General features: G+C 70.3%; 44 protein-coding genes (2 of these 44 running past the window's edge). 15 read left to right on the plus strand and 29 right to left on the minus strand.

Translation table 11 applies throughout. The features are described 5' to 3' along the window. The 19 genes from ACX114_RS20880 to ACX114_RS20970 form a co-directional block, all read right to left on the minus strand. Positions 1 to 1,598 carry the start of a discoidin domain-containing protein gene (locus tag ACX114_RS20880; RefSeq protein ID WP_459287099.1) on the minus strand. Its footprint begins 2,890 nt before the window's first position, so the window shows 1,598 of its 4,488 coding nt (coding positions 1-1,598); it begins with the start codon at positions 1,596 to 1,598; the stop codon falls past the left edge of the window. 153 nt (positions 1,599 to 1,751) lie between these two features. Next, the gene (locus tag ACX114_RS20885) at positions 1,752 to 2,420 is read right to left on the minus strand and encodes a putative glycoside hydrolase (RefSeq protein ID WP_459287101.1); all 669 of its coding nucleotides are present in this window, start codon (positions 2,418 to 2,420) and stop codon (positions 1,752 to 1,754) included. After that, positions 2,417 to 2,974: a hypothetical protein gene (locus ACX114_RS20890; RefSeq protein ID WP_459287103.1), complete on the minus strand. Its 558-nt coding sequence runs from the start codon at positions 2,972 to 2,974 to the stop codon at positions 2,417 to 2,419. The genes ACX114_RS20885 and ACX114_RS20890 overlap by 4 nt, the downstream gene beginning before the upstream one ends. 13 nt (positions 2,975 to 2,987) lie before the next feature. Beyond that, on the minus strand, positions 2,988 to 6,302 hold the full coding sequence (locus ACX114_RS20895; protein ID WP_459287105.1) for a glycoside hydrolase 5 family protein: 3,315 nt from the start codon (positions 6,300 to 6,302) through the stop codon (positions 2,988 to 2,990). Then, entirely contained in the window at positions 6,299 to 7,669 is a 1,371-nt protein-coding gene (locus ACX114_RS20900) for a GH1 family beta-glucosidase (RefSeq protein ID WP_459287107.1), read from the minus strand. The genes ACX114_RS20895 and ACX114_RS20900 overlap by 4 nt, the downstream gene beginning before the upstream one ends. Next, on the minus strand, positions 7,650 to 8,645 hold the full coding sequence (locus ACX114_RS20905; RefSeq protein ID WP_459287109.1) for an ABC transporter ATP-binding protein: 996 nt from the start codon (positions 8,643 to 8,645) through the stop codon (positions 7,650 to 7,652). Before ACX114_RS20905 ends, ACX114_RS20900 begins: the two co-directional genes overlap by 20 nt. Then, entirely contained in the window at positions 8,642 to 10,408 is a 1,767-nt protein-coding gene (locus ACX114_RS20910; protein WP_459287111.1) for a dipeptide/oligopeptide/nickel ABC transporter permease/ATP-binding protein, read from the minus strand. Before ACX114_RS20910 ends, ACX114_RS20905 begins: the two co-directional genes overlap by 4 nt. Continuing rightward, entirely contained in the window at positions 10,401 to 11,384 is a 984-nt protein-coding gene (locus ACX114_RS20915) for an ABC transporter permease (RefSeq protein ID WP_459287112.1), read from the minus strand. The genes ACX114_RS20910 and ACX114_RS20915 overlap by 8 nt, the downstream gene beginning before the upstream one ends. A 2-nt stretch (positions 11,385 to 11,386) precedes the next feature. After that, a complete protein-coding gene (locus ACX114_RS20920; RefSeq protein WP_459287114.1) occupies positions 11,387 to 13,030 on the minus strand; it encodes an ABC transporter substrate-binding protein in 1,644 nt (547 codons plus the stop codon). Beyond that, the gene (locus ACX114_RS20925; protein ID WP_459287116.1) at positions 13,027 to 13,782 is read right to left on the minus strand and encodes a glycoside hydrolase family 16 protein; all 756 of its coding nucleotides are present in this window, start codon (positions 13,780 to 13,782) and stop codon (positions 13,027 to 13,029) included. The genes ACX114_RS20920 and ACX114_RS20925 overlap by 4 nt, the downstream gene beginning before the upstream one ends. 104 nt (positions 13,783 to 13,886) lie before the next feature. Continuing rightward, positions 13,887 to 15,116 carry an ROK family transcriptional regulator gene (locus ACX114_RS20930; RefSeq protein WP_459287118.1) on the minus strand — a complete coding sequence of 410 codons (1,230 nt, stop codon included), beginning with the start codon at positions 15,114 to 15,116 and terminating at the stop codon, positions 13,887 to 13,889. 48 nt (positions 15,117 to 15,164) lie between these two features. After that, positions 15,165 to 15,950: a hypothetical protein gene (locus tag ACX114_RS20935; RefSeq protein WP_459287120.1), complete on the minus strand. Its 786-nt coding sequence runs from the start codon at positions 15,948 to 15,950 to the stop codon at positions 15,165 to 15,167. A 392-nt stretch (positions 15,951 to 16,342) separates the two neighbouring features. Further along, on the minus strand, positions 16,343 to 16,693 hold the full coding sequence (locus ACX114_RS20940; protein WP_459287121.1) for a hypothetical protein: 351 nt from the start codon (positions 16,691 to 16,693) through the stop codon (positions 16,343 to 16,345). 8 nt (positions 16,694 to 16,701) lie between these two features. Further along, a complete protein-coding gene (locus tag ACX114_RS20945) occupies positions 16,702 to 17,070 on the minus strand; it encodes a response regulator (RefSeq protein WP_459287123.1) in 369 nt (122 codons plus the stop codon). A 2-nt stretch (positions 17,071 to 17,072) separates the two neighbouring features. Continuing rightward, a complete protein-coding gene (locus ACX114_RS20950) occupies positions 17,073 to 18,644 on the minus strand; it encodes an ATPase domain-containing protein (RefSeq protein ID WP_459287124.1) in 1,572 nt (523 codons plus the stop codon). 149 nt (positions 18,645 to 18,793) lie between these two features. Beyond that, the gene (locus ACX114_RS20955) at positions 18,794 to 19,573 is read right to left on the minus strand and encodes a lysophospholipid acyltransferase family protein (RefSeq protein WP_459287126.1); all 780 of its coding nucleotides are present in this window, start codon (positions 19,571 to 19,573) and stop codon (positions 18,794 to 18,796) included. A gap of 28 nt (positions 19,574 to 19,601) precedes the next feature. After that, positions 19,602 to 20,387: an exodeoxyribonuclease III gene (locus tag ACX114_RS20960; protein ID WP_459287128.1), complete on the minus strand. Its 786-nt coding sequence runs from the start codon at positions 20,385 to 20,387 to the stop codon at positions 19,602 to 19,604. 87 nt (positions 20,388 to 20,474) lie between these two features. Then, complete coding sequence (locus ACX114_RS20965) at positions 20,475 to 22,244, minus strand: lamin tail domain-containing protein (protein ID WP_459287130.1); 1,770 nt, start codon at positions 22,242 to 22,244, stop codon at positions 20,475 to 20,477. A 160-nt stretch (positions 22,245 to 22,404) separates the two neighbouring features. Then, entirely contained in the window at positions 22,405 to 23,367 is a 963-nt protein-coding gene (locus tag ACX114_RS20970; protein WP_459287131.1) for an alpha/beta fold hydrolase, read from the minus strand. 127 nt (positions 23,368 to 23,494) lie between these two features. Here ACX114_RS20970 and ACX114_RS20975 point away from each other — a divergent pair, with 127 nt between their 5' ends. Together ACX114_RS20975 and ACX114_RS20980 are read left to right on the plus strand one after the other, a co-directional pair. Then, complete coding sequence (locus tag ACX114_RS20975; RefSeq protein WP_459287133.1) at positions 23,495 to 24,292, plus strand: phytanoyl-CoA dioxygenase family protein; 798 nt, start codon at positions 23,495 to 23,497, stop codon at positions 24,290 to 24,292. Between the two features lie 20 nt (positions 24,293 to 24,312). Beyond that, complete coding sequence (locus ACX114_RS20980) at positions 24,313 to 25,161, plus strand: WbqC family protein (RefSeq protein WP_459287135.1); 849 nt, start codon at positions 24,313 to 24,315, stop codon at positions 25,159 to 25,161. On the opposite strand, the gene ACX114_RS20985 is transcribed toward ACX114_RS20980, so the two are convergent. Then, positions 25,101 to 26,576 carry an ATPase gene (locus ACX114_RS20985; RefSeq protein WP_459287137.1) on the minus strand — a complete coding sequence of 492 codons (1,476 nt, stop codon included), beginning with the start codon at positions 26,574 to 26,576 and terminating at the stop codon, positions 25,101 to 25,103. The two genes, ACX114_RS20980 and ACX114_RS20985, sit on opposite strands and share 61 nt — an antisense overlap. A 54-nt stretch (positions 26,577 to 26,630) precedes the next feature. Here ACX114_RS20985 and ACX114_RS20990 point away from each other — a divergent pair, with 54 nt between their 5' ends. From ACX114_RS20990 to ACX114_RS21005, 4 genes are all read left to right on the plus strand, one after another. Further along, a complete protein-coding gene (locus ACX114_RS20990; RefSeq protein ID WP_459287138.1) occupies positions 26,631 to 26,774 on the plus strand; it encodes a hypothetical protein in 144 nt (47 codons plus the stop codon). 279 nt (positions 26,775 to 27,053) lie between these two features. Continuing rightward, positions 27,054 to 28,715: an acyl-CoA dehydrogenase family protein gene (locus ACX114_RS20995; protein WP_459287140.1), complete on the plus strand. Its 1,662-nt coding sequence runs from the start codon at positions 27,054 to 27,056 to the stop codon at positions 28,713 to 28,715. A gap of 50 nt (positions 28,716 to 28,765) precedes the next feature. Then, a complete protein-coding gene (locus ACX114_RS21000) occupies positions 28,766 to 29,512 on the plus strand; it encodes a phytanoyl-CoA dioxygenase family protein (RefSeq protein WP_459287142.1) in 747 nt (248 codons plus the stop codon). Positions 29,513 to 29,552: 40 nt separating this feature from the next. Next, positions 29,553 to 31,703 carry a hypothetical protein gene (locus ACX114_RS21005; RefSeq protein WP_459287144.1) on the plus strand — a complete coding sequence of 717 codons (2,151 nt, stop codon included), beginning with the start codon at positions 29,553 to 29,555 and terminating at the stop codon, positions 31,701 to 31,703. An 85-nt stretch (positions 31,704 to 31,788) separates the two neighbouring features. Here ACX114_RS21005 and ACX114_RS21010 read toward each other — a convergent pair whose 3' ends face one another. The 3 genes from ACX114_RS21010 to ACX114_RS21020 all read right to left on the minus strand — a co-directional run bounded on the left by ACX114_RS21010 (position 31,789) and on the right by ACX114_RS21020 (position 36,128). After that, a complete protein-coding gene (locus ACX114_RS21010; RefSeq protein ID WP_459287146.1) occupies positions 31,789 to 32,544 on the minus strand; it encodes a hypothetical protein in 756 nt (251 codons plus the stop codon). Between the two features lie 160 nt (positions 32,545 to 32,704). Next, on the minus strand, positions 32,705 to 35,719 hold the full coding sequence (locus ACX114_RS21015) for an error-prone DNA polymerase (protein ID WP_459287148.1): 3,015 nt from the start codon (positions 35,717 to 35,719) through the stop codon (positions 32,705 to 32,707). A gap of 91 nt (positions 35,720 to 35,810) precedes the next feature. Further along, complete coding sequence (locus ACX114_RS21020) at positions 35,811 to 36,128, minus strand: hypothetical protein (protein WP_459287150.1); 318 nt, start codon at positions 36,126 to 36,128, stop codon at positions 35,811 to 35,813. Positions 36,129 to 36,314: 186 nt separating this feature from the next. Here ACX114_RS21020 and ACX114_RS21025 point away from each other — a divergent pair, with 186 nt between their 5' ends. The 3 genes from ACX114_RS21025 (at position 36,315) to ACX114_RS21035 (ending at position 37,427) form a co-directional block, all read left to right on the plus strand. Then, the gene (locus ACX114_RS21025; RefSeq protein WP_459287152.1) at positions 36,315 to 36,602 is read left to right on the plus strand and encodes a hypothetical protein; all 288 of its coding nucleotides are present in this window, start codon (positions 36,315 to 36,317) and stop codon (positions 36,600 to 36,602) included. Between the two features lie 156 nt (positions 36,603 to 36,758). Then, a complete protein-coding gene (locus ACX114_RS21030; RefSeq protein ID WP_459287154.1) occupies positions 36,759 to 37,052 on the plus strand; it encodes a hypothetical protein in 294 nt (97 codons plus the stop codon). Between the two features lie 99 nt (positions 37,053 to 37,151). Next, positions 37,152 to 37,427: a hypothetical protein gene (locus ACX114_RS21035; RefSeq protein ID WP_459287156.1), complete on the plus strand. Its 276-nt coding sequence runs from the start codon at positions 37,152 to 37,154 to the stop codon at positions 37,425 to 37,427. Here the strand turns inward: ACX114_RS21035 and ACX114_RS21040 are convergent. Continuing rightward, positions 37,424 to 38,269, minus strand: a complete 846-nt coding sequence (locus ACX114_RS21040; RefSeq protein ID WP_459287157.1) for an alpha/beta fold hydrolase — start codon at positions 38,267 to 38,269, stop codon at positions 37,424 to 37,426. The genes ACX114_RS21035 and ACX114_RS21040 overlap by 4 nt on opposite strands. 126 nt (positions 38,270 to 38,395) lie before the next feature. On the opposite strand from ACX114_RS21040, the gene ACX114_RS21045 reads away from it, so the two are divergent. The 6 genes from ACX114_RS21045 to ACX114_RS21070 all read left to right on the plus strand — a co-directional run bounded on the left by ACX114_RS21045 (position 38,396) and on the right by ACX114_RS21070 (position 52,231). Beyond that, positions 38,396 to 38,899, plus strand: a complete 504-nt coding sequence (locus ACX114_RS21045) for an NfeD family protein (RefSeq protein ID WP_459287159.1) — start codon at positions 38,396 to 38,398, stop codon at positions 38,897 to 38,899. After that, positions 38,890 to 39,978: an SPFH domain-containing protein gene (locus ACX114_RS21050; protein WP_459287161.1), complete on the plus strand. Its 1,089-nt coding sequence runs from the start codon at positions 38,890 to 38,892 to the stop codon at positions 39,976 to 39,978. Before ACX114_RS21045 ends, ACX114_RS21050 begins: the two co-directional genes overlap by 10 nt. 271 nt (positions 39,979 to 40,249) lie before the next feature. Beyond that, positions 40,250 to 41,755: an ATP-binding cassette domain-containing protein gene (locus ACX114_RS21055; protein ID WP_459287163.1), complete on the plus strand. Its 1,506-nt coding sequence runs from the start codon at positions 40,250 to 40,252 to the stop codon at positions 41,753 to 41,755. Positions 41,756 to 41,888: 133 nt separating this feature from the next. Continuing rightward, positions 41,889 to 44,786, plus strand: coding sequence for a CARDB domain-containing protein (locus ACX114_RS21060; RefSeq protein ID WP_459287165.1), 2,898 nt, complete (start codon positions 41,889 to 41,891; stop codon positions 44,784 to 44,786). A gap of 220 nt (positions 44,787 to 45,006) precedes the next feature. Next, positions 45,007 to 47,919 (plus strand): CARDB domain-containing protein, encoded by a 2,913-nt coding sequence (locus tag ACX114_RS21065; RefSeq protein WP_459287167.1) that lies wholly within the window; start codon positions 45,007 to 45,009, stop codon positions 47,917 to 47,919. Between the two features lie 190 nt (positions 47,920 to 48,109). Continuing rightward, a complete protein-coding gene (locus tag ACX114_RS21070) occupies positions 48,110 to 52,231 on the plus strand; it encodes a CARDB domain-containing protein (protein ID WP_459287169.1) in 4,122 nt (1,373 codons plus the stop codon). An 87-nt stretch (positions 52,232 to 52,318) separates the two neighbouring features. On the opposite strand, the gene ACX114_RS21075 is transcribed toward ACX114_RS21070, so the two are convergent. The 5 genes from ACX114_RS21075 to ACX114_RS21095 all read right to left on the minus strand — a co-directional run. Continuing rightward, positions 52,319 to 53,293 carry an NAD-dependent epimerase/dehydratase family protein gene (locus ACX114_RS21075; RefSeq protein WP_459287171.1) on the minus strand — a complete coding sequence of 325 codons (975 nt, stop codon included), beginning with the start codon at positions 53,291 to 53,293 and terminating at the stop codon, positions 52,319 to 52,321. A gap of 1 nt (position 53,294) precedes the next feature. Continuing rightward, positions 53,295 to 53,828, minus strand: coding sequence for a hypothetical protein (locus ACX114_RS21080; protein WP_459287173.1), 534 nt, complete (start codon positions 53,826 to 53,828; stop codon positions 53,295 to 53,297). A gap of 58 nt (positions 53,829 to 53,886) precedes the next feature. Next, positions 53,887 to 55,422: a Y-family DNA polymerase gene (locus ACX114_RS21085; RefSeq protein WP_459287175.1), complete on the minus strand. Its 1,536-nt coding sequence runs from the start codon at positions 55,420 to 55,422 to the stop codon at positions 53,887 to 53,889. Positions 55,423 to 55,440: 18 nt separating this feature from the next. Then, positions 55,441 to 56,295 (minus strand): ImuA family protein, encoded by an 855-nt coding sequence (locus ACX114_RS21090; RefSeq protein WP_459287176.1) that lies wholly within the window; start codon positions 56,293 to 56,295, stop codon positions 55,441 to 55,443. Positions 56,296 to 56,541: 246 nt separating this feature from the next. Continuing rightward, a protein-coding gene (locus tag ACX114_RS21095) for a vWA domain-containing protein (protein WP_459287178.1) crosses the window boundary here: on the minus strand, positions 56,542 to 57,671 show its 3' portion. Its footprint extends 88 nt past the window's final position; the window shows 1,130 of its 1,218 coding nt (coding positions 89-1,218); the start codon falls outside the window, past its right edge; the stop codon is at positions 56,542 to 56,544.

Here is a 57,671-nt window from a genome sequence, read left to right on the forward strand (position 1 = left end):
TACGTCCAGCGGTCCGGCAGGTCCTCCGTGAAGGTGAAGGACGTGCCCGTCTGCGATGCCACCTGCGTGTACCGGTCCAGCAGGTTGCCCGCCGCCATCCAGTCGTAGTCGTTGCGCGTGAGGTTGACGTAGAGCTTGTAGTTCGTCGCGCCCGTCACCGCGGCCCACGACAGCGTGGGACGGCGGGTCGCGGTAACCATCGCGTTGTTGGCCGGCGCGGCCAGGCGGAAGGCTCCGGCCACCGGCAGCGGCGCGGGCGCCACGTACGGGTCCGGGATGATGGTCGGGTCGCGCGGGTCCGTGGGGCCGTTGCCCGTGGAGAAGATCTCCACGTTCCAGTCCGCGCCCTGCACCGCGAGCGCCGTGACGGACTGGGCGCGCTGCTGCACGCCGTTGTAATCCACCACCGCCAGGCGGATGTCCGTGTTGGGCTGCGTGGGAGAGAACTGGTTCTTCGACAGCGTCACCGTCGTGTTGGGCGGGAACGTGAGCTGGTAGGTGAAGGGACCGGGCGGGTTGCGCACGGACGGCGTGGTGTTGCCCTCCTCCGGCACCGGCGTCACCGACAGCGGCGCGGGCGACACGTTGATCTTCGCGTACGCCAGCTCCGGGAAGTTCAGCTTGATGGTCTGGTTGGTGGTCTGCGTGGGCGGAGGAGTCGTGCCGCCGTTCTGGTAGACCTCGAAGGACCACAGCGAGTAGCCATAGCCCGTGCCGCGCTCCGTGCCGCGCATGCGGAGGTAGCGCCAGGTGCCGGAGACGGGAATCTCCCGGCGGCCGATGGCGCCGTTGGTCACCGTGTTGAGCGTGGTCCAGGTGCTGTCGTTGTTGGAGCCGTCAATCGTGTACGTCTTGCCGTACGCGCCCTCCCAATCCAGCACCACCTTGCCCACCACCTGGGACGACCCCAGGTCCACGCGGATCCACTGCGGATCCACGCCCTGCGCGGAGGCCCAGCGCGTGTTGATGTCACCGTCGAACGCGAAGCCCGGCTGGAGCCCCGCGGCGTCCGCCTCCACGCTGGACGCGGTGGCCGGACGGTTGCGCGCCAGGTCCGTGTTGGTGGGAGGCGGCGTGCCGCCCGTCTCATAGACGGCGAATTCCCACAGCGAATAGCCATACGCGGGCAGCGCGCGGGTGACGCCCTGCACGCGGACGTAGCGGCCCGTGATGCCGGATGGCAGGGACAGGTCGTCCACCGCGCCGTCGCCGGTGTTCACCGTCAGCGCGTCGGTGAAGGTGGTGTTGTTGGTGGAGACCTGGATCTTGTAGACCGTGGCGTAGGCCGCCTCCCAGGTGAGCACCACGCGCGAGATGGTGCGCGTCTGGCCCAGGTCCACGGTGATCCATTCGTTCGCCGTGAAGCCGCTGGCCCAGCGGGTGCCACCGTCACCATCCACCGCGTACTGGCCCAGGAATGGACCCTCCGCGGAAGAGGTATAGGTGGTCTTGTTCAGCGCGACGTTCGTCTGCGCCAGGGCGTCGGACGCGCCCAGGAGGGACACCAGCGTGAGCACCGCGGCGAAGGCTTGTAACAACCCGACACGCGGTGCTTCACGCGGACATGGGCTTGACAACTGCGGCGAGGATCCAGTCATTGGGGGATGACTCCTTGAGTAGGAACAGCCACTGCATCCCTGCCCTGTCGACACCGCACGCGGGGGCGTGACGGTGACGTCAAGACAAGGCTCGGGCGTTCCGGCTGTCACACGGCGACAGCCGGCCCGCCCTTCCTGGCACTGCGTTCCTGCCTAGTCCGCGGTGAAGTACAGGTTGTCGAGCAGGAGGGACTGACCGGTCGTTCCGCCTTCAGCCGCGAAGGTGAACGGTGAAGAGACGTCGTTGAGCTTCAGGCCCGCCGCGACGAAGTCCGCGACGGGGATGGCCAGGTGGTGCCACTCGCCGTCGTTCGCCCAGCCGTACTTCGTGACGGCGAGCGGGTTGCCCTTCTCCGCGGTGCCCGTGCCACTGGTCATGCCGATCTTCACGTTGGCGAAGGCGGCGTCGGACGACTTCATGCTCACGTGGAGCGTCTTCCAGGCGTCGAAGTTGTGCGTCTGCTTCCAGTGCACACCGAAGCCCATCCACGGCTTGCCGTTCTGGACGATGCGGTCCGCGGACTTGCCCTCGATGTGGTCCGGGTCGGACTCCACATAGACGGTGTTCTCGTAGAGGTAGAAGTTGGAGTCGATGTTGTCGAGGATGATCTCCTGCGAGCGGCCCGTCTCGTAGAAGATGCCCACCATCAGGCGGGCCTTGCCGGCCTCATAGGGGAACGGCCCGGGCAGCATGTCCGCGGGCTGCGTCCCGCCGTCGGGGTTCTGGTTGTCCGGCAGCTCCTGGCCCGAGTAGTCCGCCGGGCCCGGATCCGGGCGGCAGGCGGCGAGCAGCAGCAACAGGCCCCACACTGGCTTCTTCATGGCTTCACCGCCCGGTCCGCACCACTGGAGGTCTTCACCATCACCCAGCCGCCCGCCACGGTGCCGCCCAGCTCGACGACGCCCTTGTACGCGGGCGTCACCAGCTCGTAGGCCACCGTGCCGGACGCGTCGTACGTCACCGCGTCCGGAAAGTTGTCGAGCACGGACTGGTAGGCCTTCACCGCCATCTCGCGCGTCTCGGCCAGGCTCGCCTGATCCGCCAGGCCGCGCTGGTAGATGGCCGCCAGGTTGAGGGCCACGTAGTACTGCGCTTCGCCGTAAGGCCCGTTCGCGAGCACCGTGGCCCACGAGTAGTAGGCCGCCACGGGGTCCGCGCCGGACTGGATCTGCCACTTCGTCTCCGTGCCCACGCCCGACAGGGCGAAGGGGTTGTTTGGATCATCCAGCACGGAGGTGTTCGGGTAGATGCCCATGGCCGGGTCGGTGACCGTGAAGGTCATCCCGTCCAGCGGCCTGCCGTAGATGATGGTCGGGTCGTCGTAGCAGCCGGACAGCGCGGCCACGGCGGCGGCCAGCAGGAAACCAGTCCTCATGATGCGTGTTCCCTCAGAGAGAAAGGATGGCATACGCGCCCACCTCGTACTCGCGACCCTTCAGGCCCTCGGTGATGCCCCGCTCGTTGAGGCCCTCCGAGTACTCGTTCAGCATTCGCACCAGCCCGCGCAGACCGAAGCGCGTGGACACCGCGCCCAGCACCGGCTTCTTCAGGCCGTAGGACAGGTCCCCGCCCAGTTGCACCGGGTAGGTGAGGTTGAAGACGCGGTGGTAGTCGTACGGGCCCCAGTCGTTGAAGCGCAATTGGGCCGCGAGCAGCAGCGTGTCGTAGAGCGCGGAGCCGTCCAGGCCGAAGCGGTGGATCTGCCGGCTGTCCTCGCCGGAGGACTGCTGGCTGCCCACGTAGGCCGTGCCGTACAGGCGCAGGCGCTGGGTGGGGTTGCCCACCAGGCGCAGGGACGTCTCCCACTCGTCGCGGGCCACCGGCGCGCTGCCGAAGGCGATGGTGCTGCCGTCCGCGAGGATGGCGATGCCCGCGTCACGCGACGTGGGCTGGTGCCGGTAGACGATGTCCAGGCCCGCGGCGAAGGGCGCGTCCTCGCGCATGTCGCGGTCCCACGACCAGAACCAGGTGCCCGGCGTCGGGTCGAAGGTGATGAGCAGCTCGCCGCCCAGCGTCTCGCGGTTGTCCAGCACGCTGAACGAGTCCACCAGCACGCTGCGCGGCCGCACGCCCGCGTAGTACATGCCGGTGGCCGGATCGTATGCGTCCTGGATGGTGGGGTTCGGCCCGATGAGGGGCTTCTGGTACAGGACGTTGGGCGACACCTGGATGGAGCCGAACTGCAACGCCGCGCCCAGCTGGCCCGCGTAGTGGTTGCCTCGGCCGCTCTCGCGCAGGCTCCAGCCGGTGATGATGTTGCCCTGCTCCGGTCCGCTGTCCGCGACGAGGCCGCGGAAGGAGGACTGCACCAGCCAGCGCACCGGCCCCATGTCGTAGGTGAGCCGCGCCTTGGCGCCCAGCGTGTCCAGGAACTGCACCTTGTCCTGGAGCACGTCGTAGCCGCTGTTGAGGTAGCTGGGGCCGCCTTCCGGAGCGGCGCGCGTATAGGTGAACGTCTCGCCAATGCGCTGGGGCGCGGAGAGCAGGCCGCCCACGTCCAGCACCAGCTTGCCGGTGGCGTACTGGAAGTTGAGCGCCGTCCTGCGCGCGATGCGCTCACGCACCACGGAGGCCGTGGAGGACGACGAGCCCTGCGCCAGGTCCTCCTGGTGCACCAGCGTCACGTTCACCGGGCCCACGTTGTCGCGGTACTTCGCCACCACGGAGGGGTTGGCGCCCCAGTACAGCTCCGGGCCAATGGCGACCTTCAATCCGTCGATGGCCTTCTTGCCGCTGAACACCACGCCGAACGGCGCGTTGCCGTGGTAGATGTCGATGTTCGGCCCGTAGTTCGCCTCGCGGTAGAGGTTGAAGAAGTCACCCTCCTCGCCCCAGTGGTAGTGGCCGGTGCGGTAGTAGCCTTCCAGCGCGAAGTCCGAGCGGTCGAACTTGAACTCCGCCTGGTACAGCGCGAAGCGATCCAGCGGCGACTGCTCGCGCGCCGGGGCGCCCGGGCCCACGGGGACCTGGCCCGTGCCAGGCGTGGAGGGCGTGCCGCGGTTCTCGTAGAACAGGTTGTTGAGCCGGTTCTGCGCCACGTTGCCCACGACGTTGAACGACGCGCGGCCGTAGACGCCGCTGGCCGGCTGCAACGCCAGGTCGAAGAAGATGGATTCGGTGTGGTCCGCGGAGCTCTGGTTGGGCCGCGTCGTCGCGATGCTTCCGCGCGACAGCGAGCTGTCCAACAGCAGCCGCAGGTTGGACACCCGCACCGCGCTGAGCTCCTCCGTGCGCGCCAGCGCCACGGACGACGTGTAGCCGCTGGTGAGCGCGGACGGACGGATGCCCGCGAAGTAGTCGCGGATGACGTCCGGGTTCGTGGTCGTCGCGTACGGGTCCAGGCGGAACACGGCCTGGAGGACGTAGTAGGCCGTGCGCGGCTGGATGCCGCTGATGCCGTTGGAGTCCGGCGGGCCCAGGGCCGCGATGCCGAACCACTCCTCGTTCATGTTGTTCTGGCCGGGGACGAAGTCGGCCGCGTAGCCGCCGTTGGGCCACGTCGCGGTGGTGTCGTGGATGGACAGGTTGGACTCCTGGCCGTGCTTCCACCAGCCGTCCACCCACTGGAACACGAAGCCGCCAATGGCCGTGCCGGACAGCCCCTGGCCATAGCCCTCCAAGTAGATCTGCTCCCACTGCGTGCGCAGGTACTCCGCCTGCGCCACGTGGTCCTCACGGCCCGCGCGGGCGTCGTAGGCGTCCGCGCCGAACTCACTGAAGAACACCGGCTTGTTGAGCTTGGCCTTCACCTCCGCGAACAGGTCGCGCGCGGTGGGGCCGCGGTAGACGTTCGTGCCCAGCACGTCCAGGTCCTGGCAGTGCTTGGCGATGAGATCGATGTACTGGAGGTCGCCGTTGGCGATGGACACGGGGTGGTTCGTGTCCCGCTTCTTCACCGTGCGGGCCGCCTCGCCGTAGAGCGTGTAGAGCGACTCCGCGCGGGCGGCGTCCTCCTGGCCCGGCAGGGCTTCGATCTCGAACGACGTCCAGTGCAGGCCGTAGTTGTTCTCATTGCCCAACAGCCACATGAGCACGCCGGGCACGTCCCGGTAGATCTCCACCTTCTCGGCCAACGCGCCGAGGATGGCCTTGCGGTGCTCCGGGTTCGAGTAGTCGATGTTGACGACCATGACCCCATTCACCGGGTGGCCATAGCGTCCCATCAGCGGGTTGAGCAGCGTGTGGATGCCGTAGTTCCGGTAGATGTACTCGACCCAGACCGGCGGGATGTCGTCGAACTGGCGGATGGCGTTGAAGCCCGCGTCGCGGAGCATCCCCATCTCCTTGGCCAGCACCTGCTTGATGAAGTCCTCCGGCTGCGTCCAGAGCGAGTACCGGTAGTTCTCACCAATGGGCGTGTAGCCCCAGTTCACGCCGTGGACGGGGAAGTCCTTGCCGTCCACCTGGAGCTTGAAGCCGCGCTCGTCGTGGATCACCCGCGTCACCGTCGTGCGCTTCGCGTCCGAGGCCACGACAGGCGGGGGCGCGGGAGTCGCCGGAGCCGCGATGGGGGCATCCGCGGGCGCGGGCGCCTGCGGCTCGGGCGTCTGCCCCGGCACGGGCGCGGCGGCGTCCACGGGGCCGGCGGAGGGCGGCTGCGCGGCGGGCGGCGACTGGAGGGGCGAGCCCGCTCCGGACACCTGGGCCCAGGCCTGGGTGCCGCCGCACAACGCCAGACACGTCGTCAGGAAGAGCCTTTTCAAGCGGCCTGCTCCACGTCCAGCCCGTTCTGGGCCACGACATCGCGATAGAGATGGGCGCTGTCCTTCGGGATGCGCTGCTGGGTGGCGTAGTCCACCCACACCAGGCCGAAGCGCTTGGTGTACCCGTAGGCCCACTCGAAGTTGTCCAGCAGCGACCACGCGAAGTAACCCGCCAGCTTCACGCCCTGCGCGATGGCGTCACTGCACGCCTCCAGGTGCCCGCGCAGGTACTCCACGCGCTGCACGTCGTGCACGCGGCCGTCCGCGCTGGGGGCCGTGGAGTACGCGCAGCCGTTCTCCGTGATGTAGATGGGGCCCGGCTTGTATTCCGTTTCCAGATGGACCAGCAGGCGCGTGAGCGAGGCCGGGCACACCTCCCAGTCCATGTCCGTCTTGTCCGGGCGCACGAACACGGTGCGCGGCGCGTTCTGCTCCTCCGGGATGCGGTTGCTGCGCAGGACGGCGCGCGAATAGAAGTTCACGCCCAGGAAGTCGGTGGGCGTGGCGATGGTCTCCAGGTCGCCGGGCTGGATGAAGTCCAGGTCCGGGGACGCGATGCGGCCCGCCTTCACGTGGTCTTCAATCACGTCCTTCGGATAGCCCCGGCCGTAGAGCGGCTCCAGGAACCAGCGGTTGAAGCCGCCGTCGAAGTCGCGCGTGGCGTCCGCGTCCTCCGGGCTGGGCGACGCGGGCTCGCCCGGCGTGAGGTTGAGGGTGATGCCCACCTCCGCGTTCTTCACGTTGGCGCGCAGCACCTTCGTCGCGTTGCCGTGCGACACGAGCAGCGTGTGCGCCGCGGCCAGCATCTTGGACCAGTCCTTGTGGCCCGGGGCGTGCTCGCCATTGCCGTAGCCCAGGTAGCTGATGCACCAGGGCTCGTTGTGGGTGATCCACCGGCTCACGCGGTCGCCCAGGGCGCGGCTGATGACGTCCGCGTACTCCACGAAGGCGTCACCGGTGGCGCGCGCGGGCCAGCCGCCCTGGTCCTCCAGCACCTGCGGCAGGTCCCAGTGGTAGAGCGTGACGAAGGGCTCGATGCCCGCGCCCAGGAGTGAGTCGACCAGGCGCGAGTAGAAGTCCACGCCCGCGCTGTTCACCCGGCCGCGGCCATCCGGGAGGATGCGCGGCCACGCGATGGAGAAGCGGTAGGACTTCAGCCCCATCCAGCGCATCAGTTCGATGTCCTCCGGCCAGCGGCGGTAGTGCTCACAGGCCACCGAGCCGTCGGACTTGTCTTGGATCTTCCCCGGGGTGGCGGCGAAGCGGTCCCAGATGGACTCGCCACGGCCGTCCACGCGGGTGGCGCCCTCGATCTGATACGCGGAGGTGGCCACTCCCCAGAGGAAGTCAGGAGGAAACTGACGCATCGGCGGTAACTCCTTTCGGAACTTCAAGGTGGCAGCGGACGAGGTGATTCGCGGCCGGGAGGACGTCGGGAGGCGTGAGGGTGGAGCAGCGCGGCTCGGACACCGGGCAGCGCGGAGCGAAGGGGCAGCCCACGAGCGGCGGAGACCCCGTGGCGGGGCGCACCGGCAGCGCGGCCTGGAGGAAGTCGTCCCCATCCGGCACCGCGGACAGGAGCAGCTTCGTGTACGGGTGGCGCGGCTGGCGCAGCACCTCGTCCGCCCTGCCCGCCTCCACCACCGTGCCCGCGTAGAGCACGAGGATGCGGTCGGCCAGGTGGCGCGCGCTCGCCAGGTCGTGGGTGATGAACAGGATGCCGATGCCGCGCTCCTGCGTGAGGCCGCGGAGCAGTTGCAGCACGCCCTTGCGCGTGGACACGTCCAGCATGGACGTGGGCTCGTCCGCGATGATGACCTGCGGCTCCACCGCCAGGGCGCGCGCCACCGCCACGCGCTGGCGCTGGCCGCCGGACAGCTCATGCGGGTAGCGCTTCGCGAAGGCCTCCGCGGGCGTCAGGCCCACGGACTCCAACAGGGACAGCACCTTCGTGCGCAGGCCCGACTTCGGCACCCGGCCGTGGCGCACGAGCGGCCGCTCCAGGTGGTAGGCCACCGTGTGCACGGGGTTGAGGGACGCGAACGGATCCTGGAACACCATCTGCACGCGGCCCCGGTAGTCGAGTGACGCCTGCGCGCTTCCATCCGCCAGCACGTCGCGCCCGGCGAGCCGCAACTGCCCCGCGTCCGGCATGTCCAGCCGGGCCAGGAGCCGCGCCAGCGTGGACTTGCCACTGCCGGACTCGCCCACCAGCGCGACGATCTCGCCCGGCTGGAGGGAGAAGGACACGCCCTTGAGGATGGGCTTGCGCTCACGGGAGAAGAAGCCGCCCGCCAGGTAGCTGCGGGTGAGCCCTTCCGCCTCCAGGAGGGGTGCGCTCATCGGTGACCTCCGGTGATGGCGGCGACACGCGTGGACGGCCGGGACACGGACAGCTCCGGCGCCTGCTGCACCGGCTGCGGCACGGCGTCCTTCGCGGACAGGTGCGGGAACGACGACAGCAGGAGCTGCGTGTACGGGTGGCGGGCCCCGGCGCGCAGGTTGGCGGACGTGTCCACCTCCACCAGCTTGCCGCCCTGGAGCACGCCCACGCGGTCCGACAGCGCGAGCAGCAGCGGCAGGTCATGCGTGATGAAGAGCATGGCGAAGCCCAGCCGCTGCTTGAGCTCCACCATGCGCTGGAGCAGCTCCTTCTGCACCACGACGTCCAGCGCCGTGGTGGGCTCGTCCATGATGACCAGCCGGGGCTCCAGGGCCAGGGCCAGCGCGATGCCCACGCGCTGCCGCATGCCGCCGGAGAGCTGGTGCGGCCACGCCGTCACCAGATCCGGCGACAGGCCCACCATGCCCAGCAGCTCCCGAGCGCGGGCGTAGGACGCGGCGCGCGACACGCGGCCGTGCGCCGCGAGCGTGTCGTGGAACTGCTCGCCCAGCGTGAGCACCGGGTTGAGCGCGCTCATGGCGCTCTGGAACACCATGGACACCTGGCGCCAGCGGAACGCGCGCAGGGCCGGGCCCTCCAGCGCGGCGACGTCCATGCCGTTGAAGAGGATGCGCCCCTGCGTGACGCGCGCGGAGGAAGGCAACAGGCCCAGCAGCGCGGAGCCGATGGTGGACTTGCCGCTGCCGGACTCACCCGCCAGGCCGAACACCTCACCGGGCGCCACGTCGAAGGACACCGAGTCCACCACGCGGGAGGCGCCCTTCTCCGTCGCGTAGTCGATGCACAGGTCCTGCACGCGCAAGAGCACGCCCGGCACCGGCTTCTCCAGGTGCGCGCGCGGGGCGGAGCTCGCGGGCAGCGCCGTCGGCTTGTGCACGCGCAGCGCGGGGTTGGTCATCTCGTCGATGGCGGAGCTCAGCAGCGTGAGCGCGAAGCCCACGAGCGCGATGCACAGGCCCGTGGGGACGAAGATCCACCAGGAGCGCGTGAGCAGCGCCGCGTCGTTGCCGGCCCAGTAGAGGTTGGTGCCCCAGGTCACCGCGCTCACGTCGCCCAGGCCCAGGAACTCCAGGCCCACCTGCGCGCCCACGGCATAGAGCGTGTTCCCAATGAACGACGAGCCCAGCAGCGACGCCATGTTGGGCAACAGCTCCCGCGACACGATGCGCGAGTGGCTCTCCCCCGTCACCACCGCCGCGGACACGAAGTCGCGCCCGCGCAGGGCCAGCGACTCCGCGCGGAACACGCGCGCGTTCCAGGCCCAGCCCGCCACGGTCAGCACCGCCACCATGCGCAGCGGGCCGGACGGCAGGTACGCGCCCAGCACGATGGCCAGCGGCATGCCGGGGATGACGAGGAACACGTTGGTGGTGAGCGACAGCACGTCGTCCACGCGGCGGCCCAGGTAGCCGGAGGTGATGCCCACCAGCGCGCCAATCAGCGTCACGAGCGCGCCCACCGCGAAGCCCACCGCCAGCGTCTCTCGCGCGCCCACCACCGTCTGCGCGAGCACGTCCTGGCCCTGGCCGGTGGTGCCGAACCAGTGCGCCGCGTTGGGTGGCTGGTGCGGCCGGCCCACCAGCTCTGTGGGGTCCATCACGAAGAAGGGCCCCACCACCGCGAGCAGGAGGAAGAACAAGAGCAGGCTTCCGCCCACCGCCGCCTTCCGGTGGCGGGCGAGCCTTCGCAGGAAGTCACGCATGGGCGCGGGTCCTCGGGTCCAACCAGAGGCAGATGAGGTCCACGGCGAAGTTCGCCGCGAGCACCGCCAGGGTGATGACCAGGAAGAGCCCCTGCATCAGCGGGTAGTCCTGGTTGCGCACCGCGAGGATGAGCAGGTAGCCCGTGCCCGGATAGGAGAAGACGATCTCCGTGAGCAGCGAGCCGGACAGGACGAAGCCCACCGCCATGCCGAAGCTGGTGACGTTGGGCAGCAGCGCGTTGCGCGCGGCATAGCGCAGCATCACCTGCCGGGGAGGAAGGCCCCGCGCGTGCGCCAGGCGGATGGAGTCCGTGCCCAGCGTGGCCACCATCGTGTTGCGCATGCCCAGCATCCACCCGCCCAGCGTGGCCACCACGATGGAGGACGCGGGCAGCACCGCGTGGCGGGCGACATCCGCGGCGAACGCGAACGACAGCCCGGGCTCCATGTCGTGCCCGTAGGCGTGGCGCAGCGGGAACCACCCCAGCACGAAGCCGAAGAGGTACAGCGCCAGCATGGCCAGCCAGAAGTACGGGAAGGCCCCCAGGAACGCGAGCGCCGGAGCCAGCCCCGAGTCCAGCCACCCGCCCCGGTTCCACGCGGCGAGCACGCCCAGGAAGGACCCGACGACGAAGCTGATGATGACCGCCACGCCGGCCAGCCCCACCGTCCACATCAGGCCCGTGCCGATGACCTCCGACACGCGCGCGGGGAAGTAGGCGTAGGACATGCCCAGGTCGCCCTGCACCAGGTGCTTCAGGTAGGTGAAGTACTGGGCGTAAAGCGGCGCGTCCGTGAAGCCGAAGGCGGCCTTCAGCGCGCCCATGGCCTCCGGCGCGACCTTGCCCTCGAAGCGCGCGAACATGGCCGCGGCCGGGTCACCGGGGGCCAGGCGCGGAATCACGAAGTTGAGCGTGAGCGAGGCCCACGCGGCGATGAGGTAGAAGCCCAGTCGCCGGAGGATGTAGCGGCCCATGGTCAGCGCTCCCTCGGGGACAGCCGCGTCAGCACCAGCAGGCTGTCGGGCTCCGCGTGCGGCGCGAGCCGCGCGTAGGGGTTCTGCTCGGTGGGGAAGCCCGTGAAGCGCGAGGAGTTGGACTCGCCCCAGGACGGGTTGGGGAACAGGGGAATCGCGGGCGCGGTGGCGGAGAAGCGCTGCTGCACCTGGGACATCAGCGCGTGCTGCTCCTCCGGCGTGCCGGCGCGCTCGAAGCGCACGAGCAGTTCATCCGCCTGCGCGTCGCCCATGCGGTGCCAGTTGGCCGCGGCCACCTCGCCCACTGGCCGCACCGTGCGCGGCGACAGCAGCCACTTGTAGAAGTTGTACGGCGTGGTCCCGTCCAGCGACCAGGAGATGGCCAGCTGGAACTCGCCCTTCTGCAGGCGCGTGAACCAGGTGCCGAACTCGTACGTCTTGAGCGTCACGCCGATGCCCAGCTTGCGCAGGTCGCGGCCCACCACCTGCCCCGCCCGCACCCAGTCCGACCACCCGCTCACGACCTCCAGGTCCAGCGCGAAGGGCTGCCCGTCCTTGAGGCGCCGCATCCCGTCCGCGCCGCGCGTGAGGCCCGCCTCGTCCAGGAGCTTGTTGGCCGCGTCCAGGTCGTAGTGCGTCCACGCGTCCTTCGCGACCTCCGCGTCCTTCCAGCCGGTGTACGCGTCGTTGAGGGCGGTGGCGTCCGCGGGGCGGGTGTAGCCATACATGGCCACCTCCACCAGTCGGTCGCGGTCCAGCGCCATGCTCAGCGCCTTGCGCACGCGCACGTCATCCAGCGGCGGGCGCGTGGTGTTGGGATAGAGGAAAACGGTGCTGCCGTAGAGCGGGAACCAGCGCGCGTGGTGCGCGGGATCCCGCGACACGAAGGTGCGGTCCACGGCCGGCACGAAGTTGCCCGCCCAGTCCACCTCCCCCTCCACGAGCGCCATGTTGGCCTGGTCGTTGGTGGGGAACGCGAGGAAGCGCAGCGCGGACACCGCGGGCTTGCCGGGCTGCCAGTAGTGCGGGTTCCTGCCCAGCTCGTAGACCTGGTTGCGGAACAGCGTCACCTGGGTGAAGGGCCCGGTGGCCACCGGCTCCGGGTTGGTGAACGTCACCGGGTCCGCGACGTCCTTCCACACGTGCTGGGGCACGATGATCTGATGCGCCAGGTCGCTGAAGCCGGGCAGGTACACGCGCGAGAAGCTGAAGGCGACGGTGCCCTTACCCTCCGCCTTCACGTCCGTGAGGAAGCGCCACACGCCGCCCGCGTCCAGCGCCGCATGCTGCTTGAGCAGGTGGAAGGTGAAGACGACGTCGTCCGCGGTGAAGGGCTTGCCGTCGGACCAGAGGACGCCGTCGCGAAGGGTGAAGCGCAGCGTGAGCTGGTCCTCCGACCACGCGTGGCCGGTGGCGAGCCAGGGCACCCACTGGCCCTGCGCGGAGCTGAAGATCTCCATGCACTCGTACACGCCCGCCCGGGTGGGCCAGCGCGCACCGGCGCCCGCGAACAGCGGGTTGAAGTTGCGCACCCACGCGCTCTGCTGCTCCACGGAGACGAACAGCACGCCCGGCGGCCGGGGGCGCGGCTCGGACGAGCACGCCACCAGCAGTGCCAGCGGCAGGAGCGCGCGGGCGAACCTCACTGCGCGGCCCTTTCGTAGACGCGCACGTAGTCCACCTTCATCGTCTGCGGAAACACCGTCTTGGCGTCCGGCGGCCCCACGAACGAGCCGCCCACCGCGATGTTCAGGATGATGAAGTGCGGATGGTCGTAGACCCACTTCCGGCCGGACGGCAGGCTCTTCGGAGTCACTTCGAAGAAGACGGTGTCGTCGACGATGAAGCGCAGGAGCTCCGGCTCCCACTCCACCGCGTAGAGGTGGAAGTCCTCGGCGAGCGGCGGCCCTGAGACGGCGTGCTGGCGGCCAATGTTCGAGCCACCGGAGTAGCCCGGCCCGTGCACCGCGCTGCTCACCACGGAGGGGATCTGCCCCTTGTGCTCCATGATGTCGATCTCGCCGCACGCCGGCCAGCCGACGGAGTCCACGTCCGCGCCCAGCAGCCAGAACGCCGGCCAGATGCCCCGGCCCGTGGGCAGCTTGATGCGCGCCTCGATGCGGCCGTAGGCCTTGGAGTAGCGGTTCTTCGTCGTCAGGCGCGCGGATGTGTAGTCATTGCCGCCGTAGCGCTCCTTGCGCGCGATGATGGCCAGGTGGCCCTCGCCGTCCAGCTGCGCGTTCTCCGCCCGCGCGGTGTTGTACTCGTACTGGCCGTTGCCCCACCCGTCCCCGCCCACGTCCGGGACCCAGTTCTCCTTCGAGGGCAGCGAGCCCGCCGGACCGTCGAACTCGTCCTGCCAGACGATCTCCCAGCCCGTCCCCGGCTGCTCCGTCACGGGCTTGGGTTGCTCGTTTTGCTTGTTATCCAGACCTGCTGCCGGATCACACGAAGCCATTCCCAGGCCCGAGAGGGCCAGGGCGAGGACAAGACGGCGCGAAGTCATGCACTTCTCCCGACGTTCTGCGTGGGAAAGAGGGAGCGGTCGCGCAGCGCCGCCTGGAGCACCAGGGTGGCCGCGCCCACGGCGATGGCCCGCTCTCCCAGCACCGACGTGACGATGCGCGTCTCCGCCATGGAGACGGACAGGGCGCGCTGCCGCACGGACGCGCGCAAGGGGTCGAGCAGCATCTCGCCCACGGAGGAGATCTCCCCGCCCAGCACGACGATGGCGGGGTTCAGCAGGTTGAGCAGGCCGCCCACGGCGATGCCCAGGTAGGCGCCCATGCCGTCGATGATCTGCTTCGCGGCGGCGTCACCCGTGCGGGCGCCCTCCACCAGGTCGCGCACAGTGGGCGCCTTGCCACGGCCACGGGTGCCCATGAGTTCGCGCGCGCGCTCGGTGAGCGCCGTGGAGCCAATGAGGGTGACGAGGCAGCCCCTCAGGCCGCAGACACAGAGCGGCCCGTTGGAGTCCACCGGGATGTGGCCGATCTCACCGGCCGTTCCGCCGGCACCCCGGTACACGTCGCCGTGGATGATGTGGCCCGCGCCGATACCGGTGGCGAGCTTGATGTACGTGAGGTCCTCGCCGCCGGAGCCCGCGCCCCAGAAGCACTCCGACAGCGCGCCGAGGTTCGCGTCGTTGTCCACGAACACCGGCATGTCGAAGGTGGTCTCGAACCACTCCTTCACGTCCACGTGCTTCCACGCGGGGAGGATGAGGGGGGACATCTTGCCCGGGGCCGCCGGGTGCACGGGGCTGGGCACGGCCACCCCCATGCCGACGACGGAGCGGCGCGGGACGCGCTCGGCGTCCAGGCACTCCTGGACCAGCTCCTTCGCCTTCTGCAGCGAGCCTTCCGGATCGCCGCGCACCGCGTGGCTCGCCTTGCTCTGCGTGCGCACGCGGCCGCGGAGGTCCGTGAGGACGACGGTGACGTGGGAGGCGCCCAGTTCGACGCCCACCAGGCTGAACGCTTCGTCGCAGAAGCCGATGAGCGTGGGACGGCGGCCTCCGCGGGAGACCCCGGCGCCGATGCTGCGCACCAGGTCCGCCTGCTCCAGGTCCGCGACGATGGCGGAGACGGTCGACGGGCTGAGCTCCGTGCGCCGGGCGATCTCCGCCCGGGAGATCTGACGCTCGCGCCAGATCATGTTGAGCAGCAGGCCGCTGTTCTGCGCGCGCATGCCCGCCGCATCGACCGTCAACACCGCCGTTCCCGCTTTCATCGTCCGCTCACGTTCCTGGTTGGGCGCACCGGGCGCTCAGGGAGGGGTTTACTTCCACTGGATGTCGTCGATGTAGAACACGAACGGCGTGTCGTGGCCTCCAGCGGACCAACCGAAGCCCGCCGCCACGTCGGCGTAGCGGATCTTGCTGATGTCGAGCGTGTACTGGGTGGGCGTCGTGGTCAGCACGGCGGAGGGGTTGAGCTTCTTCTCGAAGCCGTCCTGGGAGTCAGGGCCGTAGCCGACGAAGAAGTCGACGGTCTCTCCGCCCTTCTCGCTCCAGGCGTAGAAGGTCACGGACTTCGCGCCGTCCGGCACCAGGAAGCCCGGCGTGCTGGTCTTGCCCCAGTTGCCTTCCGGGTACTGCCAGAAGATGCCCGCCCAGCCATTGCCACCCTTCGTATAGGTGAACTTGTGGCACGTCCCCAGGCCCGAGCCCGGACGGGGCGTGGCGCAGACCGGCTCGTCGACGAGCAGGCCCTCGGTCGAGCCGTCACCCATGTAGCCGCTGGCCGCCCAGGTGCCGTCCACCGCCAGGGGCAGCGTCGTCTGGGTGCCCGCGTCCACGCCAGCGTCCGTCTCCGTGCCCGCGTCGGTGTTCGTCCCGGCGTCCGTGTTGGTACCGGCGTCCGTGTTGGTGCCCGCGTCGGTGTTCGTCCCGGCGTCGGTGTTGGTGCCGGCGTCCGTGTTGGTGCCCGCGTCCGTCTTGGTGCCGGCGTCGCTCTGGGTGCCCGGCGTGGGGTCATCTTCGGGGTCACACGCGCCCACGAGCCCCGAGAGCGCGAAAACTCCAACGGCCGTCAACGTCCACGCGAAACGCCTGGTGCGAAGCATGAATCCCCTCCGGGTTGTCTTGCTGGGATGACTTCGTTCTTACGGCGAAGAAATACGAACCTGCTGAAAGCCGCCGCCCGCATGCTGCGCCGCGTCACCCACGCCGACATACGCCAGAGGAGAAACCGCCGTCTCCCGCCGCCGGGGCCCCTGCCACCTGGAGCCGCCCCGCGTCCCCGCCCACCGCGAACATGCGAGTTCGTTCGATTGACGAAGAAATACCAGCCCCCTTTACCCATTTGCAAGCAGCCGAGAACACGCTTCGTGCGGTCAATCTGTTGATGCAGTGCGCCGTTCCCGGCGACGGGGGACCGCACCGCGCCAGGATGCGCGGGGGTCGACCTCAAAGCAGAGAGCCCCGGGAGCTGCCGTACGCAGTTCCAGGGACTCGCCTACGCCGACATGATCATCCAGTAGCGATGGACGAGTTGGAAGAAGCCCTGCCAGCACCAGAGCAGTAGCAGTGGCAGGACCCAGACCGTGCCCTGCCTCAACCAGCGACGGGCCAGGACGACCAGGACCGGCCAGAACAAGAGCCCGCCCACCAGGAATGGCATGGTGAGCGCTGGCAACGTGGTGGCCGTTCCGCCCACGGTGATCGCGACTGGAGCAAGCACGAGCGCGTTCAAGACGTCGTGCACGGGCGGAGGGCTGTCCGCCGTGAGGAAATCACCCGCGATGCCCAGGGCCGCCCCCAGCACGACACACGCGATGAGCCATGCCCATGCGATTGAACGCCTCACGCAGGCCTTCAGTGCGCCAGCGGCGGCGGACCGATCATGCGCCGGACGATGGCGAGCAGTTGCTCGATGTCGAAGGGCTTGGGCAGGAAGCCCGCGCAGGGCAGGTGCTGCCAGAAGTCCGGCGGGCTGGCGCTCATCATCACCACCGGGACGTCGCGCAGGGCCGGGTCCTTGTGCATGGACTCCAGAACCCCCGGCCCGTTGAGCACCGGCATCATGTAGTCGAGCAGCACCATCGACGGGCGCTCCTGGCGCATCCGCTCCAGGGCCTCGCGGCCGTTGAGCGCCGTGACCGTGCGGTAGCCTTCGTCGGACAAGAGGTCCCGGACGGCCTCCACGATGCCGAACTCGTCGTCGACGATGAGGACGGGCCCCATGGTCAGCTGCCTCGGCGCTTGCGGACGTTGCGGCGCGGCTTCGACGGTGCCGCCGCCCTGGCGGTGGACCTGTTACCCGCGTGCGGCTTGCGGCGCGGCTTCGGCAACGGGGTCGGCTCCGGAGTCCGCGTGCGCGCGAGCCCCGTCATCAACATCTGCCCTTCCGCGAAGGGCTCGCCGACCTTGAGTCCCCTGCCCGTGATCTCCAGCTCGCGCAGGGCGGGATCGTAGGCGCTGTTGCGGACCTTGAGCGCCGCGATGAAGCGGCGCAGCCCGGAGTGCAGCTCCACCATGCGCAGGAACAGGATGTTCTCCGCCACCATGGAGATGCCCTTGAGCGGGAAGCGCACCTCCGGTCCGAAGGCGGCGGTGGCCTCCGCGGTGTAGATGAGTGTCACCTCGCGCACCCGGCACTCGTTGACGAGCGCCGCCAGGAAGCGCGCCACCCGCGTGTTGCGAGTGGAGGCGCGGCGGAGCGCTTCGTAGCCGTCCAGGAAGACGCGGCGCACCCGGCCGCTGCGGACGATGGTCAGCAGCTCCGTGCCCAGCTTGTCGAGGATGTTCTCCGTGGGCGGCCGGAAGCTCACCTCCAGGTCCCCGCGCTCCATCAGGGGCTGCAGGTGCAGGCCCACGCCCGCCGCCTGCGCGAGCATCCGCTCCGGCGCGTCGTAGAAGGCGAAGTAGTGGCCGCGCTCCCCCCGGCGTGCGCCTTCCGCCAGGAAGCTCAGGCCCAGCAGCGTCTTGCCGCTACCCGGGGGCCCCAGGAGGATGGTGGTGGAGCCCGAGGGAACGCCGCCCTTGAGCATCGTGTCCAGGCCGGCCACGCCGAAGGCGTCGCGCTCGCGCCGCCCCGCGCCGGGCACCAGGTTGCCGTCCACCATGGATTCCAGGCGGGGATAGACGGTGAGCCCGTCCGCGGTGATCTCGAAGCCGTGCTGCCCCAGCTTGTACGCGCTGCCCCGGAACTTGCGCACGCTCAGCTCGCGCAGGGTGCGCACGCCGAAGGTCCGCTGCTGGAGCAGCAGCAGGCCATCCACCATGGTGTGCTCGGCGCGCAGGCCCTTGTCGCCCCCGGTGGTGAGCACCACCGTGGTGCAGCCGATGAGGCCCGTCACGACCTGGAGGCCGTGGATGAACTTCTTGAGCGCCTGCCGCGACGGCGCCAGCTCCTCCGCCGCCAGCAGCCCGTCCAGCACGAGCAGCGAGGCCTTGTGCGCCTTGATCTCCTTGCGCACCAGTTCCGCGAGCGCGTCCAGCCCGCCCTGCTCCAGGATGGTGAAGGCGCTCAGGTAGCTGATCTTCCCCGGCACGCAGGCCGGGTCGAAGAACGACAGCGTCTGGAGGTTGCTCACCAGCTCCGTGTGCGACTCGGCCAGGAGCGTGAGGTAGAGGACCCGGTGGCCCTGGGCCGCCTGGTGGAAGCAGATCTGGTTGGCGAGGATGGTCTTGCCCGCGCCCGGCAGGCCCAGGACCATGTACATGCGGCCCTTGCGCAGGCCGCCGCACAGCACGGTGTCCAGGCCGGGAATGCCCGTGGACACCCGCTGCTCTTCACGTGCACCACCCAGCGTCATCACACGCTTCCTTCCCGGGCGCCATGCGCCAAGCCGGAGCGCGAGGAGCGGCCCCGAGGGGACTCCATAGTCCAGCCTCCGCGTGAAGGCTCAACAATCTGGAGTGCGTGCGTTCCTGGACGACACGCGGGCCACGGCCCGCTGGCCGCTCAGCGGGCGGCGTTGGCGTCCGTCGCCGGCACGGGGGACGCGCCTCCCGTCAACGGCTTGAGCGACGCGCGCAGGGCTTCAATCTGCGCGCGCGCCTGGTTCTTGAGCGACTCCACGTCGTCCAGGGTCATCCCCTTGGTGGAGATGGGCGTGCCCACCGTCACCAGCCCGCGCGACGTGGCGAAGCGCCACGAGTGCTTGGGCAGCGCGAGCCGCGTGCCGCTCACCGCCAGGGGCAGCACGTCCGCCTGGTTCTCGATGGCGAGCCGGAAGGCGCCGTCCTTGAAGGGCAGCAGCTCGTCCGTCTTGGAGCGGGTGCCCTCCGGGAAGATCATCACCGGCATCCCCTTGTCCAGCCACTGCTTGCAGCGCGCCATCGCGCCGGTGGCCGAGTCGCGGTCGCCGCGCTCCACCGGGACGTCCCCGGCGATGCTCATCATCCAGCCCACCACGGGCACCTTGAAGAGGCTGCGCTTGCCCAGCCACTTCATCTCCCACGGCAGGAAGGAGATGAGGAAGCAGTCCGCGTTGGATTCGTGGTTGCTCACCACCACGGTGTTGGGCGCCACGCGGTCCGGCACGTTCCCATGTACGCCGAAGCGCCAGAAGGGCGTGAGCTTCGCGGCGGTGACGCCCACCACGCGGAAGCAACGGCCCACCACGTAGCGGCGCTTGTCGAAGAGGAACGTGACGAGGAGCAGGAAGAGCTGGACGAAGAAGCCCACCAGGGCGACGAGGGCCACCTCGAGCCAGGTCCAGATGGAGAGCAGTGCGTTCATGAGAAGTGTCCCTTGGGCATGAGGGGGTTCAAGCGAGGACCGCGGGATCCAGGTCCACGCTCACCGGGCAGTGATCCGACCCGTGGACGTCCGAGTGCACGGCCGCCTTCTTCACGAAGGCGAGCGCCGCGGGGGTGGCGAGCACGTAGTCGATGCGCCAGCCGATGTTCTTCTCGCGCACGCCGGCGCGCTGGCTCCACCAGGAGTAGTGGCCACCACCGGAGTTGAAGTGGCGGAAGGTGTCCACCCAGCCCGCGCGGATCCACCGGTCGAACTCCGCGCGCTCCTCCGGGCGGAAGCCGCTCGTCTCGCGGTTCTCGCGCGGGCGCGCCAGGTCGATGTCCTGGTGGGCGGTGTTGAAGTCCCCCATCACCAGCACGCGCTGGTTGTCGCGCAGCGGCTTCTCCAGGCGCGCGAAGAGCCGGCGGTAGAAGTCCAGCTTGAAGGGGATGCGGGAGAGGTCCCGGTCCTTCCCGTTGCCGTTGGGGAAGTAGCCGTTGACCACGGTGAGCTTGCCGAAGCGGGCGAACTGGAGGCGGCCCTCCGCGTCCATCTCCGGCGCGTCCAGGGTGGTGGTGAGCTCTTCCGGTTCGTGGCGGCTGAAGAGGCCCACGCCGCTGTAGCCGGGGCGCTCCGCGGCCACGAAGTGGGTCTTCCAACGGCGGGGGGCGCGCACCTCCGCGGGGAGCTGCTCCACGCGGGCGCGCACCTCCTGCAGCCCCACGATGTCCGCCCGGGCCTTGGACAGCCACGGGAGGAAGCCCTTGCGGTGGATGGAGCGCAGACCGTTGACGTTCCAGGAGACGACTCGCACGCCCCCGCTTATGGCGAAAGCGCGCGGGTATTTCCAGCCCCCACCGTTCCTGGACGGACGGTGGGGGCCGTTCTACTGCTCAGTGCGTCAAGGCGTTTCCGTGCCGCTCGCCTTGTTCTGCGGGTTGCGCGTGGTGCGCAGGATGAAGTCCGCGCTGTTCACGTTGGTGTCGTAGCTGTTGCCCTTCGCCGCGTCCGAGCCACCCTCCATCGTGGCCGCGGACGAGCCGGCGTTGGCCTTGCGCTCGATGCTGCCGTTGTTCGCGATGGTCCCGGTGACGGGGCTCTTGCCCTCCGCCGAGTCCGCCGTGCCGCCGAAGCCCACCGTGTCCACCGCGTTCGCGTCACCCGGAGTGGTGCCCATCGCCGCGGACCCGATGCGGACGTGGCCCGCGGAGGCGCTCATGGCGAAGGTGGTGCCCCAGCTCTGGTCGGTGGTGACCGTGCCCACGTAGTCCCGGTTGGTCAGCAGGAAGTAGCCGTGGGCCGCGATGCGAGCGGTGTTCGGCAGCGTGAAGGAACCGCTGTAGGTGGCGCCGGTGGCGCTCTTGTACTGGAGCTTCCAGCCGCCGATGTTCACCTCCGCGTTCGTCGGGTTGTAGAGCTCCACGAACTCATCGCCCGCGCCGCCGGGGCCACCGCCCGCGACCTCGCTGATGACGACGTGGTTCGTCGTGGGGGCGGCGGTGACCTGCGCCTGGGCGGACACGGACTGGCCGTTGAGCGTGGCCACGATGGTGCCCGTGGAGCCGACCGCGCCAGCGGTGAAGGTGAACTTGGCGGAGATCTCGTTGGCCGGCACCGTCACGGTGGCCGGCACGGAGCCCACGTTGCCCGTCGTGGACAGCGCGATGGACGTGGCCTCCGCGGCCGGGATGTCGAGCGTCACGGTGACGTTGGCCGTCTGACCGGAGGACAGGGACACCGTCTCCGGCGACAGGAACGCCAGCGAGGCCGCTTCCGTCGCGCCGAGCACGCGCACGGTGGCGGTGCGCGAGTCCGCGCCCAGCGTGGCCGTCAGCGTCGCCTTGGCGGAGCCCGCCGCGGAGTCCGCCGTCACGACGACCGGCGCGGAGCGCGAGCCCGCGGGCACCGTCACCTGGCCGTTGTTCGCGATGACGATGGAGGGGCTGGACGAGGTGACCTGGACCACGACGTCCGTGGTGGCCTCGGCGCTCAGCGACACCGCGAGCGGCTCCGGAATCGTCTCACCCGTGGTGCCCGAGCGCGCGAAGACCGCGGCCGGCTCCAGCGCGCTGAGCGTCGCCGTGGTGCCCGCATCGGTGCCCGCGTCCGAACCCGTGCCCGCGTCCGGAGCCGGGCCGCCGTCGATGGCGCCGCCATCCGTGCCCGCGTCCGTCTCCGTCCCGGCGTCCGTGCCCGCGTCAATGGTGCCCGCGTCCGTCTCGGTGCCGGCATCCGTCTCCGTGCCCGCGTCCGTACCCGCGTCGACCGGGCCAGAGCCGCCGTCCGTCTCCGTGCCCGCGTCCGTCTCCGTGCCCGCGTCGGTGGCCGTCCCGGCGTCCGTCTCCGTGCCCGCGTCGGTGGCCGTGCCCGCGTCCGTCTCGGTGCCGGCGTCCGTCTCGGTGCCCGCGTCCGTCTCGGTGCCCGCGTCGGTCTCCGTGCCCGCGTCAGTGCCGGCGTCCGTGTTGGTGCCTGCGTCGGTCGTGGGCGTGGTCACCTGACAGCTGTTGTTGCAGCGGTCGCCTTCGACGCGGTTGCCGTCGTCGCACGCTTCGCCACTCTCGATGATGCCGTTGCCGCAGACAGGGTTCTTGTCGTCATCACCACCGCACGCCGACAAGACCAACAGCACCGCTGACAAAGGGACCAGCAGGTGCCGGGAAGACCAGGACATGGAGACTCCGTGTTGAGTACTGAGCCTCCTCACAAACCACAAAATTACAGGCCGACGCAAACCCCTCCCGGTGACTTCTGGCCCACGGACATGGAACCCTTGGGGTCACCGGATTCTCAAGACCTGGCAGTGCGGATGGGTCATCCGGACCGGCCCGGCCTCAGCCTGGAGTCCCGGGGGTTTGCGTGGAGGTTGAATCCGCCAATCCATGCGCATCCAGGAAGCCCCGAACGGACTGGGCGATCTCCGTCCCGGCCTCCAGGAGGCCCGCGTGGCCGGCGTCATCCACCTGGAGCCAGTGGGCCTGGGGCAGCGCGCGGTGCAACCGCTGCACTTCCGACAGGGGCACGAGGACGTCGTTGCTCGCGGCGATGATCAGCACGGGCACCCGGATGGTCGGGAGGACGTCCCAGGCGTGGCCCTCCGTGAGGCCTCGCAGCGTGCGCCAATAGGCCTGCGGACTCATGTGGTAGAGCGCGTCGAGGAACTCGGCGATGTCCTCGCGCGGAGCCCGGGGCCGCAGCGCGCCCACGGCCCTCGCCAGCGGATCCGCCAGCGGAGTCGCGAGGAAGGCCTTCACCGCGGGCGCCACCACCGGCACCCAGGGCGTTCCGGCGGCCAGCATCCCCTTCGCGGCGGACAACGCAATGCGGGATCCCCAGCGCGGATCCGCCGAGCCCGGCACGCCCGGCGTCCCCGCGATGAGCGTCATGGACGGCACCAGGTCCGGCCGGCGGCGGTACAGCTCCAGCAGGATGCGCACGCCCATGGAAAAGGCGATGTGGTGCGGAGGCCGGCCGTCGCCGCGCGCCATGGCCGCCTCGGTGACGCGCTCCAGGTCGTCCACGTGCACCTGGACGCGGTAGTCGTTGTCGCGCGACTCCTCGCTCATGCCGTGGCCGCGGTAGTCCCAGTGCACCACGCGGTGGTCCTGCTCCAGGTCGGCGACGATGTGGCGCCAGAAATTCTCCGACGTGCCAATGCCGTTGGTCAGCAGCACCGTGGGGCGGTCCGCGAGCGCTGCGTCGCGGCCTTCCTCCGGCATGCCCGAGCTGTGGGTGTGGACCGCCACCCGGGTGCCATCCGGGGCGGAGACGAGGTGCGTGGCGCGACGGTAGGGCATCCCCGCCCACCATGCGGCCGGGCAGGCGTGGGTGCAAGGGCGGACAGCCCCTCTCACGAGGGCGCCCTCCCCTGTCCGCACAAGGCCGGGCTGGACGCGCCCGGGCCTCCAGGCAATGGTGCGCGCGATGCTCAGCGAGGAGGCGGAAGGGTTGGACGTGGCGGCCGTGCTCGCCCACTACGAGGCGCACGGCTTCGCGCGCCTGGGCCGCGTGCTGGACGACGCGGGCGTGGAGTCCCTGCGCGAGCGGGCGGACGACCTGATGCTCGGCCGCGTGGTGTACCCGGGGATGTTCTTCCAACCGGACGCCGCCACCGGCCGCTACGAGGACGCGCCCCTGGGGCTGGGCTGGCAGGGCCCGTCCCTGGACTACCGCAAGCTGGAGAAGCTGGAGAAGGATCCGCGCTTCCTCGCGTGGCTGGAGAACCCGCTGTTCGAGCGGATCGCCCGCGCGCGCATCCCCGGCGACATCGTCCTGTACCGCGCCATCCTCTTCCACAAGGGCCCGGCGGGCGGCAGCAACCTGCCCTTCCATCAGGACGGCGGAAAGCTGTGGGGCCTCACGCGCGAGCCGGACCTTCAAATCTGGACCGCGCTGGACGACGCGCCGGAGGGCGGCGGTTGCCTCGAGGTGATTCCGGGCAGCCACCGCGCGGGACTGGTGACGGCGCTGGGCGGCGTGATTCCGCCGGACCGCGTGGAGGCGGCGGACGCGGAGGCCCATGTGGTGTCCCTGCCGGTGCGGGCCGGGGAGGCGCTGCTCGTGCACAACCACGTCTGGCACCGCTCCGGGCGCGGCCGGCCCGGACAGCGGCGGCGCGCGTTCTCCGCCTGCTACATGAGCGCGGAGACCACCTGCGTGCGCAAGAAGAAGGCCCCGCGCGTGTTCCCTCCGGTGTTCCGTCACCCGGTGCGCGGCGGCTGAAAGGCCCTATCATCCGGAGCGTGTCCGGACACCCTGGAGTCCTCGTCGCCGAGCAGCCCCACTACCTGCCGTGGGTGGACTTCTACGAGCAGGTGGCCCGCGCCGGCACGCTGGTGGTGCTGGACGACGTGCAGTGGCTGAGGCGCGGATGGCAGCGCCGCACGCGCGTCGCCCTGCCCCACGGCGTGCCCACGCCGCCCCCGTCCGAGCCGGGCTTCCAGTGGCTGTCCATCCCGCTGGAGGATCCGCACCGCGACACGCGCATCCGCGACCTGGCGATTGACTCGAGCCAGCCCTGGGCGCGCAAACATCTCCAGGCGCTGGTGACGCTCTACGGAGGCCGGCCCCACTTCCGCGCGCAGGTGCTGCCGCTGGTGGAGCCCTTCTACGACGCCGCCGCGCGCGAGTCCGGCCCGGGGTCGCTGTTGCGCGTGCTCCTGTCCAGCATGGCGCTGTTCTACGCGCCGCTGGGCTTGGAGCCGAACCTGGTGCTGTCCTCCACGCTGGAGCGCCGGGGCGAGGACAAGACGCAGCGGCTGGTGGAGTACTGCCTCCAGACGGGCGCGCACACGTACTACTCGGGGACGGGCTCCACGGTGTACCTGAAGCCGGAGCGCTTCCGCGCGGTGGACGTGCGCCTGTTGTGGCAGCGCTTCCGCCACCCGGACTACGCGCAGGGGCGCGAGGGGCGCTTCGTGACGGGGCTGTCCATGGTGGACGTGCTGGCCAACGTGCCCGTGGAGACGGTGCGCACGTGGCTCCAGCCGTCGCCGTGGGGGCCGTTCGCGGGGGACGGCCCCCAGCCGCTTCAGCCCGCGGACGCCGAGGTGGGCGAGGACGTCTGGGGCTTGTCGAAGCGCACGAAGTAGCTGCGCACGGCGGAGTCGAGCAGCGCGGGATCCAGGCGCGGGGCCGCCCCCTGGTAATGCGCCATGTCGATGACCTGATCCAACAGGTCGCGAGGCTGGCACGCGGCGAAGGGCCGGTTGTGCGGGCGGTAGTGCTCGTCGATGAGGTAGTCCACGGCGCGCGCGTCGTAGGGCACACCGCGCTTCCTGCACATCACCTGGAAGATCTCGTGGAACTGCTCCTCGTCCGGGCGCTGCACCTCCAGCTTGTAGCGGACGCGGCGCAAGAAGGCGTCGTCCACGAGGGCGCTGGGATCCAGGTTGGTGGAGAAGGCGGCGAACACGTCGAAGGGCACCTGGATCTTCTTGCCGGTATGGAGCGTGAGGATGTCCACGTCGCTCTCCAGCGGGACGATCCACCGGTTGAGAAGATCCTTCGGGGACACCTTCTGGCGGCCGAAGTCGTCGATGAGGAGCATCCCGTTGGATGCCTTCATCTGGAACGGCGCCTCGTAGTACTTCACCTCCGGGGTGTAGACGAGGTCGAGCATCTCCAGCGTGAGCTCACCGCCCACCACCACCAGCGGCCGGCGGCAGCGCACCCAGCGGCGGTCGTACGAGGGCGCGCCGGGCTCGTCCTCCACCGCGCGGTGGATGTTCGCGTCGAACATCTTCACCACGAAGTCGTCGATGAGCACCGCGTGCGGGACGAAGATGTCCCCCTCGTAGCAGTTGACCATGCCCTGGCAGATGGCCGTCTTGCCGTTGCCCGGAGGGCCGTAGAAGAAGATGGCGCGTCCGGAGTTCATCGCCGGGCCGATGCCGTCGAAGATGTAGTCGCGGATGATCAGGTCGCCGAACTTGTCCTGCATGCGCTGGCGGGTGATGCGGTTGCCGCGCACGGTCTGCTGCTTCACGGCCGCGACCCATTCGTTGAACGGCACGGGCGCCGGGCCGTTGTAGCGGTTGCGGTCCAGGATCTGCCGCAGCACGTCGGTCACGAAGGTCGTGAGCTGGTAGATCATCGTGGAGCGGCCCACGCCGGACGCGCCACCGCCACGGATGTCGATGTACTTCTGGCGGCGCAGTCCCTCGATGACCTCGTCCACCAGCGCGGTGGGCAGTTGCAGGCGCGTGGCCACGTCCATGCCGCGCATTTCACCCGCGAAGAAGATGGCCTTGAGGACCAATTCCTCCACGAACGTGGTGTTGAGGCCGGCCTCCTGGAGCGTCTTCGGCTGCGCGGGCCAGAAGCGGTTCGTCGCCGGGGCATCCGCCGCTTCACCGCGACGGAAGCCGCGCCGCTCCGGGCCCACGTAGCCCTGCTGCGGTGCCGCCGCCGAACCGCGACGGTCGGGCGCTCCGGGAGCCGCGCCACGGCGGTCCGCCTCCGGGGGAGGACCGCGGCGCTCCGCCTCCGGACCGCGGCGCTCCATGCCAGGGGCCGCGCGACGGTCAGGATCCTGCGGAGGAGGCGGCCGGGGGGAGCGGTGCGCCGCTCCGTCTGGACGTCGAGCATCTCCTCGTTGAAGGGCGGCGGCGCGCCCGGCGGGGCCACGCCAGCGGACTGCGCGGGCGGCACGCGGGGGCGCGGCATCGGATCGAAGATGACGGAGGGCAGCGGCGCGGGTTGAGCAGCCCTGGAGCGGGTGGGCTCCGTCCGCTGCTCTCCGCCCAGGGGCATGCCGGCGGTGGTGGGCGAGCGCGGCCGGGGAGGTGCGGACAGGACGGGGTTCGCCGTCGCGGCGGGCGTCTCCAGCGGAGTGATGCTGCGATTCTCGTCCTGCTCGGCGTCGAGGGAAGACGAACCTGGGCCAGGGGGGGGCCTGCGGGGAAAGTCAGCCATCACGGCTCCGGCGGGAGGGGGACGCCACTGTACCCCACCGTCGTGTCAGCGGTGTTAACTTCGGGCCATGAGCTTCTTCCAGGCGCCCCCCGGTCTTGGCAACCAGTACGACGACGACACGTTCTTCCAGAGCTACCTCGCCCGCACCCTTCCGGAGGAAATGTTCCGCTCGCTCCAGGATGACTTCCGCGAGCTGGGGGAGCTGGGAGGCAAGTACTTCTACGAGTTCCAGCAGCGCGACCGGCTGAACGAGCCCGTGCTCACGCAGTGGAGCCCGTGGGGTCAGCGCATCGACCACATCGAGGTGACACCGCTGTGGAAGGAGGCGGAGGCGCTGACGGCGAAGAAGGGCCTGATCGCGGTCGCCTATGAGCAGAAGAACGGCGCGCTCAGCCGCGTGCACCAGTTCGCGCTGAACTACCTGGTGCAGCCGTCGCTGGACGTCTACTCGTGTCCGCTGGCGATGACGGACGGCGCGGCGCGGTCGCTCCTGTCGCTGGGCAACCAGGCGCTCATCGACCACGCCCTGCCCCGCCTGACGTCGCGTGATCCGGCGACGTTCTGGACGTCGGGCCAGTGGATGACGGAGCGCACGGGCGGCTCGGACGTGGGCCTGACGCTGACGGAGGCGCGGCAGTCCCCCGAGGGCTGGCGGCTGTACGGCACGAAGTGGTTCACGTCCGCGACGACGGCGCAGATGGCGCTGACGCTGGCGCGCCCCACGGGCAACGGCCCCGGTGGCAAGGGGCTGGCGCTCTTCTTCGTGGAGACGCGGGACGCGCAGGGCCGGCTCAATGGCATCCAGATCAACCGGCTGAAGGACAAGCTGGGCACACGCAAGGTGCCCACCGCGGAGCTGACGCTGGACGGGACGCTGGCGGTGCCGGTGGCGGGGCTGACGGACGGCATCCGCAACATGGCGATGATGCTGAACGTGACGCGCACCTGGAACGCGATGGGCGCCACGTGGAGCATGCGCCGCGCGATGGCGCTGGCGCACGACTACGCGAAGCGCCGGGTGCAGTTCGGCGCGCCGCTGTCGGAGAAGCCGCTGCACATGGACACGCTGGCGGGGCTGGAGGCGGAGTTCCAGGCGGGCTTCCTGCTGGCGTTCCGCGGCGTGGAGCTGTTGGGCAAGCTGGAGACGCGCACGGCGACGGAGCAGGAGCTCTTGTTGCAGCGGCTGGTGACGCCGCTGGCGAAGCTGACCACGGGCCGGCAGGTGGTGCACATCACGTCGGAGGTGACGGAGTCCTTCGGCGGCGCGGGCTACGTGGAGGACACGGGCCTGCCGCGCATCCAGGCGGACGCGCAGGTGCTGTCCATCTGGGAGGGCACGACGAACGTGCTGTCGCTGGACTCGCTGCGCGCGCTGGCGAAGGAAGGCACGCTGGAGGCGTTCTTCCACGAGGTGGAGGGCCGCCTGTCGAAGGTGACGGACGCGGGCCTGCGGCCGTGCGTGAAGACGGCGCACGACGCGCTGGAGCACGCGCGGGCCTGGGTGTCCGGCGCGATGGCGAACCCCACCACGATGGAGGCCGGAGCGCGGCGCTTCTCCCTGACGCTGGGGCGCACGCTGGAATTGGCGCTGCTCAGCGAGCACGCGCAGTGGTGCCTGGAGCACGGGCACGGCCCGCGCAGCCGGGCGGCGGCGCGGCGCTTCCGGCAGAACGGCGTGGACCTCATCCAGGATGAAATCGACCTGGATGACTCGCGGCTGTTGGGCTGAGCATCGCGGCAGGTGCATGCGGCGGGCGCGCCCGTTAAGAAGCGGGCGCCATGTCCGTCCTGAGCCCCGAGCAGTGCCAGCGCTTCGCCACCGATGGGTATCTCGTCCTGCCGTCCTTCGTGGAGGGCGGGACGTGTGAGCGGATGCGGGCCGTCATCCTGGAGCAGCTCGCCTCCGGTGACGGCCCGGTGGAGTACGAAGCCGACGTGGCCTATCCGGGCTCACCGGCGAGCATCGACGCCGAGGGCGGGCGGACAGTGCGGCGGTTGCTGAAGGCGCATGGGCGTTCGTCCCTCTTCGCGGCGTGGTTCGACGACGCGCGGATGAGGGATGCGCTGGGGCAGCTGCTGGACGGGCCGGTGGTGCAGGCGCGGGCGCACCACAACTGCGTGATGACGAAGCAGCCGAGCTTCTCGTCGGACACGGGGTGGCACCAGGACGTGAGGTATTGGGCCTTCACGCGGCCGGAGCTCATCTCCACTTGGTTGGCATTGGGCGCGGAGACGCCGGAGAACGGCGGCCTGAAGGTATTGCCCGGCACGCACCGGATGCAGTTCGCGCCGGAGCGCTACGACGCGAAGCTGTTCCTGCGGCCGGATCTGCCGGAGAACGCGGCGCTCATTGAAAGCGCGCGATACGTGAGGCTGTCCCCCGGGGATGTGCTGCTCTTCCACGCGCGGCTGTTCCACGCGGCGAGCCGGAACCACATGGCGGACACGAAGTACTCCGTGGTGGCCACGTACCGGCGGACGGACAACCCTGCCATTCCGGGTTCGCGCTCGGAGCTGGCGGGCTGACGTCTATCTTTTGATAGATGTTTGAAATAAGAGGCCGGCAATGCCAACACCCCTGCCGGATCCTCTCGTTGTCTTCCGCCAATTGCTTTGCACCCTGCCCCTGGTCCTTGCGTCCGGGTGCGTTTCCCAACCCGATCCCGCGTCCGATGGCGGCACCGACAGCCGCGTCGTGGTCGCCATGGAGGAGCCGGAGATCCCCAACGAGCCGGGCTTCCCGGGTGGCGACGGGGGAATCTTCGATGCGGGCGCCTTCATCGACCCGGACACCCTGCCGGGTGTGATGTGCGCCCGCGTCTACAACAGCAATGGCTGGTATGAGGGCTCGTTCTGCGCTCCCGGCCAGATGGGAATGGCTTGCCGGGGCGACTCGAGCATCCTCTGCGTCGATGACAACTCGGTGGTCACCACCACGGGGCCCCGGAGCATCTGGTATCAGAAGGCCATCGACTGGGCGAAGCAGAACGGCTACCCGAAGGTCGTGCTCGATCCGGGCGTCATCACCGTCACGGATCAGACCAAGATCCCGGCCCCGAACTATCCCATCTCTGGCCCCTTTAGCCACGGCGTGGGTCTCCATGTCCCCAGTGGCATCCACCTGGAGGGCTCGCAGCAGTACGACACGGCCCCCACCGTCATCAACGTTCCGAGCGCCGTGAAGCTCGAGGCCCTGGTCCTGGTGGATGACGACCCCAACCTTCCCGCGGCTCAACAACTGGCGAATGTCAGCGTTTCATACCTCACCCTGTCGGGCACGAACCGGATCGGGTACAGCCGGGCCCAGGACTGCCCGTCCCGAGGGCACACGCTCAACTCCATCCTCGACCTGGATGGGCACGAGCCCACGGCGGCGACGCCGCCCGTGAACTTCCTCAACGACAACCGGTTGCCGACCGTGGGGGTGCGTGTCCAGCAGTCCAACAACACCACGGGCGCACCCATCAACCTGCACCACTTGAAGATCGCCCACGTGGGCGGGGCCATTTCGTTTGGCTTCAACACCGTCTACATCAAGGAGGACCCTCAATGTCAGACGGTCCCTGGACTGAAGCTCACCCTGACGCCGAAGCCGCCGGAAGGGTGCCCCACCGGTCCCGGCCTCTTCGAGAAGAACATGCTCTTCAGCAAGAATGCGAAGTACTGCCGTCCGGGGATCTGCAACGCCGATGGTACCTCCGCGCCTGCTGACGTCGACGGGGGATGCCCAGAGCCGAGCCCTTTCAAGGGAGGCGACGCAGGCACCGATGACAAGCTGGACAGCGGACTCCCACGGCCCGAGGACGCCTACTGCGTGAGCGTGGCGCCGACGACGGAGTGGGGCACGCCGAGCTACTGCGCGGTCCATCCGTACGAGTTCCTGGGCAATCCCAACGCGCGCTCGCAGGTCCACCACAACTCCATCTGCGACGTGAAGGTGGCGATCAACGTGGTGGGCGGTCACACGGACGTCTTCAAGAACGTCGCGATCCGCAAGCCCACCGCGGCGGAGAACTTCTTCGGGATGAGCACCGACGGACACCTGCCCTATTCGCAGTCCACGACCTACACGGAGAACTTCGTGTCGGGCTTCAAGCTGGGCTTCCTGACGGACGGCAGCCAGTATGCCCACGCGGATGACTGCACCTTCCAGCGGTTGGTGGGCTACCACCCCGCGGAGCTCCAGAGCTTCCAGCACGTGCTGGACCTGCGGCAGCACATGTTCGACGCGGCGCAGTCCTACTTCGCCCAGACGGATCCGCTGCGCGGCTTCATCGACCACCTCTACGTCCGGGACAACCGCTTCTACAAGAACGAGCTGGGTATGACGCTGTACCGGGTCAACTGGGGCTTCGTGGGGTTCAACATCTTCGACTCCCAGGGCGCTCCGGCTGGAGGGGACATGGGCGTGGTGGTGTCCAACACCCTCAACAGCTGGATCTACGGCAACCAGCTGAACAAATTCCGCCACGCCATCGACATCTCCGGGTCGCCCGGACATCAGTCCACGCTCGGCGCCTGCTACAACGGCATCCACACGTACTGCAGCGACTATGGCTGTCCGGTGTGGGGCTCCTATCCCAACACCTTCTCGGGGAGCGGCACGGAGACCGACGGTGGCACGGTCTGCAACGTCGCCTACCATGCGGGCTACTGCGGCGACCCCGCGACCCCTCCGCTCCCGACAGATGCGGGGGTGCATTGCTTCGCGTACTGAAGTCCTGACGTCACACGACACGGGCGCTCCCGGGTTCTTCCCGGGAGCGCCCGTGGTCCTTCAAAGCTTGAAGCGTCTGGCCGGACTACTTGGCGGCCTGCGCGAGGGCGTCTTCCACGTAGCGGATGCCCTTGGCGGTGATGGCCTTGCCCTTCTTGGTGTCCTGGGCGTAGCCGGCGTGCAGGCGCAGCGCCTTGGCGGCGTTCGGCGCGGCGTAGGTCACGCCCAGCCCGCTCCAGAAGCGCGACGTCGTTCCGGACGTCACCTCCACGTCCAGCGACTTCGCCAGGTACAGCGGGATCAGCGAGCGCAGGAGCTGGTCCTTCTCCTTGCCCGCGGAGACCAGGTCCTTCTGGCGGGCGTGGCCTCGCAGCGCGGTCTCCAGCACCGACACCGCGTCCTCGCTCGCGGCTCCGGACGTGGCCGCCTTCTTCGCGGCCGGGGCCTTCTTCGCCGCGCTCTTCTTCTTCGCGGGCGCCGCCTTCTTCGCGGCCGGGGCCTTCTTCGCCGCGGTCTTCTTGCTCGCGGCCTTCTTCGCCTTGGGCGCCGTCTTGCGGCGGGCGGCGGGCGCCAGCTCCATGCGGCCCTCGAACGGCACCTCCACCACCGTCGCGTCCACCTGGCGATCCGGAATCGCGTTGCGCAGGGACTCGATCACCTCATGCACGGACGCGCGCGGGGCCTCGGAGTGCACCGGACGGGAGACGCGGGTCGCAGCAGGCTCGCGCACGGGCGGCTTGCCCTGCGCGTAGTACCGCACCCAATCGCTCGCCTCCTCCACCACTTCAGACAGGCCCACGCGATCGAGCAGCGACCCCAACCACCGAAGACTGTTGCGCACTGAGTACCCTCCCGTTCTGATCCACGCTACTACACTCCAGACAGAAGCAACCTATATCGCCAGCAATACGGGTTGTTCCATGCCCCCGTGGGTCTTCCCGCCCCCTCACCCACGGATCACGGGAACAGACGTGCAGATGTAGCGCCGTGTTCCTCGCGTCTCACTGCCGCACGGACACCACGCTGCGCGTCTTCACGTTCGTCACCTTCCCCGAGCGCTCCAGCATCCCCTCCCCCACGAGGAACAGCGCGCCGTGGATCTCCTGCCTGCACCGCGCGTACACCTCCGAGGGCACCACCAGGTTGGCGATCCCCGTCTCGTCCTCCAGCGAGATGAAGCAGATCCCCTTCGCCGTGGGCGGCATCTGCCGGCAGATCATCATCCCCCCCACCTTCACCGGCCGCCCCGCCGACACCCGCTTCAACCCCTCGGCCGTCACCGCCCCCATCCGCTTCAACGTGGGCCGGAGCAGCTCCATGGGGTGCTTCTCCAGCGACAAGCCCACCGTGTCGTAATCCGCCACCACCCGCTCCTGGACGCCCATGGGCGGCAATCGCACCGCCGTGCCATCCATGGGCATGCCGAAGAACAGATCGTCCGCGTCCAGCGGTCCCAGCGCCTGGATCTCCCACAGCGCCTGCCTCCGCGCCCCGCACAGCGACGCCAGCGCCCCCGACAACGCCAACCGCGTCAGTTCATGCCGGGGGATGCGCGCCCGCCGCGCCAGGTCCCCCACGCTCGTGTAGTCCCCCCGCCTCGCGGTCTCCACCGCCCGGCCCGAGGACTCGCCCAGCCCCCGCACCATCTTCAGCCCCAGCCGCACCGCCCCGTCCTCCAACGTGCAGTCCCAGCTCGAGCGGCGCACGTCCACCGGCCGCACCTCCACGCCGTGCCGCTGCACGTCCGCCACCAGCGTGTGCGGCGCGTAGAACCCCATGGGCTGTGAGTTGAGCAGCGCCGCGGTGAAGGCCGCCGGGTAGTGGCACTTCAGCCAGCTGGACGCATAGGCAATCAACGCGAAGCTCGCGGAGTGGCTCTCCGGGAACCCGTAGTGCGCGAACCCCCGGAAGTGGTCGAACCACTCCTCCGCTTGCTGGCGCGTGTAGCCCTTCGCCTCGCAGCCCTCCAAGAAGCGGCCCCGGTACGGGAGGATGCGCGCCTCCGCCTGCTTGTGGCTCAAGGCCCGCCGCAGGCCGTCCGCCTCTCCCGCGCTGAAGCCCGCCGCCACCATCGCGAGCCGCATCGCCTGCTCCTGGAAGAGCGGCACGCCCAGCGTCTTCTGGAGGATGCCCCGCACCTCGTCGCTCGGGTACGTCACCGGCTCCTGGCCGTGCCGCCTGCGCAGATACGGGTGCACCATGTTGCCCACGATGGGCCCCGGCCGGATGAGGGCGATCTGCACCACCAGGTCGTAGAACTCCCGGGGCTGGAGCCTTGGCAGCATGTTCATCTGCGCGCGGCTCTCGATCTGGAACACACCCACCGTGTCCGCGTTGCACAGCATGTCGTAGACCTTCGGGTCCTCCGGCGGCACCGTGGCCAGGGACAGCTCGCGGCCGTAGTGCTTGTGGATCAGGGCGAAGCAGCGCGACAGCGCCGTCAACATGCCCAGCGCCAGCAGGTCCACCTTCAGCAGGCCCACCGCGTTGATGTCGTCCTTCTCCCACTGGATGACCGTGCGCCCCGGCATCGCCGCGTTCTCCACCGGCACCAGGTCCACCAGCGGCTCGCGCGTCATCACGAAGCCGCCCACGTGGATGGACAGGTGCCGGGGCACGCCCTCCAGCTCCTTCGCCACCGACAGCGTCCGCAGCACCCGCCCGTCCGTCGGTGACAGCCCCGCCTCCTGGAGCACGTCCGGCGTCACCTGGAAGCCGTGCGAAGAGGCCACCCGCGACAGCCGGTCCACCTGATCCAACGACAACCCCAGCGACTTGCCCGCCTCGCGCAGCGCGAGCCGCCCCCGGTAGCAGATGACCTCGCACACCATGCCCGCGTGCTGGCGGCCGTGCTTCTCGTAGACGTACTGGAGCACCTCCTCGCGCCGCTCGTGCTCGAAGTCCACGTCGATGTCCGGCGGCTCCTTGCGCTCCATGCTGAGGAAGCGCTCGAACAAGAGCCCCATCCGGACCGGATCAATGGCCGTGATGCCCAGCGCGTAGCAGACCGCCGAGTTCGCCGCGCTGCCCCGCCCCTGGCACAGGATGCCCCGCCCCCGCGCGAACATCACGATGTCCCACAGCGACAGGAAGTACCCCGCGAAGTCCAGCGCCGCGATGAGCCGCAGCTCGTGGTCGATCTGCTTCGTCACCGCGGACGGCACGCCCTCCGGATAGCGCGTGCGCAGGCCCGCCTCCGTGAGCGCTCGCAGGTGTTCATCCGCCGTGCGGCCTTGCGGCAGGTCCTCCTCCGGAAAGCGGTAGTGCAGCGCGTCCAGGGACGCCTCGCAGCGCGACGCCAGCTCCACCGTGCGCGCCAGCGCGTCCGGCCGGTCCGCGAACAGCCGCGCCATGTCCCCGGGGGACTTCAGCGTCCGCTCCGCGTTCGGGAACAGCCGCGTGCCCGCCTGATCCACCGTCACCCCGTGGCGGATGGACGTGAGCACGTCCTGGAGCACCTGCCGGTCGCGGTGGTGCGTGTGCACGTCGTTGTGGACCACCAGCGGCACGCCCAGCGCGCGGGCCAGCGCCTCCGCTCGAGCCTCCCGGGCCGCGTCCCCCGCCGACAGCGAGCGGCTCAGGCCCACGTGGAAGCTCCCGGGGAACGCCTCCGCCAGTGGGGCCACCGCCTCCAGCGGCGCGGGGCCCGGGAGCAGCGCGAGCAGCCCCGACGCATGCTCCGCCACCTTGCGCCAGGGCACGCCCGCCTCGCCCTTGGGGTGCGTCATCCGGCCGTGGGACACCAGCCGGCACAGGTTCGAGTACCCGGCCGCGTCCCGCGCGTACACCACCACCGGAGGGCCGTCCTCCAGCGTCAGCTCCGCGGCGAGGAGCAGCTTCACGCCGTGCTCCTTCGCCGCGAGGTGCGCCTTCACCACGCCGTAGAGCCCGTCCCGATCCGTCAGCGCCAACGCGGACAGCCCCAACCGGGCCGCGGCGGCCACCAGTTCCTCCGGATGGGAGGCGCCGTGCAGGAAGGAGAAGTGGGACCGGCAGACCAGCTCGGCGTAGCTCACGCCTGATCAGGATACTGAGCGGGCGTTCAGGCGCTAGATTGGATCTGCGTTTCACGAGCGGGCGACTTCATGGGTTGTGCCAGGCCCGGCCTCAGTACGGCTCCCTCCGGGGACACGTGGTGACGTTCCAGAAGTTGCGGATGCCCGTCAGCTCACCCCCGTAGGTGTAGTTGTAGGACTCCGTGCTGGAATAAGGGCAGACGCAGCTTTCGAAGCCCACCTGCACCGTGCGCGTGTTGTCGCTCCAGTGAGGTGCGTACCACTGCAAGGTCCCGTTGCAGGGATAGGCCAGTTGGCTCCGCGTCCCGGACTCATCCCGGGCGACGTCCGCCTCTTCCTTCGGCTCCGCGCCGCCACATCCGCTCAGGGCCGCGAGCACCCACAGCATTCCCATGACACGCATCCGCATGCATCCCTCCAGGGCTGGACTCTTCCCGCAAGACAGCCACGCAAAGCCAGCCGCGAACAATGGCAACTCAAACTCGACTGTCCTCCATTGGTCACTCACCCCGTTCCCGGGTTTGAGTTGCGATTGTGACCTGACTGAGCATGGCGGGGCCGTTCGCGAAAGCCCTTGGCTCCCCTGGAGGTACTCATGAAGAGGTCCCTGAAGTCGCTGCGTGCAGGCATCGCCTTTCTCGCCCTGGCGCCCCTGACGGCCGGAGCGCTGCCCCAGGACTGTGGCGATGCCTGCAATCCATCTTCCGGCTGCAGCAAGCTCTGTGTGATTGGTGCCAGGACCATCATCACCTGCGGTGAGTACGGCGTCTGTGGGATCCCGGTAGCGCCGTCCGAGCCTCAGGCCTCCGTGCAGCCCGCGCCCGTGCAGTCCGATGACGCGGAAGCCGTCTGCCGCGCTCCCGCGGATCAGGCCCAGGGCTGATCTCCGTCGCACCCCCCGCTCCTGGATCGGTGTCCCCACCGACTCCAGGAGTGGGGTTTGATCTGTCATTGGGTTCCGGGCGAACATGCGCCGGGCTGTCTTCGTCTCACCGACAGCCTTCAGCCGCCGTGGTGCCACTCCACCCCGAGGTACGCCATGAACCTGATCCGCCGCTCCCTGCTCCTGATCCCTGCCCTGCTCCTCGCACCGTTGTCCGCCAACGCGTATCCCCCGTACTGTGACTACAAGTGCACGTCCGGGACGACGTGCAGCACCGTGTGCTGGGACACCGACGGTTCCTTCATCACGTGCGGAGAGGCTGGCCTCTGCGACGGCATGGTGGCGCAGCCTTCCGAGCCGCGGTCCTCCGTGCAGCCCGAGCCCACCCAGCTCGAGACCGACGATGCGGAGTTCGTCTGCCGCGCTCCCGTCGAGCAGGCCCAGAGCTGATCTCCGTTGCGCTCCCTGCCCCTGGAGCGGTGTCCCACCGACTCCAGGAGCGGGGTTTGATTTGTCATTGGTGATGCCACCCATTCCCCGAGGTGCCTCATGACGCTGCTCCGCCGATCCCTGCTCCTGGTCCCCGTTCTCCTCGCGCCGCTGACCGCCAGCGCACGTCCGCCGGATTGCACCAACGACTACTGTGAGCGGGTGCTGTGCTCCGAGGCGTGTCTGGATGCCGGCCACATCATCACGTGTGGCGAGTACGGCGTCTGCATCCCGTCGGTCGCCCCGTCCGAGCCGCAGGCCTCCGTGCAGACCTCGCCCGAGTCCTCCGACGAGGCTTCGGACCTGGTCTGCCGCGCGCCCGAGGCCCGGGGCTAGCTCACCGCCGTCATCGGTTCTTCCTGGAGCGAGGTGCGCTCCACCTCCTCCAGGAAGTCCCCCAGCGCGACGTTGACCGCCTGGGGCTGCTCCAGGATGCACATGTGCCCGCCGCAGCTCAGCCGCTTGAGCCGCGCGCCCCGGATGCGCTGGTGCAGCCGCTCCGCCACCGCCGGCACCGTCACCGCGTCCTCGTCTCCCACCAGCACCAGCGTCGGCGTCTCGATGCGGTGCAGCTCCCCCTCCACGCTGCGGCGGTGGATGACGCCCTGCATCGCGCGCCACACCGCGCGCGGGTTCGCCACCAGCTGCCGGCGCAACAACGCCCGCTCCGCGGCCCGCTCCGGATCCCGCATGAACGTGCGCCCGAAGTAGAGCGACATGATCCGGTCCACCACCGGCCTCAAGCCCATCCAGTGCGTGAGCGTCGTCAGCACCCGGTAGCGCGCCAGCGTCAGCGGCAGCTCCGCCGCGGCGGACGAGTCCAACAGCGCCAGTGAGCGCAGGAGCTCCGGGTGCCTCGCGGCCAGCCGCAGGCCCACGAAGCCCCCCATGGACTGGCCCACGAAGTGGCATGGCGCCAGCCCCAGCGCCTGGATGAACGCCACCGCGTCCTCGTACACGGTGCGCAGGTCGATGACCGAGTCGCCAGGCGGGGGCTCGCTCAACCCCTGGCCCCGGTGGTCGTACACGATGCAGCGATAGTGTCCCTTCAGGGCCTCCACCTGCCGGTGGAACAGACGGGAGTCCCAGAGCAGCCCGTGGCTGAAAAGCACCGGCTCCCCGCTTCCCCCCGTGTCCTCGTAGTACAGTCGTGCACCACGGATGGACAGGTATGGCATCCGCTTTTCCCCCGGCTCGGACCTCCTTAGGTCCTTGCCCGGAACCCACCCTCCGTTTTGATTGATTCCGGATGCCTGGCTGCCCGGTTTGACAGGGGGCCGAAGCCGCTGCCAAACAAGGACCCCATGGACACCACTGCCTGGCAGCTCTGGTTGATCGCCGCCATCGTCCTGGGCGCGCTGGAGATCAAGCTCTCCGGCTTCGTGACGCTCTGGCTCGCCGTGGGCGCGCTGATGGCATCCCTGATGGCCGGGGCGGGCCTGGGCCTCAACAGCCAGCTCCTCGTCTTCACCCTGGTGTCCGCCGCCCTCTTCGGCGCGTCCCGCACCATCTTCAAGAACATTTTCATGCGGGACGCCGTGCACTTGAAGACGGGCGTGGAGGCGATGGTGGGCCAGGAGGCCGTGGTGACGGAGGCGCTGGCGGACGGACACGGGGGCACCGTGCGCATCAACGGCGAGCTGTGGATGGCGCGCTCCCTGTCCGGGCCCTTGCCCGAGGGCGAGCGCGTCACCGTGGAGCAGATCGAAGGCCTCAAGTTGTGGGTTCGACGCCCGTCGGCGTCCAACGAAGTCGCGCTGCAACAACCGGCGCGTCGCAAGAAGAAGGAGAACGAAGGATGGGACTGACGATTGTTCTGCTGTTCCTCGCCGCCGCCGTCGTGTTCGGCATCGTCACCGGTGTGCGCATCGTTCCCCAGGCCAAGGTGATGGTCGTGGAGCGGCTGGGGAAGTTCCACCGCGTGGCCTCCAGCGGCCTCAACATCCTCATCCCCTTCATGGACAGCCCGCGCGCCATGGAGATGCGCGCCGGAAACCGCTTCACGCGCAACACCCTGGTCGACCTGCGCGAGCAGGTCATGGGCTTCGAGACCGTCCAGGTCATCACCCATGACAACGTCAACATGGAGGTGGGCTCGGTCATCTACTACCAGATCGTCGACCCCAGCCGGGCGCTCTACCAGGTGGAGAACCTGGCGCTCGCCATCGAGCAGCTCACCATGACGAACCTGCGCAACGTCATGGGCGGCCTCACGCTGGATCAGACGTTGACCAGCCGCGAGACGGTCAACACCAAGCTGCGCATGGTGCTGGACGAGGCCACGGAGAAGTGGGGCGTGAAGGTGACGCGCGTGGAGCTGCGCGAGATCGAACCGCCCCAGGCCATCAAGTCCGCCATGGCCAAGCAGATGACCGCCGAGCGCGAGCGCCGCGCGGAGGTCACCAAGGCCGAGGGTGACAAGGCCGCCGCCATCCTCCAGGCCGAAGGCGAGAAGATCTCCCGCATCCTGCGCGCGGAGGCCGAGCGCGACGCGGAGATCGCCCGCGCGGAGGGCCACAAGCGCGCCGTGATGCTGGAGGCCGAGGGCAAGGCCGAGGCCACCCGCCTCACCTTCGAGGCCATCCACACCGGCCGGGCCACGCCGGAGGTGCTCGCGCTGCGCTACCTGGAGACGCTCCAGGAGCTGGGCAAGGGCGACAACAAGATGTTCGTCCCCTACGAGGCCACCGCCGCGCTGGGCTCCATCGCCACGCTGAAGGAGGTCTTCGCCAAGGACGAGGCCCCGGCCGCCGCGCCCCAGCCCCAGCTTCCGTCCCGCGCCCCGTCGGCCGCCGCGCTGAGCGCCCAGGCCCTGGCCCGCAACGCCGCCGCGAGCGCCACCATCCCGGCCACCCGCCGGGTGCAGCCGCCCCCGTCGGACGAGTAGCGCGGGAATCGTTGTCAGGGCACCGGCGTTTCTTACGTCGGTGCCCGTATCACGGCCGTCCGCCCGGCTCTTGTCATCCGCCCGGGCCGTGCCGCATGCTGCACCTGAAGCACCGGCAGTCCACGTGGGGAGAGGTCAGAGCTCTTCCCCTGAACGAGGTACGCGGAACCTTGAAGCTGTTCGCCTGAAACCCCGGTCCCCAGCAGTCCCCCGCCGCCGCGCGTCCTGACGGACGTGTGCGCTGGCTTCCGGTTTCAGGAGTCGCTTCAACATGCCCTCGTCCTCCTCCGTGCGCGCGCACCGCGTCTGCTTTTCGTTCACCGATGCCATCCCCGTCCTCACCGACGTGGAGTTCCACCTCGCCTCCGGCTGGACGGGCCTCGTCGGCCCCAACGGCGCCGGCAAGTCCACCCTGCTGCGCCTGCTGTCCGGGGAGCTGAAGCCCACGTCCGGGCAGCTCCAGTTCGAGCCGGACTCGCCGCTGGTGTGCCTGTGTCCGCAGGGCGTGGAGGCGCTCACGCCCGACATCACCGCCTTCGCGGACGCCTGGGACGCGCTGGCGCGCAGGCTCCAGGGCCAGCTGGGCCTGGACGTCACCGCGCTGGAGCGCTGGCCCACGCTCTCTCCGGGAGAGCGCAAGCGGTGGCAGGTGGGCGCCGCGCTCGCCCGCGAGCCGGATGTCTTGCTGTTGGATGAGCCCACCAACCACCTGGACGCGGAGGCTCGCACCTGGCTGGTGGCCGCGCTGCGCCGCTTCCGGGGCGTGGGCGTCGTCGTGTCCCATGACCGCGAGCTGCTGGAGACGCTCACCCAGGCCACGCTGCGCGTGCACGGCGGCGAGGCGCACCTGTACCCGGGCGCCTACTCCGCCGCGAAGGGCCACTGGGAGGCGGAGCGCGAGTCGGAGATCGCCGCCCACCAGCAGTCCAAGGCGGAGCGGGACCGGGCCGCGCAGCAACTGGACAGCGCCCGGCGAGAGCACCAGGGCGCCACCCTGTCGCGCAGCACATCGCGGCGGATGCGCAACAAGTACGACAGCGACGCGCGCGGCCTGGGGCCCTCCACGCTGGCGAGCTGGGCCGAGTCCCGCCTGGGTCACCAGGTCACCGTGAAGCGCCGCGAACTGGAGCGCGCCGAGGCCGCGGTGGGCACCTTCACCGTGGACAAGACCGTGGGCCGCTCCGTGTTCGTGGACTACGTGCGCTCGCCCAACCCGTGGATCTTCACGTTCGACACGCCGGGCCTGAAGGCCGGCGACGTGGAGGTGCTGGGCCCCACGCGCCTGGACGTGGACCGCGAGGCGCGCATCCGCATCGAGGGGCCCAACGGCGCCGGCAAGACGACGCTCTTGAAGGCCCTGCTGGAGCAGTCGCGCGTGCCTCGCGAGAAGCTCCTGTACCTGCCCCAGGACCTGGGCGCGGAGGAGACGCGCGCCCTGCTCGACGGGGTGCGCGAGCTGCCCCCGGAGGAGCGCGGCCGGGTGATGTCCCTGGTGGCCGCGCTGGGGGTGGATCCGCACCGGCTGCTCGCGTCCGAACAGCCGTCGCCCGGCGAGGCGCGCAAGCTGGCCATCGCGCGCGGCCTGGGCCAGCACGCCTGGGCCCTGGTGCTGGACGAGCCCACCAACCACCTGGACCTGCCGTCCATCGAACGGCTGGAGGCGGCGCTGCACGACTACCCGGGCGCGCTGCTGCTCGTCACCCACGACGCGCCCTTCGCGCGCTCCTGCACCACCACGCGGTGGCGGGTGGCGAACGGACGTGTGGAGGTGGAGTGAAGACAGACCTGCCCGCGAAATCACGCTGAAACTTGTTTTTCGCGCCGGTGTTTCACTCCCAGGAAAGACGTGCTGGCCCGGTGGATGTCACACCGGGCCTGTATCGTCTTCTCCCCCCATACCAGGAGTCCGTATGTCTCGGCGTACGCCGCCATGGCGGCATTCGTGTCTCTTCATCACGGGCGCGCTCGCGCTCACCGGCTGTTCCAGCGGCTCCACCCCGGAGGAAGCCCCCGCGATAGCGCAGCAGGCCGGTGCGCTCGTCCCCGGTCCGGACCTGCGCATCACGGAGCTGACGGCTCCGGACAACGCGACGCCCGGCCAGTCCATCACCGTCACCGCGAAGGTCTGCAACACCGGGGACCAGCCCGTGTACGCCAGCAACACCCGGCTCCAGGTGTACCTGTCCACCACGCCCACGCAGCAGTTGCCCGGGCCGGGGATGCCGCCCTCGTCCGTCCAGCTCACCCAGGGCCAGACGGACGTGGGGCCGGTGCTCGCGGGCCAGTGCGTCACCCGTTCGCTGGACCTCTCCGTCACTCCGCTCTCCGGGTTCAATGGCAACGCCGCCTACTACCTGGGAGCCGGCGTCGACACGTCCCGGCTGGTGCCGGAGTCGGATGAGACCAACAACCTCTTCGTCCGCGGGCTGATGGGCGTGGGCTCCCGGGCCGACCTGGTCGTCACCCGGGTGGACGCGCCGGCGAACCTGGCGCCGGGCCAGTCCTTCAGCGCCACCGCGACGGTGTGCAACCGGAGCATGACGACCAGCACCAACGTCCCCGTGCAGCTGTACCTGTCCACGGTGAACGGGCTGACGGTGCCGTCGTCGTCCGGCCCGTCCCCCTCCACGCAGTCGATGATTGGCGGCGCGGCCATTGGCAACGTGCCCTCGGGGCAGTGCCGCGAGGTGCCCATCCCTGGCAACGCCCTGATGCCCTCCACGCCGGTGCCGCCGGGCACGCCCCTGTACCTGGGCGCCATCGCGGATCCGCAGGGGCAGTTGCAGGAGCTGCGCGAGGACAACAACACGTTCATCCAGGGGCTGGTGGGCGTGGGCCATGCCGCGGACCTCGTGGTCCGCTCCGTGACGGGGCCCGCGAGCGTGCGCCAGGGCGACCCGTTCCAGGCGGCGGTGACGGTGTGCAACACGGGCTTCCAGTCCGCCTACAACTTCGACGTGAGGGTGGTGCTGTCCACGGTGCCGTCGCTGGCGGCCCCGTCAACGCAGCCCCGTCCTCCGACCGAGTCTCCGGTGGGGAGTGCCTCCGTGCCGGAGCTGCCCGCGGGCCAGTGCACCACCCGCACGGTGCAGGGCCCCGCCTACCGCCCGCCCATGAACATCCATGAGCAGCCCCTGTACCTGGGCGCCATCGCGAACCCGTCCCGCAGCGTGCCGGAGCTGCGCGAGGACAACAACACCCGCGCGGACACGCTGATGGGCGTGGGCCATGCCCCGGACCTCACCGTCGTCTCGCTGGACGTCCCCACGAACGCGCCGTCGTATGGCCCGTTCACCGTGTCCGCGAAGGTCTGCAACGTGGGCACGACGCGCTCCATGGACGTGCCGCTGGAGGTCTACGTCACGAACGAGCCCTCGCTGGTCATCGCGCCGTCGGGTCCGCCGCCCATGTCCGCCATGATGATGGGGTCGGTCCAGGTGCCGGCGCTGGAGCCGCGCGAGTGCGTCACCCGCCAGGTGGAGGGCTATCCCGTCGTGCCCGGCGGGACGGTCATGCCAAATCCGACGCTGTACGTGGGCGCGGTGGTGGATCCGCGCGCGTCTCTCCTGGAGCTGCGCGAGGACAACAACGTGTCCGCCCTGCCCCGCATCGGGCTGGGGTCCGGCCCGGACCTCGTCGTGCGCACGCTGACGGCGCCCGCCAGCCTCAAGCCCGGCACGTCGCTGTGGACGGACGTGAAGGTCTGCAACGAGGGCACCCAGTACGCGCCGCCCACCACGGTGGGCCTCTTCCTGGCCACGACGCCCACGGTGGTGCCGCCCACCCAGAATCCGCCGCCGACGTCCCAGGTGCAGGTGGGCACGGTGGAGGTGTCATCACTCCAGCCGGGCACCTGCGCGCTGTACCCGAAGACGGTGTCCATCTCCGCTCCTCCGCCGGGGACTCCGTCGTCGCAGCCGCTGTACCTGGCGGCCATCGCGGACGTGGGCCAGCAGTGGGTGGAGCTGCGCGAGGACAACAACACCCGCGTCGCCGGCCCGCTCGTCCTGGGCAACGGCCCGGACCTGGTGGTGACGGACGTCACCGGCCCCTCCACCGCCATCCCCTACGGCCCCGTCACGCTGAACGTGACGGTGTGCAACGTGGGAACGGAGACGGCGGGGCCCTTCCAGTTGATGGGCCTCATCGCGATGGAAGAGACGCTGTCCACGCAGTCCCCGTCCCCCGCGCCGTCCGAGTCCGTGGTGGGCGTGGTGTCCCTGTCGTCTCTGCCCGCGGGCCAGTGCGTGACCGGGCCCATCAGCGGCCCCACGCCCCCGCCCTACCTCGCGGACCCCAACAGCCCGCTCTACCTGGGGGCCCGCGTGGACCGCATGCAGCAGGTGACGGAGCTGCGCGAGGACAACAACACCCGCGTGACGTCACGGCTCGTCATGGGCGCCGGCCCGGACCTGGTGGTGCGCTCGGTGACGGCGCCCACGAACCTGCCGCCGTACAGCTCGTTCAACGCGCAGGTGACGGTCTGCAACGAGGGCAACACGTCCATGTACGGCTCCGTGCTGTTGGAGCTGATCATCACCTCGGAGAAGTCCCTCTACGTGCCCGGTCCGGGCCAGCAGGCGTACACCCAGGTGCAGAACTCCGTGGGCGGCATCGCCGTGCACTCGCTCGGCGCGGGCGAGTGCACCACGCTGCCGGTGCAGGGCGGCGTCATGCGTCCGTCCTCGGCCACGACCGGACAATCCCTCTACCTGGGCGCCATCATCGACTCGCAGAACCAGGTGCTGGAGCTGATCGAGGACAACAACGGGCGGACGATGGCCACGCCCATCAGCCAGGTGCAGTAAAGGGATTTCCGCGAGGGGAAGAAATCCCTATCATTTGAGAAGTAATTCGCCGGCCGGAGGCTTTCACGCCTCCGGCCGGCGATTGTCTTTTCTGGCGTTTGAATTTCATTGGCTTCGCGCCGTTGAGGGACTCCCTTGGATGTCCCCGCGACGTTGAACCGGGCCCGGCGGCCAGCGCGCGTGGGGATGTTGAACCCTCACCATCCATCAGGAGAAGCACATGTCACGGTTCATGCCGTCATGGCGGCATGCGTGTCTGCTCATCGCGGGCACGCTCGTTGTTACCGGCTGCGGAAGTGAAGGCGCGTCGTCCGGCGCGGCTGTCCTCCGGAGTCAGGGGTCCGCGCTTCAGCAGGGCGCGGATCTGATCATCACCGAGCTGCGCGCGCCCGACGCCGCCCGCCCGGGAGAGGCCTTCACCGTCACGGCGAAGGTCTGCAACACGGGCACGCGGCCCGCGGTCCCCCAGCAGGGGCCCAACCTGCTGCAGGTGTACCTGTCCACCACGGCCACGCAGCAGGCGCCCGCGCCCGGCGCGCCGCCCTCGCCGCAGCAGGTGACCGTGGGCGAAGTGGACGTGGGGATGGTGGACCCCCAGCAGTGCGTCACGCACACCGTGAACGCCCATGCGAGCCCGCCCATCGAAGGAGCGCTCCCTGGCGCCTTCTACCTGGGCGCCCGCATCGACCCGTGGCAGTCCGTGACGGAGCTGGATGAGACGAACAACAGCCTGGTCCGCGGCCTGATGGGCGTGGGACAGGCGCCGGACCTCGTGGTCACCGAGGTGAAGACGCCGCCCGACGCGGGGCTGAACGCGTCCTTCGTCGCGGACGTGCGCGTGTGCAACACGGGGACGGCCCCCTCCTCACCGACGGAGGCGGCGGTCGTCCTCTCCACGCAGGCCACCCTGGACGCGCCCACCACCGGCCCCGTCCCGTCCACGCAGGCGCGCGTGGGCCAGGTGCTGGTGCCGCGGCTCGACGCGGGCCGCTGCGTCCTGGTTCGCACGCAGGCGTCCGCGCAGCGTCCTCCCGACGCCTTCCTGCCGACACAGCCGCTGTACGTGGGCGCCATCGTGGACCCTTCCGCGTCCACTCCGGAGCTGCGCGAGGACAACAACACGCACGTCGCGGGACGGATGGGCGTGGGTGATGGCCCCGACCTGGTCATCACCGAGGTGACGGGCCCCACCACCTTCCAGCAGGGCCCCACGGGTCCCCTGTCCGTGACGGTGTGCAACGTGGGCTTCGACCGGGCGCCGGAGGTGCGCGCGGACGTGCTCCTGTCCACCCTGCCCACGCTGCCGCCGCTGGGGCACACCCCCGACCCGGCGACCGCGATCTCCGCCGCCCACTTCGATGCACCGGGGCTCGACGCTGGACGGTGCGTCACGCTGTCCGCGCAGGGTTATGGGATTGCCCCCACCTCCTGGCAGCCCCACACGCCGCTGTACCTGAGCGCTCTCGTGGAGGAGCCGCGGTTCGTCCCCGAGCTGCGGGTGGACAACAACACCTTCGTGAAGGGGCTGGTGGGGCTGGGCAACGGCCCGGACCTGGTGGTCCGGTCGCTGAAGGCGGCGGCCACCGTCGCACCGGGGACGCACTTCCCCGTCGAGGCGACGGTCTGCAACGTGGGCACGGCCGGCACCGGCACCTCCGCCCGGTTGCAGCTGGCCCTCTCCACGCAGGGCGCGGTGGTCTTCCCGGCGCCGCCCGAGTCGTTCGACTCGCGGACCCAGGTCCCCGCGGGGAGCGCGGACGTGCCGGCCCTGTCCGCGGGACAGTGCAAGACGCTGACGGTGGACGCCATGGCCAACCCGCCCCAGGACGCACAGCCGCGCCAGCCCCTGTCCCTGGGCGCGGTCATCGACTCGAACCGGGCCCTGCAGGAGTTGCGGGAGGACAACAACGTCCTCACCCAGGGCCGGGTGGGCCTGGGCTTCGACGCGGACCTCGTCATCACGGACGTGAAGGCGCCCGCGAACCTGCGCGACGGCCAGCCCTTCACCGCGAGCTACACGCTCTGCAATGTGGGACTCAGCCCCTCGTCCTCCACCAGCGTGGCGCTGTACCTCTCCGTGGACGCGGCGCCGCCCGCGGTGGACCCCGTGGATCCCACGCGTCCCATCCCCGGGTACACGTTCCAGGGCCGCTCCGTCATCAACGCGGCGCTGACGCCGGGCCAGTGCACCACGCGGAGCGGGACTTTCAACGCCCTGCGCCCGCCGGAGCTGGGGGCCCTGCCCCTGTCCTCCACGCTGAACCTGGGCGCGGTGGTGGATGGCCCGCCGGATCAACGCACGGACAACAACGGCTTCGCCGTGGGTCCCGTGGGCGTGGGCAACGGGCCGGACCTCGTCGTCACCGAGCTCCAGGGTCCCGCCAGCGCGCGGCCTGGAGATTCGTTCACCAGCACCGTGAAGGTCTGCAACGTGGGCACGCAGCCGACGTCCGGGCTGTCGCAGGTGTCCGTCTACCTGAGCACGGGCAACATCCTGCCCGTGTCCGAAGACGCCATGTCGCACGTGGGGACCTTGAGCGTGCCGTCGCTGGGTGAAGGGGCCTGCGTCACGCAGAGCCTCACCGGCCCCGCGGAGCTGCCCGAGCAGGCCACGCCGTTGCAGCCGCTGTACCTGGGCGCCGTCGTCGACCCGGGGGCGACCCTGCCGGAGCTGCGCGAGGACAACAACACGTTCGTCGCGGGCCGGATGGGCGTGGGCGATAGCGCGGACCTGACGATCACCGCGCTGACGTTCCCGGACACCGTCGAGCCGATGGTGCCGTTCACCGCCACCGTGCGCGTCTGCAACGCGGGCACCGAAAGCTCGTACTTCACCCCGGTGATGTTCGTCGTGGGCACGGAGGCGAACTGGACGCTGCCGCCGCGGGACACGCCCGGGCCGTTCCCCACGCAGGAGCAGTACCTGGCGGGCATCGTGGACGCCCCGCCGCTCCAGGCCGGCCAGTGCCAGGACCTGCCGGCGACGCTGCGCGCCGACCGGCCGTGGCAGGCGGCCCCGGACGCGCCCCTGTACCTGGGCGCCGTCGTGGATCCGAACCAGGACCAGATGGATCTGCGCTGGGACAACAACACCTTCGTAGGCGGCCCCCTCGTGGTGAGCAACACGCCGTAACCGCACCTCACGGCACGCAGTCAAGCGGACGCCGGCCGGGGTCTTCATGAACCCCGGCCGGCGTATGCCTTTTGAGCCAAAGGCGCCTGGTCTTTTCGTATGTCAGTGCAGCCATTTAGTGTCCGCGCGGCGTCGGACCCGGCCCGGCTGCCGGCGCCTCATCGATTTCACATATCCCCCAGGAGAACACATGCAACGGCACTCGCCGTCATGGAGACACGCGTGTCTGCTCATCGCGGGCACGCTCGTCATCACCGGCTGTGGCAGTGAGGGCGCGTCGTCCAACGCGACCCCCGCCCGCGGTCAAAGCCATCCATTGGACCACGGTCCGGACCTGGTCATCACCGAGCTGCGCGCCCCCGACAGCGTTCGCGACGGGTATGACTTCAAGGCCACCGTGAAGGTCTGCAACCAGGGCTCCGCGGCCGCGTATCCCCAGGGTGGCGGCACGTTCGTGCAGCTGTACCTGTCCACGACCGCCACCCAGCAGGTCCCCGACCCCAACGCGCCGCCCCCGACCCAGCAGGTCACCGTGGGCGAGGTGGACGTGGGGCCGCTGGAGGCCCAGCAGTGCGTCACGCGCACCGTGACCGCCAACGCGCTGCCGCCCCCCGGGCAGCCCGGCACCGCCTTCTATCTGGGCGCCAGCGTCGACACGTGGCAGTCCGTGACGGAGCTGGATGAGACGAACAACGGCTTCGTCCGCGGCCTGATGGGCGTGGGCGCCGGCCCGGACCTCGTGGTCACCGAGGTGAAGACGCCCGCGAGCACCCAGCCCGGAAGGAACTTCCTCGCCGACGTGCGCGTCTGCAACGTGGGCACGGAGTCCTCGTCCTACACCAGCGCGGAGCTCTACCTCTCCACGCTGGACACCCTGAGCCTTCCCACGACGGGCTCGCCGCCGGATACCCAGGTGAAGGTGGGCGTGATGACCGTGCCGCCACTGGATGCGGACCGCTGCCTCACGGTCCGGGTGCCGGCGTACCCCCAGCTTCCCCCGGCGGCCACGCAGCCCGGGCAGCCGCTGTACGTGGGCGCCATTGTCAACCCGGAGCAGCAGGGCGAACTGCGCGAGGACAACAACACGCGCGTCGCGGGCCGGTTGAGCATGGGCAACCAGGCCGACCTGGTGATCACCGACGTGACGGGACCCACGAACATCGAGTCGGGGATGCCGCTCTCCAGCTCCGTGACGGTGTGCAACGTGGGCACGGACCGGGCCATGGAGGTGCGCGCGGAGGTGCTCCTGTCCACGGAGGCCTCGCTGCCCGCCTCGCAGCAGCCGGGCCCCCAGACGGAGTCCCTCGTCGGCCAGGCGCAGGCGCCGGGGCTGGACGCCGGACGGTGCGTCACGCTGCCGGTGTCCGGCTTCGCGTACCCGCCCCCGGTCTTCCAGCCGGGCGCGCCGCTGTACCTGGGCGCGCGTGTGGACGGGATGCAGTACGTCCCGGAGCTGCGTGACGACAACAACACCCTCACGAAGGGCACCGTGGGCGTGGGTTACGGCCCCGACCTGGTGGTGCGGTCGCTGAAGGGGCCCGCGAACCTCCCGGATTCCTATTCGTTCCCCGTCGCGGCGCAGGTCTGCAACGTGGGCACCGGCCCCCTGTATGGCTACGCCACCCTGGAGCTCTACCTCTCCACGGAAGCCGAGGTGACGCTCCCGCCGTCGTCCGGGCCCTCCCCCATGCAGACCCAGGCATCCCTGGGCATGGCGGACGTGTCCTACCTCTCCGCCGGCCAGTGCCAGACGGTGCGGGTGAACGCCTACCACAACCTGCCCATGGAGGCGCAGCCGGGTCAGCCCCTGTACCTGGGCGCGGCCATTGACGCGTCCCGGAGCGTCCAGGAGCTGAACGAGGACAACAACACGTTCATCCAGGGGCTGGTGGGCACGGGACCGGCACCGGACCTGGTGGTCACCGACGTGAAGGCGCCCGCGAACCTCCGTGACGGCCAGTCCTTCAGCGCGACCTATACGGTCTGCAACCAGGGCGCCTCGCCCGTGTATGGATACGGGGTCTCGCTGTTCCTCTCCACGGAGACCGAGCCGCCCGTGTCGCGGCCGTATCCGGCGGCCCCCGTGTTCGCGGAACTCCCGCGGGCCTACGCCTTCCAGGGCCGCGCCCAGCCCTACACGACGCTGGCGGCCGGACAGTGCACGACCCAGCGCTCCACGTTCCACGCCTCGCGTCCGCTTGACTGGACGCCCGCGCCGTTCGAGCGGCCCCTGAACCTGAGCGCGGTCGTGGACATGCCGGGGGTCGAGTCGCGCATGGACAACAACGGCTTCGCCGCGGGCATCGTCGGCCTGGGCGACGGGCCGGACCTCGTCATCACCGAGATCCAGGGGCCCGCCAGCGTGCGGCCCGGGAGCCCCTTCACCAGCAAGGTGAAGGTCTGCAACGTGGGCACGCAGCCGCTGGGTGGCAGCGCGCGCGTGGAGCTCTACCTGAGCGTGGACGACACCCTGCCGGCGCCGGAGCCGATGGCGTACCCGCCCATGCCGATGGGCGGCCAGAGGCTCGTGGGTGACGCTTCCCTGCCGCCGCTGGCCCCGGGGGGCTGCACCACGCGGGAGATCTCCGGGTGGGCGGATTCGCCGCCCGACGCGGTTCCGTTCCGTCCGCTGTACCTGGGGGCCGTCGTCAATCCGGAGGCGATGACGTACGAGCTGCGCTGGGACAACAACACCTACGTGGCGGGCACCGTGGGCGTGGGCTACGGGCCGGACCTGGTGGTCACCGCGGTGGAGGCCCCCTCCACCGTCGCGCCGTGGGAGCCGTTCGCCGCCACCGTGCGCGTCTGCAACGTGGGCACCGACGCCGTGAACTCCACCGAGGTGGCGCTCGTCGTGTCCACGGAGGAGACCTGGAACCTGCCTCCGCAGGGCTCGCCGCCGCCGTCCTCCAACGACCCCAGCCAGTTCATGGCGGGGATCCTGAACGTCGCGCCGCTCCAGGCCGGGCAGTGCGTGAGCACCATGGGGATGGTGTCCGCCGACCGGCCGGCGGGAGCGTCACCAGAGCAGCCCCTGTACCTGAGCGCCGCCGTGGATCCGTTCCAGGGCCGGACGGAGCTGCGTGAGGACAACAACGTCTTCGTGAAGGGGCGCCTGGGCGTGGGGACGGAGGCCGACCTGGTCATCACCGCGCTGACGCCGCCCGCCAGCATCCGGTACGGCCAGTCCTTCACCACCACCCTCACCGTCTGCAACCAGGGCTCCCAGTCCTCGTGGGGCAGCCTGCCGGTGACGCTGCTGCTGCTGCAACATCCCGAGCTGTTCATGCCCCCGCAGGGCGCGCCCCAGGTGCCCCCCGAGGAGTTCCTGGGCGAGTTCTACATCCCCCAGGTGGCCGCGCACACCTGCATCACCACTCCGGTGACCGGCAACTACTACGGGTACACGAGCTCGGAGCCGCTCACGTACTACGTGGGGGCCATCGTGGACGGGCACTGGAGCACCCCGGAGGTGCGCAAGGACAACAACACCTTCGTCGGGCCGCGCGTGGGCGTGGGGGACGCGCCGGACCTCGTCATCACCGCGATGGGCGGGCCGGCGAACCTCGAGCCCTATGGACAGGCGCAGGTCCCCGTCACTGTCTGCAACCACGGCACGCAGCCCTCCTCCACCCGGACGGTGGACTTCTTCCTCTCCACGTCATCCACGCCGCCGGAGCTGACCTTCCCCGGTGGGGATCCGGCCTCCAGCGTGTCGCTGGCGGGGTCGGTGGAGATTCCGTCCCTGCCCGAGAACGCGTGCGTCACGCGGGAAGGCACCCTCCAGGCCAATACGCCCGCCGCGGAGCCGGAAGCGCCCCTCTTCGTGGGGGCTTTCGTGCGCGCCTGGTCTCCCAACGACGAGCTGCGCACGGACAACAACGCCTTCGTGCGGGGCCGCATCGGCGTGGGGTTCGCGCCGGACCTGGTCGTCACGGAAGTCGTCGCGCCGTTCGCCGTGCGCTGGGGTGAGACGTTCTCCACCACCGTGACGGTCTGCAACCAGGGCACGCAGCCCTCGGTGGATAACCGCCAGGTGGAGCTCCTCCTCTCCACCCAGCCCACCCTGGCGTTCCAGGACGAGATGCCGGATCCCTCCACCCAGGTGACCTTGGGCGAGCTGGACTTGGACGAGCTGGCGGCCGGGGCCTGCACGACGCTCCAGCTCCTGACCTCCGCGAACACGTTGCCCGGTTTCCAGAGCTCCGGGCTGTTCTACCTGGGCGCGCTGGTGGACTCGCGGCGGTGGATGACGGAGCTGCGCGAGGACAACAACGCCTTCGTCGAGAACTTCCTCGCGGTGCTGCCGTAGCCACACGCCGTTGAACGAAGGACGCGCGGGCGCTGGCCGGGGTCTTCACGAGCCCCGGGCGGCGCCCGCCGCCGTTTCACGCGGGCCTCAGCGGTCGGCGCCGCTCCACTCGCGGTACCAGGCCACCAGCCGGGCCACGCCCGCGTCCACGGACACGCGCGGCTTGAAGCCCGTCTCCGCCTCCAGCCGCGAGGTGTCCGCCCACGTGGAGACCATCTCCGCGGGCGCCGAGGGCACGGACGTCACGCGGGCCTTCGCGCCCCAGTGCCGCTCCAAGAGGCCCACGAAGTCCCCCAGCGCCACCGGCTCGCCATGGCCCACGTTGAGCAGCCGGTGCGGCGGGCTCCCCGACGGCGGGCGGTCCAACACGCGCACCACGGCCTCCGCCACGTCGTCCACGAAGGTGAAGTCGCGCCGCATCCGCCCGTCGCCATGCAGCTTCAAGGGCTCGCCCTTCGCCAGCGCGCGCAGGAAGAGCAGCGGCGCCATGTCCGGACGTCCCCACGGCCCGTACACCGTGAAGAAGCGCAGGCCGCTGGTGGGCAGCCGGTGCAGGTGGCTGTACGCGTGCGCCATCAACTCGTTGGCGCGCTTGGTGGCGCCGTAGAGGTTGAGCGGTTGATCCACGGGCGCGTCCTCGCGGAACGGAGCGGGCGTGGCCGCGCCGTACACGGAGCTGGAGGACGCATAGACGAGGTGCCGCACGCGCGCCTCGCGGCAGGCCTCCAGCACGCGCACGAAGCCCGTCACGTTGGTGTCCGCGTACGCCGGGGCCTCCGCGTCCGGGGCCCGCACGCCCACGCGCGCGGCCAGGTGCACCACGCCCTCCGGACGCGCGGCCATGAACGCCTCGCCCAGCCGGGCCGCGTCGGTGATGTCCCCGGCGAGGAAGGTGAAGCCGCGCATGCCGGACAGCCGCTGGAGCCGGGAGCGCCGCAGCGCCACGTCCCCGGGGGCCGCGTCCAGCGCGTCCAGGCCCACCACCGTGTCGCCCCGGGAGAGCAGCCGCTCGCAGACGTGGGCGCCGATGAAGCCCGCCGCCCCCGTCACCAGGACGCGCATGTCACGGCACCACCTGCACCGCGTCGATGACGGCCCGGCGCAGGAACGAGTTCCAGTCCGTCGCGGACTGGTAGGCGCTCACCACGGGCTGCGAGCGGAACGTGTCCGTCCAGAGGACCTGTCCGTTGGGGTCCACCATGCCCAGCCGCAGCACCACGTCCACCCGGTTGAGCACCGTCGCGCCGGACACGTCCAGCCAGTCCAGGATGACCACCACCGCGGCCTCGGCCTTGTTCTGCTGGATGAAGGACGCCACCTCGTCCGTGAGCGGCACCGGGGCCTGGGACTGGCGCGTGGCCACGACCTCGAAGCCGCGCGAGAGGAGCTCCGACTCCGTCTGGCGGGCCAGCACCGTGCGCGGGTTGCTCTCCCCGATGATGTCCTGGCGGAACGAGCCCGTGGGCAGCACGTCCACGCGCGAGCCCGACACCACCACCACCTTGCGGATGGCTCCCTCCGGGCGCACCTGCCGGGCGGCGCAGGCCGGGAGGACGAGGGACACGAGGAGCAGCGGGAGGAGTCGTGCGGGGCGCATGCCGTCACGCTAGGCCACAAGCGGCGGGGCCTCCACCCCGACCGCACCTGCCCGCCCCTCAATCGAACAACCCCTGCAGGTAGAAGTCCCCGTCCCGCCCGTCCCGGTACACCCAGGCGGGCCCCAGCCCCTCGAAGTGCACGCGGTAGTAGTCCCGCTGGTACGGGGTGTCCGTCCACCACTCACCACCCAGGCGCTCCGGTCCCGCCATCGCCGTCACCCGGTGCCGCCGCCCCGCGAGCCGCGCGGCCAGCATCTCCCCGGACGCCGTCACCTCCGCCTCCAGCCGGGCCGGCCGGGCCAGCAGCCGCGACGGCCGCTCCCGGGCCGCCCCCGCCTCGCGCCAGACGGTGATGGGCGCGGCAGGCTCCGGTGCGGGAGCCAGCGGGCCCGACGGGGACAGCAGGCCCCGCCGCGTCTCCGGAGGATGGAAGGCCTGGGGCGAGTGCGCGGACTCCGGCCGGTGCACGGCCTCCAGGGACGCTGCGAACAGCGCCTCCTCGCCCAGCGTCGTCGCCAGCCGCGACAGCACGCCCTCCAGGGCCGCGTCCCCCTCTGGCGCGTCCCCCAGCGCCAGCTGCTGGCCCAGGTCCTCGTCGTGCGCGTCCACCCGCACGGCGACCTCCGCCACCGGCCGCTCCAGCCGCAGCTCCCCCAGCCGGTGCCGCGCCAGGTCCAGCAGCAGCTTCGCGCGCGCCGTGGGCCGCGCCAGCAGCAGCGGCACCTCGGCCTCGCCGGTGGGGTCCAGCCGCAGCACGAAGGTGAGCCGCACCGCCGCCCGCTGCCGCCCGGACAGCCGCGCGCCCAGCCTGTCGAGCAGCGTCTTGAGCGCGAACTGCACGGGCTCGAAGGTGTCCGCGGGCGCGTCCAGCACCACCCGGTCCTCCAGTGCCTCCTCCAGTGGCTCCGGCGTGAAGGGCGTGTCGTCCACGCCCCGGCACCGCGCATGGGCCCGGGCCGCGGCCGCGCCTCCGCGCGCCGTCACCGCCCCGGCAGGCAGCGCCGCCACCTCGCCCAACGTGGACAGGCCCAGGACGGAGAAGGCCTTCGCCGCCGCGTCCTCCAGCGCGCCCAGCGGCAGCGGCGCCAGCGCCCGGGCACCCTGCCCCTCCGGCACCACCAACACCCGCTGGGAGCCATACCGCGCCAGCACCCGCGAGGTGAACGCCTCCGACGCCACCGTCACATGCGCCCGATAGCCCTGCTCGCCACAGACCTCCAGCACGCGCGCGCCCAGCTCGCTCTCGCCCCCCACCAGGTGCGCCGCGCTCGCGTCGAACCACAGCCCGTCCGGCGCGTCACGCTGGAAGCCCGGACACAGGCCGAGCAGCGACTCCCCCAGCGCGGCCAGCGCCTGGGCCTCGTCCTTCAACCGGTACGGGAAGTTGCGCAGCTCGGGCTCCAGCGCGGTGGCCGCCGTCAGCGTCATCCCCGGCCGCACGCCGACCTTCAGCGCGCGCGTGGAGGCGAAGGCCACCCGGCGCTGGCCGCGCACCTCCTCCACCAGCACCAGCGGCTGGCCCGCGAGCGCGGGCGACTCAATGACCTTGCGCTGCACCGGGAAGCGCGTGACGTGCAGGTAGCCCCTCCGCATGGCCCACCCTCCTTCGTGTCAGCGGCCGTCCGGGGCCAGCGTGCTCCCCAGCGAAGGCATGGGCGCGTCCCGGCCGGGGCGCTGGCCCAGGATGCCCAGGCCGTTGCGCACGCGGTCGGAGGCGTCCCGGTAGAAGCCCGGCCCCGCGTCCCCAGACGCCTCCACGTCCGCGTCCAGGAGCCGCGCCCCGGCATCCAGCCCCACCTCCGGGTAGAGCTCCCGCCAGGGGCTCACGACGCGCGTCCCCACGCCTCCGCCCCGGCTGCGCTCCAGCTCCACGGACCAGCCCTGGACGCCTCGGGCCTCCAGCCGCAGCCTCGCGAGCCCGTCCGCGGGCGCCTCCGGCGACGTCAGGAGCAGCACCAGCGTCCCGCCCCGCGCCGCCGCGTCCGCGAGCTTGCGCGCCTCCGTCAGGGCCAGCCGCTCCGGACGCCCCGGAGCGCCCACGCCGAGCGTCAGGTCCACCACCACGGTCGTGAAGGTACCGCTGCGCGCCAGTTGCACGGCGGCCCACACCCGCTGCGCGAAGGCCTGGGGCCGCACGACGAGCAGCCGATCCAGGTCCACGCCCAGCGCCGCCGCCGCGGGGGGATAGAGTTCCTTCGGGCCGTCCACCCACGCGCACAGGCGCAGCTCCCGGTGCGCGGACGCCACCGCGCGCAGCGCCAGGCTGGTGCGCCCCGACGCCGCCTCGCCGCACAGCTCCACGGAGTGCCCCAGCGGCAGGCCGCCTTGCGGCAGCAGCGCGTCCACCGCGTCCACGCCCGTGCGCAGCACCGACAGCGCGCGACGGGGCGCCGCCTGCAACTGGCGGATCCGTTCGCGCAGCTCCTCCACCACCGCCAACCCCGACCGTTCGACCGCCGCGCCCATGTAGCCTCCTCGCCTCGCGCACCGCGCGCATGGGGCCAGTATCCGAGGCCGTCTGACACCCCAGCAGGCTGCATTCCGGGTGTATCGGACCTGTCGCGTCGGGTGCTCCACTCGACGGGAAGGGGCGGATCCGCACGCATCTTTTTTTTCGCACCGGACATGACAGGTCACGTGCGCAAGCCACGAAAAAGGGCCCCGCGTCCTTCGCGGGGCCCTTCGAGTGAGGCGCGGCGGATCAGCTCCGGGCTACCCGGCGCACAGCACCTTCACCTCCACCTTCGTGTCGCCCACGCGCCGCAGGCACGGACCCAGGAAGAAGATGCGCGCGGAGCGGTCGCCGCTGGGCGGCTCGTAGCGGAAGTCGCCGTTGGACGCCGTGCACGTCTGCACGGAGCCGTCCGCGCGCGTGACGTACACCACCGCGAGCCGCGGATCCGGCAGGTTCACCACGGCCACGCTCTGCGCCACCGTGGCCAGGTCCGCGATGTCCAGCAGCGTCTGCCGGTAGCTGGGCTTGCAGATGGAGTCCAGGTTCGCCCGGGTCGCGTCGAACGCCTTCGACATGTCGCTCTGCCGGTAGCCGGGCCCGTAGGACGTCGGGCAGTCGACGTTGCGCACGTTCGTGATGCCGCCCGTCGTGTCCACGATCAGCTCCGCGCGCTTGTCCGTCACCGCCACCGGCCCGATGGTCGCCCACAGCACCTCCCGCGACGCGCCCTGGCTGTCATGCAGGCTCTGGAAGTCCTGGTAGTACTCCGCCACCGGGGTCAGCTTGTCCCCCTGCGCCGTGCACGCGTCCACGGCCCGGTCCACGCCCAGCGCCACCGGGGGCGGACGCTCCTTGGAGCTGCAGTCCTCCTCGTCGGACACCACCACCACCAGCAGGCGGGAGTCGTCCCGCAGGAAGCCCCCGTTGCCCCCCTCCTCCAGGGGCTTGCTGGCCAGGGGCGAGGCGACCGCCAGCCGCACCGCCTCGAAGGGCGCCTCCTGGCCGCTGCCGGAGGTCCCCTGGTCTACCAACCGCTGGAACTTGGGCAAGAGCAGCGGATCCGAGCCTTCGATGAAGCGCTCGGCGGTGGGCTGGTTCGCCTCGTCCCTCACCGGCTGAAGCCGGCCCTCCTGATCCGGGAAGGAGCGGATGACGTCCGCCCCGTCCGGGAAGACCTGGCGCTGGTACACGGAGGTGGTGATGACCCCCACGCGGAAGTCCTGGGACACACCGTTGCCCTCCTTCAGCGCGGCCAGGAAGGCGGGCAGTTCCGTCGCGATTCCCTGCTGCTCCTCGCTCATGGATCCGGAGTTGTCGATGACGAAGAGGATGTCCGTCTTCTGGGGGGCCACCACCGGAGGGGTCGCCTCGCAGGCGTCCGGGACCG

The organism is Corallococcus sp. M7 (assembly GCF_054512695.1).

What these genes read in the sequence shown, in the direction of transcription:
- ACX114_RS20885 (WP_459287101.1), bottom strand. Translation starts at nt 2,420, where the DNA reads ATGAAGAAGCCAGTGTGGGGCCTGTTGCTGCTGCTCGCCGCCTGCCGC.
- ACX114_RS20890 (WP_459287103.1), bottom strand. Translation starts at nt 2,974, where the DNA reads ATGAGGACTGGTTTCCTGCTGGCCGCCGCCGTGGCCGCGCTGTCCGGC.
- ACX114_RS20900 (WP_459287107.1), bottom strand. Translation starts at nt 7,669, where the DNA reads ATGCGTCAGTTTCCTCCTGACTTCCTCTGGGGAGTGGCCACCTCCGCG.
- ACX114_RS20905 (WP_459287109.1), bottom strand. Translation starts at nt 8,645, where the DNA reads ATGAGCGCACCCCTCCTGGAGGCGGAAGGGCTCACCCGCAGCTACCTG.
- ACX114_RS20910 (WP_459287111.1), bottom strand. Translation starts at nt 10,408, where the DNA reads ATGCGTGACTTCCTGCGAAGGCTCGCCCGCCACCGGAAGGCGGCGGTG.
- ACX114_RS20915 (WP_459287112.1), bottom strand. Translation starts at nt 11,384, where the DNA reads ATGGGCCGCTACATCCTCCGGCGACTGGGCTTCTACCTCATCGCCGCG.
- ACX114_RS20930 (WP_459287118.1), bottom strand. Translation starts at nt 15,116, where the DNA reads ATGAAAGCGGGAACGGCGGTGTTGACGGTCGATGCGGCGGGCATGCGC.
- ACX114_RS20935 (WP_459287120.1), bottom strand. Translation starts at nt 15,950, where the DNA reads ATGCTTCGCACCAGGCGTTTCGCGTGGACGTTGACGGCCGTTGGAGTT.
- ACX114_RS20945 (WP_459287123.1), bottom strand. Translation starts at nt 17,070, where the DNA reads ATGGGGCCCGTCCTCATCGTCGACGACGAGTTCGGCATCGTGGAGGCC.
- ACX114_RS20950 (WP_459287124.1), bottom strand. Translation starts at nt 18,644, where the DNA reads ATGACGCTGGGTGGTGCACGTGAAGAGCAGCGGGTGTCCACGGGCATT.
- ACX114_RS20955 (WP_459287126.1), bottom strand. Translation starts at nt 19,573, where the DNA reads ATGAACGCACTGCTCTCCATCTGGACCTGGCTCGAGGTGGCCCTCGTC.
- ACX114_RS20965 (WP_459287130.1), bottom strand. Translation starts at nt 22,244, where the DNA reads ATGTCCTGGTCTTCCCGGCACCTGCTGGTCCCTTTGTCAGCGGTGCTG.
- ACX114_RS20970 (WP_459287131.1), bottom strand. Translation starts at nt 23,367, where the DNA reads ATGCCCTACCGTCGCGCCACGCACCTCGTCTCCGCCCCGGATGGCACC.
- ACX114_RS20975 (WP_459287133.1), top strand. Translation starts at nt 23,495, where the DNA reads ATGCTCAGCGAGGAGGCGGAAGGGTTGGACGTGGCGGCCGTGCTCGCC.
- ACX114_RS20985 (WP_459287137.1), bottom strand. Translation starts at nt 26,576, where the DNA reads ATGGAGCGCCGCGGTCCGGAGGCGGAGCGCCGCGGTCCTCCCCCGGAG.
- ACX114_RS20995 (WP_459287140.1), top strand. Translation starts at nt 27,054, where the DNA reads ATGAGCTTCTTCCAGGCGCCCCCCGGTCTTGGCAACCAGTACGACGAC.
- ACX114_RS21000 (WP_459287142.1), top strand. Translation starts at nt 28,766, where the DNA reads ATGTCCGTCCTGAGCCCCGAGCAGTGCCAGCGCTTCGCCACCGATGGG.
- ACX114_RS21005 (WP_459287144.1), top strand. Translation starts at nt 29,553, where the DNA reads ATGCCAACACCCCTGCCGGATCCTCTCGTTGTCTTCCGCCAATTGCTT.
- ACX114_RS21020 (WP_459287150.1), bottom strand. Translation starts at nt 36,128, where the DNA reads ATGCGGATGCGTGTCATGGGAATGCTGTGGGTGCTCGCGGCCCTGAGC.
- ACX114_RS21025 (WP_459287152.1), top strand. Translation starts at nt 36,315, where the DNA reads ATGAAGAGGTCCCTGAAGTCGCTGCGTGCAGGCATCGCCTTTCTCGCC.
- ACX114_RS21030 (WP_459287154.1), top strand. Translation starts at nt 36,759, where the DNA reads ATGAACCTGATCCGCCGCTCCCTGCTCCTGATCCCTGCCCTGCTCCTC.
- ACX114_RS21035 (WP_459287156.1), top strand. Translation starts at nt 37,152, where the DNA reads ATGACGCTGCTCCGCCGATCCCTGCTCCTGGTCCCCGTTCTCCTCGCG.
- ACX114_RS21040 (WP_459287157.1), bottom strand. Translation starts at nt 38,269, where the DNA reads ATGCCATACCTGTCCATCCGTGGTGCACGACTGTACTACGAGGACACG.
- ACX114_RS21045 (WP_459287159.1), top strand. Translation starts at nt 38,396, where the DNA reads ATGGACACCACTGCCTGGCAGCTCTGGTTGATCGCCGCCATCGTCCTG.
- ACX114_RS21050 (WP_459287161.1), top strand. Translation starts at nt 38,890, where the DNA reads ATGGGACTGACGATTGTTCTGCTGTTCCTCGCCGCCGCCGTCGTGTTC.
- ACX114_RS21055 (WP_459287163.1), top strand. Translation starts at nt 40,250, where the DNA reads ATGCCCTCGTCCTCCTCCGTGCGCGCGCACCGCGTCTGCTTTTCGTTC.
- ACX114_RS21060 (WP_459287165.1), top strand. Translation starts at nt 41,889, where the DNA reads ATGTCTCGGCGTACGCCGCCATGGCGGCATTCGTGTCTCTTCATCACG.
- ACX114_RS21065 (WP_459287167.1), top strand. Translation starts at nt 45,007, where the DNA reads ATGTCACGGTTCATGCCGTCATGGCGGCATGCGTGTCTGCTCATCGCG.
- ACX114_RS21070 (WP_459287169.1), top strand. Translation starts at nt 48,110, where the DNA reads ATGCAACGGCACTCGCCGTCATGGAGACACGCGTGTCTGCTCATCGCG.
- ACX114_RS21075 (WP_459287171.1), bottom strand. Translation starts at nt 53,293, where the DNA reads ATGCGCGTCCTGGTGACGGGGGCGGCGGGCTTCATCGGCGCCCACGTC.
- ACX114_RS21080 (WP_459287173.1), bottom strand. Translation starts at nt 53,828, where the DNA reads ATGCGCCCCGCACGACTCCTCCCGCTGCTCCTCGTGTCCCTCGTCCTC.
- ACX114_RS21085 (WP_459287175.1), bottom strand. Translation starts at nt 55,422, where the DNA reads ATGCGGAGGGGCTACCTGCACGTCACGCGCTTCCCGGTGCAGCGCAAG.
- ACX114_RS21090 (WP_459287176.1), bottom strand. Translation starts at nt 56,295, where the DNA reads ATGGGCGCGGCGGTCGAACGGTCGGGGTTGGCGGTGGTGGAGGAGCTG.